This window comes from Amycolatopsis sp., assembly GCF_036008905.1.
GTDB lineage: Bacteria > Actinomycetota > Actinomycetes > Mycobacteriales > Pseudonocardiaceae > Amycolatopsis.
Genome location: NZ_DASYMU010000110.1, coordinates 1 through 55,148 on the forward strand (window position 1 = coordinate 1; position 55,148 = coordinate 55,148).

Here is a 55,148-nt window from a genome sequence, read left to right on the forward strand (position 1 = left end):
CGTGAGTGGCTACGAGTGTTCTAACACTCGTAGCCACTCACGACCTCTCCGGAAGGTTCCCCATGGATCACCACGTCTCCCCGGCTCTGGGGTCGCCCAGCTTCGACGCCGCGGCCCTCGCGCTCCGGCTCGGTTTACTGCTGGCGACGGCGTTTGTCGCGGGTGCGGGCTTGCTGCGACCGCTGGTCGGCGAGCTGCCGCGCAAGCGGGTCGTCACCATCGCCGCGCTCGGCGGGCTGTCGGCCGCGCTGGCGTTCGTCTCCGGTCTCACCGCCGAGGTGAACGTCGTCGCCGTGGTGGTCCACGTGCTGCTCGCGCTCGCCGTGCCCGCGCTGCTCACCCGCCCGTCGGCGGTGCGCTGGGTGTCGGTGGCCCTGATTGTCTTGGTGGTACTGGAAACCGCGCTCGGCCGCTCGGGCATCGACTTCGCCGTCGACACCGTGTACGTCGCCAGCGCGGCCATCTGGTTCGGCGTCACGCTGCTCTCCGAAGAACACTGGCGGACGACGAACTTCCGCCTTGGCCCGCTCTCGCTGACCCTCGCCTCGCTGATCGTGCTGGCCGGGGCCGTGCAGCTCGCGCTATCCGGCGTCGGTTTCGATCGACGTCTTTACGAGACCACGTTCGGCCTCGCGCTGCTGGTGATCATCGCGCTGCCGATCGCCGTGACCGTCCTTTCCGGATTCCTGTTGCGCGGCACCGAACCCGGCCGCGCCTACCGTCTCGGTTCGGCTGGTATCGCGCTCGGCTTCCTCGCGTGGAGCGCGCTGGCCGCCATTCCGCAGCCGGCACCGCTCCCGATTCCCGGCGTTCCCTTGCTGTCCCACGCTTTCGCCAGTCCGCTGTTGGTCAGCCCGCAACGGCCGGGCCGCAACCTGGTGCACTTCCCGGACAGCGCCGGGCCCGGCCTGTCGGTCGGTGTCGAAGGTGGACTCGTCACGCCCGCCACCGCCCGTCCCGGCGCGGAAGGTACCTGGGCGACCGTCGAGTTGCCGCCGGGCCGCAGCGACCTGGTCGTCCACAAGGACGGCGAGGAGGTGTCGATCGACGTCGACGCGGGCGACCGGCCCGGTCCAGCGATCACCGACGCCGACGCGCCCGAGTGCGCCGCGGCCGCGCTCGGCGGGCTCGTCAACGCCCGCCATGACGTGCTCACCGCCTGCCCATCCGATGCGCTGACCTCGGAGGACAGTGGCGCGCTCGTCAAGCTCGTCGAGTTCCTTGCCGCGCGCAAACCCAGTGCGATCACCCTCGTCCAGGACGACTCGCCCCGCAGCGTCGCCGCGGCCAAGCTCGTCCGCGACACCGCCGAGCGTGCGGGCGTGCGGGTCCAGGCCGAATCGGATCCGGACTCGGCACTCCTGGTGGTCTCCGGCTGGGCCGACGGCTACACCGCGACGACCCGCGCCGCCGAGGCCCAGCGCCTCTCGCCGACCTACCAGTACGGCCTCTACCTGGCGCCTTGGCTGCTCAACGGCCCGATCGTCAACTCGGTCGCGAGCTCGTCGCTGCCGCTGCGCTTCGACCCGCGCGAGCAACTCGCCGTCAGCTACTCGGTGGCCGTCGGCAACGAGTTCGGCGGGGAGAGCCCGACCATCGCCGGCTTCCGCAACTGGCTCGGCGAGCAGGCGAAAACCGTGCTCGGCGACGTCCAGATCTTCGCCTCGGCACAGGTGAACGCCATGCCGATGTATCCGAACGAACCGCATTCCGCGGGAATGGTGATGAACCGCGACTACGCCGGGCAATGGGTCCCCAACGGAACCATTGTTCCGGTGAGCACGGTTTTGCGCTGAGAATCCTTCTGCCCGTCACTGGGCAGGAAAAGTAACCCGAGAAACAGGAGATGATTAAATGAAGAAGATCGCTGCCCGAATCCTGATTCCGCTCGCCACCGCGTCGGTCCTGCTCGGACTGTCCGGCGGTGTCGCCGGCGCGGCCCCCGTCGCCCAGGACACGCCCATCTGGGCACTGCCCGGTCTCGACGTCGGCGGCCTGCTGGGCCCGCTCGTGCAGGCGCCGACCGAGCTGCTCGCGCCGATCTACGGCATCATCACGCTGATCTCGTAACCCTTGCAGGCAACCGAAAAAGCCGCTTCCCCGCCGTCGGCTCGGCGGGGAAGCGGCTTGTCGTGTGATCGGCTCAGAAGCTTGGCAGCAGCTTGCCGGGGACGCCGTTGACCGACTGGATCAGGCCGAGGACCGGGACGCCGAGCGGCGCGAACGTCCAGATGTTCTCGAGGTCGGTCGTGTCCGGCTCGTCGACCACGACCACGCCGTTGTTCTGGGGAGTTTCGGCGGCCAACGCGGGAGACGCGAAGCCGACAACAGCCAGTCCCGCGAGCACTACGGCGGCAAGGGTTTTCTTCATGGATGTGTCCTTCGAAAGGAGTGCTGGATCTGCCGGGCAAAGCATCCCACGATTTGGCAATACACGAATACCGCTTCCACTTCCTGAGAAAACGGCACACAATGGAAAACGAATTCACTCGAATCGGCGAGGCCTTCAGGAGTCTTCATGGCTGACCGGCAGTCGATAGCGCGGCTCGGTATCGCCGCGGTGGCGGTAAGCGCGCTGGCGGGCGGCTACCTGATCCTGACCATGACCGGCGAGACGCCGCCCGCCGCGGCACCCGTCGCGGTCGTGGGGGAGCCGTCGCCGCCTTCGGTAAGCACGCCGCCGCCGATCGAGTACCCACCCGAGCCCACGCCGGTACTCGCGCCCCAGCAGTCGACGCCCGGTCAATGGCAGATCCGCTACGAGCTGGCCGGGTCGGGCACCGCCACCGTGGTCTACGACGAGAACGGGCTCGGGCTGGTCCATCAGGAGCTCGCCGTGACCCTGCCCTGGCGCAAGGAGCTCGCGTGGCCCCCGTCAGGAGTCGCGCCGACGGTGAAGCTCCTCGGCCAGGGTGAAGGGCAGGTCGAATGCCGGGTTTCCGTCGGCGGCGTTCTGGCGGTCACGCAGCAGGCAGCGGCCGGCGAGGTGGCGAGTTGTGCCGGGAAGCTGGGTTAGCGCAGGGCGAAGCTCCGTTGAGGGTGGTGGTGGGCGACGGGAGGGCTAAAGGGCCTTCTCGAACCAGTGGTCGGCGTACTTCGCATCGGAGAACGGCGCGACCTCCTTGTATCCGAGTGACGCGTACAGCGCCCGCGCCTCGACGAGATCGGCCCGGACGTCCAGCCGCATGACGTCCAGCCCGATACCCCGGGCCGCGTCTTCGGCCGCGGAGATCAACTGGGAGGCGCCGCGCTCACGCCGCGCGTGGGGAAGGACGAACATCTTCGTCAGTCCGCCGATCCCAGGCTCGAGCACCCGCACGCCGACGCACCCGCTGACCACGCCGTCACGCCGGGCCAAGAGGAACAGCCCTGTCGGGGCCACGAGGTCGGTTCCGGGTTCGTCCGCCAGCGCCGCGTCGACCTCGTCCTCGGTGGCGTCACGGCCGAAGTAGCGGCCGACGATGTCGACGAAGTACGCACGGTGCACCGCGGCCGACTCGGGGTGGTCGAGGGCTGCCGGCGAGATGGTCCACGGGGTCATGTCTGTGATTGTCACGGCGGTGTCCACCGGATTTCGGCTCCGCTCTGTCACCCGTTCGTGCGCGCAGAGAGACTGGGTAGCGTCTTCGGGGCGAGCATTCGTGGAAACGAGGAGGGGCGAGTGGACGCCGAAGAGCATGACCCTGAGCACATTCCGGCCGAGAAGTCAGGTGGTGCGCACGCCGCACCCGAGGGTGCGGGAGTGCACCCCTTGATCGACTTGAAGCGGGATCCGAACTCCGGCAAGGCGGACCACGCCAAGCCGGATGAGGAGTAAACTCGAATACGCCCGGCCTGCATTACCAGGTGACCCGGGCTTTCTCTGGTATTGAGACCCCCCGATTAGGTTGCCGGTGAGGCACCCGGGTATCTTTGGAGACCGTGCCCGGCAGGCGTCGGGCCGCTCCGCGTGCCTTTCGGTATCGACGGGGTGCTCAGGCATCCGGTCGTCAGCCAGGGTATTGCGGGGTTCCACCGAAATCCCTACGGGAAGTTACCGGTCGAAAGACCGTGACGCGGGCCGACACGCCCGACCGCGGGGGCCGGGGAAGACACGAAAAAAAGCAAGACGCGACAGAAAGCTGGTCCATTGCCCACGATCCAGCAGCTGGTCCGGAAGGGCCGCCAGGACAAGGCTGCCAAGCAGAAGACCGCGGCCCTCAAGGGGAGCCCGCAGCGGCGTGGCGTGTGCACTCGCGTGTACACCACGACCCCGAAGAAGCCGAACTCGGCGCTGCGCAAGGTCGCGCGTGTGAAGCTGACCAGCGGAGTCGAAGTCACCGCCTACATTCCCGGTGAGGGTCACAACCTCCAGGAGCACTCGATGGTGCTCGTGCGTGGTGGCCGAGTGAAGGACCTGCCGGGTGTTCGTTACAAGATCATCCGCGGTTCTCTCGACACCCAGGGTGTGAAGAACCGTAAGCAGGCGCGCAGCAAGTACGGCGCGAAGAAGGAGAAGAGCTAATGCCCCGCAAGGGTCCGGCCCCGAAGCGGCCTTTGATCTCCGACCCCGTCTACGCCTCGCCGCTGGTCACCCAGTTGGTGAACAAGGTGCTCAAGGACGGCAAGCGGTCCCTGGCCGAGCGCATCGTCTACGGCGCACTCGAAGGCGCTCGCGAGAAGTCCGGTACCGACCCGGTCGTCACGCTGAAGCGCGCGCTCGACAACGTGAAGCCCTCCATCGAGGTGAAGAGCCGCCGTGTCGGTGGCGCCACCTACCAGGTGCCGATCGAGGTCAAGCCCGGTCGCTCGACCACCCTTGCACTGCGCTGGTTGGTGTCCTTCTCGCAGGCTCGCCGTGAGAAGACCATGATCGAGCGTTTGCAGAACGAGCTGCTCGATGCGAGCAACGGCCTCGGGGCCAGCGTCAAGCGCCGCGAGGACACGCACAAGATGGCGGAGTCGAACAAGGCGTTCGCGCACTACCGCTGGTGATATCCGCCCGGCAGCCGAGAAGAAGCCATGCCGGGCCCCAAGCTTGAGACAGGGGAACATTCTCGTGGCACGTGACGTGCTGACCGACCTGAACAAGGTCCGCAATATCGGCATCATGGCCCACATCGACGCCGGTAAGACCACCACGACTGAGCGGATCCTGTTCTACACCGGGGTCAACTACAAGATCGGCGAGGTCCACGACGGCGCCGCGACGATGGACTGGATGGAGGAGGAGCAGAAGCGGGGTATCACCATCACCTCGGCTGCCACCACCACCTTCTGGGCCGACCACCAGATCAACATCATCGACACCCCCGGCCACGTCGACTTCACCGTCGAGGTGGAGCGTTCGCTCCGGGTGCTCGACGGTGCGGTCGCGGTCTTCGACGGCAAGGAAGGTGTCGAGCCTCAGTCCGAGCAGGTCTGGCGCCAGGCCGACAAGTACGAAGTCCCCCGGATCTGTTTCGTCAACAAGATGGACAAGCTGGGCGCGGACTTCTACTACACCGTCAAGACCATCGAAGACCGCCTCGGTGCCCGGCCGCTGGTCATCCAGCTGCCGATCGGCGCCGAGAACGACTTCGAGGGTGTTGTCGACCTCGTCCAGATGAAGGCCCTCACCTGGCGCGGAGACGTGCAAAAGGGCGAGGACTACGCCATCGAGGACATCCCGGCCGAGCTCGCCGACAAGGCAGCGGAGTACCGGGAAAAGCTGATCGAGGCCGTGGCCGAGACGGACGACACCCTCATGGAGAAGTTCCTCGAGGGCGAAGAGTTGACGATGGCCGAGGTCAAGGCCGGTATCCGGAAGCTCACCATCGAGCAGACGGCGTACCCGGTCCTGACCGGTTCCGCGTTCAAGAACAAGGGCGTTCAGCCCATGCTCGACGCGGTCATCGACTACCTCCCGTCGCCGCTGGACGTTCCCGCGGTCGAGGGCGTGCTCCTCGACCACGAGACCAAGGAACTGCGTCGCCCGAACACCGAGGAGCCGTTCGCGGCCCTCGCGTTCAAGATCGCGGCGCACCCGTTCTTCGGCAAGCTGACCTACATCCGCGTCTACTCCGGTCAGGTCGCCGGCGGTACCCAGGTCGTCAACGCGACCAAGGACCGCAAGGAGCGCATCGGGAAGCTCTTCCAGATGCACTCCAACAAGGAGAACCCGATCGAGGTGGGCCAGGCCGGCCACATCTACGCGGTGCAGGGCCTCAAGGACACCACCACCGGTGACACCCTTGCGGACCCGCAGCACCCGATCATCCTCGAGTCGATGACCTTCCCTGAGCCCGTCATCTCGGTTGCCATCGAGCCGAAGACGAAGGCCGACCAGGAGAAGCTCGGCATCGCGATCCAGAAGCTGGCTGAGGAAGACCCGACGTTCCGAGTCCACCAGGACGACGACACGGGCCAGACCATCATCCAGGGGATGGGCGAGCTGCACCTCGAGGTGCTGGTCAACCGCATGAAGTCCGACTACAAGGTCGAGGCGAACATCGGTAAGCCGCAGGTCGCGTACCGCGAGACGGTCCGCAAGACCGTCGAGAAGCTCGATGTAGTGCACAAGAAGCAGACCGGTGGCTCTGGCCAGTTCGCCAAGGTGATCGTGAAGCTCGAGCCGCTCGAGACGACCGATGGCGCGCTGTACGAGTTCGTCAACAAGGTCAGTGGTGGCCGCGTGCCGCGGGAGTACATCCCGTCGGTCGACGCGGGCGCCCAGGACGCCATGCAGTACGGCGTACTCGCGGGCTACCCGCTGGTGGGGTTGAAGTTCACCCTGCTCGACGGTGCCTACCACGAGGTCGACTCTTCCGAAATGGCCTTCAAGATCGCCGGCTCCATGGCGATGAAGGAAGCCGCCAGGAAGGCCAGCCCGGTTCTTCTCGAGCCGATCATGGCCGTCGAGGTGACCACGCCAGAGGACTACATGGGCGATGTCATCGGTGACCTGAACTCCCGCCGTGGCCAGATCCAGGCCATGGAGGAGCGCGCCGGTACCCGAGTCGTCAAGGCGACGGTGCCGTTGTCGGAGATGTTCGGCTATGTAGGCGACCTGCGGTCCCGTACCCAGGGTCGTGCGAACTACTCCATGGTGTTCGACTCCTACGCCGAGGTTCCCGCGAACGTCGCGAAGGAAATCATCGCGAGGGTGACAGGGGAGTAGTTCCCTGTCACACGCGGGCACAAGGAACACTCCTGAACGTCCGCACCACCGAATAAGGCAAAATACCAGCGAGTCGCCGCCCGACAGCCACGTTGGCCGGCGAGCAAGTGAAACAGTCCAGGAGGACATTCCAGTGGCAAAGGCGAAGTTCGAGCGGAGCAAGCCGCACGTCAACATCGGAACCATCGGTCACGTCGACCACGGAAAGACCACTCTGACCGCGGCGATCACCAAGGTTCTGCACGACAAGTACCCCGAGCTGAACGCGGCCCGCGCGTTCGACCAGATCGACAACGCGCCCGAAGAGAAGGCGCGTGGTATCACGATCAACATCTCGCACGTCGAGTACCAGACCGAGAAGCGCCACTACGCCCACGTAGACGCCCCCGGTCACGCTGACTACATCAAGAACATGATCACCGGTGCGGCGCAGATGGACGGCGCCATCCTGGTGGTCGCGGCGACCGACGGCCCCATGCCCCAGACCCGCGAGCACGTTCTGCTCGCCCGTCAGGTCGGCGTGCCCTACATCGTCGTCGCGCTGAACAAGTCCGACATGGTCGATGACGACGAGATCCTGGAGCTCGTCGAGCTCGAGGTTCGCGAGCTGCTTTCGTCGCAGGAGTTCCCCGGCGACGACGCTCCGGTCATCCGCGTTTCGGGCCTCAAGGCGCTTGAAGGCGACGAGAAGTGGGCCGAGACCGTCATCGAGCTCATGGACGCCGTGGACGAGAACGTCCCGCAGCCGATCCGTGAGACCGAGAAGCCGTTCCTCATGCCCGTCGAGGACGTCTTCACGATCACCGGTCGCGGCACGGTCGTCACCGGCCGTATCGAGCGTGGCGAGGTCAAGCTCAACGAAGAAGTTGAGATCGTCGGTATCCGCGAGACCGCTCGCAAGACCACCGTCACCAGCATCGAGATGTTCAACAAGCTTCTCGACTCGGGCCAGGCCGGCGACAACGCCGCCCTGCTCCTGCGTGGCATCAAGCGTGAAGACGTCGAGCGTGGCCAGGTCATCGTGAAGCCGGGCACGACCACCCCGCACACCGAGTTCGACGCTTCGGTGTACATCCTTTCCAAGGATGAGGGTGGCCGTCACACGCCGTTCTTCAACAACTACCGGCCGCAGTTCTACTTCCGTACGACCGACGTCACCGGCGTCGTCACCCTCCCCGAGGGCACGGAAATGGTCATGCCGGGTGACAACACCGACATCTCGGTGACCCTCATCCAGCCGGTCGCCATGGACCTCAACCTGCGTTTCGCCATCCGTGAGGGTGGCCGGACCGTCGGTGCGGGACAGGTTACCAAGATCAACAAGTGATTTCCGCCTGAACGCGGGGCATATACACCCCGCGTTCAGGTCGCGAAAGCACGTATGCGACACTATTTAGGTTGCTCGTCGTGGGGCGGCCGGATATGCGAGTCGAGAGATTCGCACGGTTCGGCCGCCCCCCGCGCGAGCGGCCTTGGTCCGTTGAGCTTCACCTTCGGGTAGAGGCACACGGGCAAGGGAATGCCGGTGGCGTTGATCGCGAGCGGCAAACCCCCTCATGTTGAGGATTACCAGGCAAGACGAGGATCCTGCGGGATCGGTCTGTGCATCGGGCGCGACACGCCCGACCGCGTGGACCGGACACAGATCCTTGAACTGCGAAAACCGGGGCCAAACTGCCCTTTGTAAGGCTGTAAGGCTGCAAAGCTCCGGTAGTGAGATAGCGGCACGAGACGACAAGGAACGAGCAGCCACCATGGCGGGACAGAAGATCCGCATCCGGCTCAAGGCCTACGACCACGAGGCGATCGACTCCTCGGCGCGCAAGATCGTTGAGACGGTCACGCGCACCGGCGCCCGTGTTGTCGGGCCGGTGCCGCTGCCCACCGAGAAGAACGTTTACTGCGTCATCCGCTCGCCGCACAAGTACAAGGACTCGCGCGAGCACTTCGAGATGCGCACGCACAAGCGTCTGATCGACATCCTCGACCCGACGCCGAAGACGGTCGACGCGCTCATGCGCATCGACCTGCCGGCGAGCGTCGACGTCAACATCCAGTAGCGGCGGGCGAGCGGCGGAGATAAGAGACTCATGTCTGACAGGCAAGTGAAAGGCATCCTGGGCACCAAGCTCGGCATGACCCAGGTGTTCGACGAGAACAACCGGATGATTCCGGTGACCGTCGTGCAGGCGGGGCCGAACGTGGTCACCCAGGTTCGCACTCAGGAAATCGATGGCTATGTGGCCATCCAGCTGGCATTCGGTGCCATTGACCCGCGCAGGGTCAACAAGCCGAAGACCGGGCACTTCGACAAGGCCGGCGTGACGCCGCGGCGTTACCTCGCCGAGCTGCGTACCACCGATGCCGCGACCTACGAAATTGGCCAGGAGATCACCGCAGAGGTGTTCGCCGACGGCGCGGTCGTGGACATCACCGGTACCAGCAAGGGCAAGGGCTACGCCGGTGTCATGAAGCGTCACGGCTTCAAGGGACAGGGCGCGAGCCACGGTGCGCAGGCTGTGCACCGCCGGCCGGGTTCCATCGGTGGCTGTGCCACCCCGGGCCGCGTCTTCAAGGGCGTGCGCATGGCCGGCCGGATGGGTAACGACAAGGTCACCACGCAGGGCCTCACCGTGCACGCAGTGCGTGCCGACGACGGCCTGCTGCTGATCAAGGGTGCCGTACCGGGCCCCAAGGGCGGCGTCGTGTTCGTCCGTAACGCCGTGAAGGGTGGTGTAACCGAATGAGCACGGTCGAGTTGAAGACCCCCGCCGGCAAGGCCGACGGCACGGTCGAACTGCCCGCCGAGATCTTCGACGTGCAGGCGAACATCCCGCTGATGCACCAGGTCGTGGTGGCCCAGCTGGCCGCCGCACGCCAGGGCACGCACTCCACGAAGACTCGTGGGGAGGTGTCCGGTGGTGGCCGCAAGCCTTACCGCCAGAAGGGCACCGGCCGCGCCCGTCAGGGCTCGACCCGCGCGCCGCAGTACACCGGTGGTGGCGTTGTCCACGGCCCGCAGCCGCGCGACTACTCGCAGCGGACCCCCAAGAAGATGAAGGCCGCCGCCCTGCGTGGCGCCCTCTCCGACCGGGTGCGCGCCGGACAGCTTCACATCGTGACGGAACTGGTGTCCGGTGAAGCGCCGTCCACCAAGGCCGCCAAGACGGCGATCTCCGCGGTGACCCAGGCTCGGCGGATCCTCGTGGTGCTGCACCGCGACGACGTCCACACCTGGCGTTCCGCGCAGAACCTGAACGAGATCCACCTCATCACGCCGGACCAGCTCAACACGTACGACGTGCTGGTCAACGACGACGTGGTGTTCACGAAGGCCGCGTATGACGTCTTCGTCGCCGGTCCCGTCAGGGGCAAGGGCGCGAAGGCCAGCGCAAGGTCGAGCGAGGTTACGGAAGGGAGTGACGAGCAGTGAGTTCAGTCGCCATTCCAGACCACCGCGACATCTTGCTCGCACCGGTCATCTCCGAGAAGTCCTACGGGCTTCTCGAGGAGCACAAGTACACGTTCGTGGTTCGCCCGGATTCCAACAAGACCCAGATCAAGATCGCGGTCGAGCAGGTCTTCGGCGTCAAGGTGGTCAGTGTCAACACGCTTAACCGCCAGGGCAAGCGGAAGCGCACTCGTGCGGGCTTCGGCAAGCGCAAGAACACCAAGCGCGCCATCGTGACTCTTTCGGCTGAGAGCAAGCCGATTGAGATCTTCGGCGGACCAGCCGCGTAAAGGACTGAGCAGACATGGGCATCCGCAAGTACAAGCCGACAACGCCGGGCCGGCGTGGCTCGAGTGTTTCCGACTTCGCCGAGATCACTCGGTCGACGCCGGAGAAGTCGCTGCTGCGTCCGCTGCACGGCAAGGGCGGTCGTAACTCCTCCGGCAAGATCACGACCCGGCACAAGGGTGGCGGTCACAAGCGCGCCTACCGGGTCATCGACTTCCGCCGGAACGACAAGGACGGCGTGCCGGCCAAGGTCGCGCACATCGAGTACGACCCCAACCGTTCCGCGCGTATCGCGCTTCTGCACTACGCCGATGGCGAGAAGCGCTACATCATCGCGCCGGAGAAGCTGAAGCAGGGCGACCTGATTGAGAACGGCCCCCGGGCCGACATCAAGCCGGGCAACAACCTGCCGCTGCGCAACATCCCCGTCGGTACCGTGATCCACGCGATCGAGCTCCGCCCCGGTGGCGGCGCGAAGATGGCGCGGTCGGCCGGCGCGAAGGTGCAGCTGGTGGCCAAGGACGGGCCTTACGCCCAGCTCCGCCTGCCTTCCGGCGAAATCCGGAACGTGGACGTGCGCAACCGCGCCACCATCGGTGAGGTCGGTAACTCCGACCACTCCAACATCAACTGGGGCAAGGCCGGACGAAACCGCTGGCGGGGCAAGCGCCCCACCGTTCGTGGTGTCGTGATGAACCCGGTCGACCACCCGCATGGTGGTGGTGAGGGTAAGACCTCCGGTGGGCGTCACCCGGTGAACCCGAACGGTAAGCCCGAGGGTCGCACCCGTCGCCGCAAGGCCTCGGACCAAATGATCGTCCGCCGCCGGCGTACCGGCAAGAAGCGCTGAGCAGGGAGGTAGACAAATATGCCACGCAGCCTTAAAAAGGGCCCCTTCGTGGATGACCACCTGCTCAAGAAGGTGGACGTTCTCAACGAGGCCAACAAGAAGACGGTCATCAAGACCTGGTCCCGCCGCTCCACGATCATCCCGGATTTCCTGGGTCACACGATCGCGGTCCACGACGGACGCAAGCACGTTCCGGTCTTCGTGACCGAGGCGATGGTGGGTCACAAGTTGGGCGAATTCGCTCCGACTCGGACCTTCAAGGGCCACATCAAGGACGACCGCAAGTCGCGCCGCCGCTGAGCGGGCACGAGACAACGGAAGCAAGGGAACAGCGATGAACGCCCGTAACGACGCAACAGCGACGGCAGATGCTCTGCCCGTGGCTTTTGCTCGGGCTCGCTTCGTCCGGGACTCGCCCATGAAGGTGCGCCGGGTAATCGAGCTCATTAAGGGTCGTAGCGCCACTGACGCCTTGGCCGTGCTCCGGTTCGCGCCGCAGGCGGCTAGCGAGACTGTGGCGAAGGTGCTTGCCAGCGCCGTGGCCAATGCCGAGAACAACCTCGATCTGGACCCGGACACGCTCTGGGTCAAGAACGCTTACGCCGACGAGGGCCCGACCCTCAAGCGCATCAGGCCGCGTGCACAGGGTCGTGCGTACCGGATCCGTAAGCGGACCAGCCACGTGACCGTGGAGGTCGAGTCTCGGCCCAAGGCCGAGCCGAAGAAGGCCCAAGGCAAGAAGAAGGCAGGTGGCCGGTAGTGGGCCAGAAAATCAACCCGCACGGCTTCCGGCTGGGAATCACCACCGACTGGAAGTCCCGCTGGTACGCCGACAAGCAGTACGCGGAATACGTTGGCGAAGACGTCAAGATCCGCAAGCTGCTCTCCACGGGCATGGAACGCGCTGGCATCTCCAAGGTCGAGATCGAGCGCACCCGTGACCGCGTCCGCGTCGACATCCACACCGCCCGGCCGGGCATCGTCATCGGCCGCCGCGGCGCGGAGGCCGACCGGATCCGTGGCGCACTGGAGAAGCTGACCAAGAAGCAGGTCCAGCTGAACATCCTCGAGGTCAAGAACCCCGAGGCCGACGCCCAGCTCGTTGCACAGGGCGTCGCGGAGCAGCTGTCCAACCGCGTGGCGTTCCGCCGCGCGATGCGGAAGGCGCTTCAGACGTCCATGCGTTCGCCGCAGGTCAAGGGCATCCGCGTGCAGTGCGGCGGTCGTCTCGGCGGTGCCGAGATGTCCCGTTCCGAGCACTACCACGACGGCCGTGTCCCCCTGCACACGCTGCGCGCCGACATCGACTACGGCTTCTTTGAGGCCAAGACGACGTTCGGTCGCATCGGCGTGAAGGTGTGGATCTACAAGGGCGAGATCGTCGGTGGGCTCAAGGCCAAGGAGGCGCGTGACGCCGCCGCGGCCGCCGAGCGTGCACCGCGTCGCGACCGTGGAGACCGTCCCGCCCGCCCGCGCCGTTCCGGTGCGTCGGGCACCACCGCGACTTCGACCGAAGCCGGTCGGGCCGCCGCAGCAGCACAGGATGGTGCGCAGACCCCCGAGGTCGCCACCAACCCGACGCCTGACGCGTCGACGGGTGCGCCAGAGAAGACGGAGGGCTGACGTGCTCATCCCACGCAGGGTCAAGCACCGGAAGCAGCACTCTCCGAAGCGCGCCGGTGCCGCCAAGGGCGGTACCAAGGTGACGTTCGGTGAGTACGGCATCCAGGCACTTGAGCACAGCTACGTGACCAACAGGCAGATCGAGTCCGCTCGTATTGCCATGACGCGGCACATCAAGCGTGGCGGCAAGGTGTGGACGACGATCTTCCCGGATCGCCCCCTCACCAAGAAGCCCGCCGAAACCCGCATGGGTTCCGGTAAGGGTTCGCCCGAGTGGTGGGTCGCCAACGTCAAGCCCGGCCGGGTGATGTTCGAGATCAGTTACCCGAACGAGGAGACGGCTCGCGAGGCACTCCGCCGCGCGATCCACAAACTGCCGATGAAATGCCGAATCGTGACCCGTGAAGGTGGTGAGTTCTGATGGCGAGCAAAGCTGGAGCAGTTGACGCGTCAGAACTTCGTGAGCTCACAGCAGAAGAGCTCGTGTTGCGCTTGAAGGAATTCAAGGAGGAGCTGTTCAACCTCCGGTTCCAGATGGCCACCGGGCAGCTGGACAACAACCGCCGCCTGCGCACGGTTCGCACGGACATCGCGCGGATCTACACGGTTATGCGTGAGCGTGAACTCGGGTTGTCCGTTTCTCCCGAGGCCGAAAGTGAAGGTGCGGCATGAGCGAATCGCTCAACGAGGCGCAGGACGTCAAGTCCCGCAACGACCGTAAGACCCGCGAGGGCCTGGTCGTCTCGGACAAGATGAACAAGACGATCGTGGTCGAGCTCGAGGACCGCAAGAAGCACCACCGCTACGCCAAGGTTCTTCGCAGCACCAGCAAGGTCAAGGTGCACGACGAGAACAACGAGGCTGGCGTGGGCGACCGGGTCTCCCTGATGGAGACCCGTCCGCTGTCGGCCACCAAGCGCTGGCGTTTGGTCAAGATCGTGGAGAAGGCCAAGTAGTTCCGACCGGCCCCTCGGGGCCGTCGGGCGCTAGGCAGTAATTAGGGGTTTCGAGCCCCCTCAGTTCCGCAAGGCTCGGCTTGGTTGGGTTTCAACAGCCGAGAACCAGCGCGACATACAGGAGTTGACGTGATCCAGCAGGAGTCGCGGCTACGGGTTGCCGACAACACGGGCGCGAAGGAAATCCTTTGCATCCGCGTGCTCGGTGGCTCGGGGCGGCGCTACGCGGGTATCGGCGACATCATCGTCGCCACCGTGAAGGACGCCATCCCGGCTGCCGGGGTGAAGAAGGGCGACGTCGTCAAGGCTGTCATCGTCCGCACGGTCAAGGAGCGTCGTCGTCCGGACGGTTCGTACATCCGGTTCGACGAGAACGCCGCTGTGCTCATCAAGAACGACAATGAGCCCCGAGGCACCCGCATCTTCGGCCCGGTGGGCCGCGAGCTGCGCGACCGAAAGTTCATGAAGATCATTTCGCTCGCGCCGGAGGTGTTGTAGAGCATGAAGGTGAAGAAGGGCGACACGGTCGTCGTTATCGCCGGCAAGGACAAGGGCGCCAAGGGCAAGGTCATTGTGGCCTACCCCGAGCGCGAGCGCGTGCTGGTCGAAGGTGTGAACCGGATCAAGAAGCACACCGCGATCACCCAGACCCAGCGCGGCGCGCAGTCCGGTGGCATCGTCACGCAGGAGGCCCCGATCCACGTTTCCAACGTGCAGGTGGTCGACTCCGACGGCAAGCCGGCCCGCGTGGGCTACCGCATCGGCGAGGACGGCAAGAAGGTTCGCGTCTCGCGCAGGAACGGTAAGGACATCTGATGACCACCGCAGAGAAGATCATCCCGCGGTTGAAGGTTCGCTACCGCGACGAGATCAAGGGACAGCTCCAGGAGGAGTTCTCGTTCGAGAACGTCCACCAGATCCCGGGTGTCGTCAAGGTCGTCGTGAACATGGGTGTCGGTGACGCCGCTCGCGACAGCAAGCTGATCGAGGGTGCCGTTCGGGACCTGGCCGCGATCACCGGCCAGAAGCCCGAGGTCCGCAAGGCCCGCAAGTCCATCGCGCAGTTCAAGCTTCGCGAAGGCCAGCCGATCGGTGCGCGCGTCACGCTGCGCAACGACCGCATGTGGGAGTTCCTCGACCGGCTCGTGACCATCGCACTGCCGCGTATCCGCGACTTCCGCGGTCTTTCGCCCAAGCAGTTCGACGGCAACGGCAACTACACCTTCGGTCTCAACGAGCAGTCGATGTTCCACGAGATCGACCCGGACGCCATCGACCGCCCGCGCGGTATGGACGTCACTGTCGTCACCACCGCCACCACCGACGACGAGGGCCGCGCGCTGCTTCGCAAGCTCGGCTTCCCGTTCAAGGAGAACTAAGCCGATGGCCAAGAAAGCACTGGTCCACAAGGCCGCGAAGACGCCGAAGTTCAAGGTTCGCGGCTACACGCGCTGCCAGCGTTGCGGACGTCCGCACGCCGTCTTCCGCAAGTTCGGGCTTTGCCGGATCTGCCTTCGCGAGATGGCACATGCAGGCGAACTTCCCGGTGTGCGCAAGTCCAGCTGGTAAAGCTTCTTAACTCCCACTTCGCCACAGGCCCCGCCCGACTTTTAGCCGGCGGGGAACCAGGCGAGAAAGGTTGACAGGTCACCATGACGATGACCGACCCCATCGCAGACTTCTTGACTCGTCTGCGTAACGCGAACTCGGCGTACCACGACGAGGTCGTGCTTCCCCACTCCAAGATCAAGGCGAACATCGCCGAGATCTTGAAGCGCGAGGGCTACATCGCGGGTTACCGCGACGAGCCGGGCGAGAAGCACAAGAACCTCGTCGTTGAGCTGAAGTACGGCCCCAACCGTGAGCGGAGCATCGCCGGCCTCCGGCGTGTCTCCAAGCCGGGTCTGCGGGTCTACGCAAAATCGACCGAACTGCCGAACGTTCTCGGTGGCCTTGGCGTCGCGATCATTTCGACGTCCTCCGGCCTCCAGACCGATCGTCAGGCCAAGCGCAACAGCGTGGGCGGCGAAGTCCTCGCCTACGTCTGGTAAGGAAGGGGGCTTAGGCATGTCACGCATCGGAAAGCTGCCGGTCACCGTCCCTGCCGGGGTCGAGGTGACCATCAACGGTCAGCATATTCAGGTCAAGGGTCCCAAGGGCACCCTCGAGCACACCATCGCGGAGCCGATTTCGGTCGAGCGCGAAGAGGGCACGCTGCTCGTCAAGCGCCCCAACGAGGAGCGCACAAGCCGTGCACTCCACGGTCTGACCCGTACCCTCGTGGACAACCTCATCGTCGGGGTTACCCAGGGCTACGAGAAGAAGATGGAAATCCACGGCGTTGGTTACCGTGTCGCTGCGAAGGGTTCGGACCTCGAGTTCGCGCTCGGCTACAGCCACCCGGTCAAGATCGCCGCGCCGGAAGGCATCACCTTCAAGGTCGAGACGCCGACGCGCTTCTCGGTCTCCGGCATCGACAAGCAGAAGGTCGGCCAGATCGCTGCTGTCATTCGTAGGCTGCGGAAGCCCGACCCGTACAAGGGTAAGGGTCTGCGCTACGAGGGTGAGAAGATCCGCCGCAAGGTCGGAAAGACGGGTAAGTGATCATGAGCGACACGACTACTACGAAGCGCAAGACGGTCGGCCGGGACATCTCGACCCGCCGCCGCGTTGCCAAGGCTCGTCGCCACTTCCGCCTGCGCAAGAAGATCAGCGGCACCGACCAGCGTCCGCGCTTGGTCGTCAAGCGGTCCTCGCGGCACATCGCGGTTCAGCTCATCGACGACCTGGTCGGCCACACCCTGGCATCGGCTTCCACGCTGGAAGCCGATGTCCGTGCGATGGACGGCGACAAGAAGGCCAAGGCCGCGAAGGTCGGCGAGCTGCTCGCGGCTCGTGCGAAGGACGCCGGTATCACGGCCGTGGTGTTCGACCGTGGTGGCAACGCCTACCAGGGCCGGATCGCCGCTCTTGCCGACGCCGCCCGCGAAGCCGGGTTGGTGTTCTGACGATGCAGAAGCTTGTGAACGGAAGGAAAGCCTGATGCCGGGACGTACACGGCAATTCGGCGGCGGTCAGGGCGGCCCCCCGGGCCAGGGTGGTCAGGGCGGCAACGACCGCAATGACCGTCGTGGTGGCGGCCGCGATCGTCGCGACAGTGGCCGTGGAGCCGGCCAGGAGAAGACCCCGCACCTCGAGAAGGTCGTGGCGATCAACCGTGTCGCCAAGGTCGTCAAGGGTGGTCGTCGGTTCAGCTTCACCGCACTGGTGGTCGTCGGCGACGGCGACGGCCAGGTCGGTGTCGGCTACGGCAAGGCCAAAGAGGTCCCCGCGGCCATCGCCAAGGGCGTAGAGGAAGCGAAGAAGAACTTCTTCCGCGTCCCCCGCGTCGCCGGCACGATTCCCCACCCGATCCAGGGTGAGGCCTCGGCCGGAGTGGTGCTGCTTCGCCCGGCTTCCGCCGGTACCGGTGTTATCGCCGGTGGCCCGGTGCGTGCCGTGCTGGAGTGCGCGGGTGTCCACGACGTGCTGTCGAAGTCGCTGGGTAGCGACAACGCCATCAACATCGTGCACGCGACCGTCGCCGCGCTGAAGGGCCTGCAGCGTCCCGAGGAGGTCGCGGCCCGCCGCGGCCTGCCGCTCGAGGACGTCGCTCCCGCCCGGATGCTGCGTCAGCGCGCTGGTCAGGGGGTCTGACATGGCAAAGCTGAAGGTCACCCAGGTCAAGAGCAAGATCGGCGCCAAGCGTAACCACCGCGAATCGCTGCGCACCCTCGGGCTGCGCAAGATCCGGCAGTCGACAGTGCGTGAAGACACCCCCGAGGTCCGCGGCCTGATCAAGGCCGTCCGGCACCTCGTGGTTGTTGAGGAGGTCAAAGAATGACGGCCATCAAGATCCACCACCTTCGTCCCGCTCCTGGCGCCAAGCGCGACAAGATGCGAGTCGGCCGTGGTGAGGGCTCGAAGGGCAAGACCGCCGGTCGCGGTACCAAGGGCACCAAGGCCCGGAAGAACGTGCCCGCCGGTTTCGAGGGTGGGCAGATGCCCATCCACATGCGGCTGCCGAAGCTGCGTGGGTTCAAGAACCGTTTCCGTACCGAGTACCAGCCGGTGAACCTGGGCGACATCGCCCGCGTGTTCCCGGACGGTGGCAAGGTCGGCAACGAGGACCTCGTCGAGAAGGGCCTTGTCCGTAAGGGCCGGCTCGTCAAGGTCCTCGCGAACGGCGACCTGAACAACGTGAAGCTCGACATCACCGCCGACGGTTTCTCTGGCTCTGCCAAGGAGAAGCTCGAAGCAGCCGGTGGCTCCGCCACCATCAACTGACGCCTAACCGCCTCAGTACCGCTTCACCCCCCGAAAAGGCCCGCCCGGTCCCCAGGACCAGGCGGGCCTTTTCACGTCCCCACCCCCACCCCGCGACGTTTAGCCCGCGAAACGCGCTCGCCCCGACCTCCAAGCCCTCTCCCCACCAGCACGTCGACGTTTAGCCCGCGAAACGCAAACGCCCCAGCCCGCGGCCCCTCGTCCGCCCCTCTGAGCCTGGCGCCCCTCACGCACCCCTCTCACGCGCGTTTAGCGGGCTAAACGCGCTCGCGCCAGGTCCAAGGTCGCCCAGGGCGCAAATTTGCGTTTCGCGGGCTAAACGTCGCGCCGCAGGTCGGGGGAGGGGTGTGACGGAGAGCGCGGGGAGCGCACCCCTGAGGGGCGTTCGTGATCGCGCGACATCGACGCTCCGGAGTCACCGCACACCGCCGGAAAAAGCAAGATCCAATCCGCCGAAAGACCGGAAATACGCCGAGCGCGAAACCCCAACATGCTTCTGACATCAGGAAAAGCCCATATCATCGACACACTCGCAGGCCAACTGCGCGAGGTCCACAGAGCGTGGATTCCCGACCTAGGTCGGGAAAACGCACACACACTGCGGACACTCCCCGTGAAGCTGTTAGAGTCGGCGACACGCTTCGGGACGAGTCTGTCCTGAAGCGTTCCTGGCTTGCCTGCCAGTGAGTTGTGTTCCCGCCGGACTAGTGCCGGCTAAGCCGATCGCCGGTTCGATGACCGGCGACGCCGAGGAGGTCCCCCGCGTGCTCAGCGCCTTCCGCTCGGCTCTCGCGACGCCGGATCTACGTAAGAAGATCCTGTTCACGCTGGCCATCGTTGCCGTCTACCGAATCGGCGCGATCACCCCAGCGCCGGGGGTCTCCTATATCGCCGTGCAGGGCTGTCAAGCCCAGGTACAGGAGCAGGGGATCTACTCCCTGCTGAACCTGTTCAGTGGCGGCGCCCTTCTCCAGCTCTCGATTTTCTCGACCGGCATCATGCCCTACATCACGGCGAGCATCATTGTTCAGCTGCTGACCGTCGTGATCCCTCGGTTCGAGGAGCTCAAGAAGGAAGGCCAGTCTGGCCAGGGCAAGCTCACGCAGTACACGCGGTACCTGACGATCGCGCTCGCGATCCTGCAGGCGACCGGTGTCGTGGCGCTGGCCGACCGCAAGCAGCTCTTCCCCGACTGCGAGGTCATCCCCGACGGCAGCGTGTACTCGCTCGCGCTCATCGTCATCACGATGACCGCCGGTACCGCCGTCATGATGTGGCTCGGTGAGCTGATCACGGAACGCGGCATCGGTAATGGCATGTCCGTGCTGATCTTCCTGAACATCGCCGCCCGGATCCCGCACGAGGGCGCGAACATCTGGAGCAGCTCCGGCCCGCTCGTCTTCTTCCTGATCTGCCTGTTCGGCCTGGTCATCATCGCCAGCGTCATCTTCGTCGAGCAGGGGCAGCGCCGGATCCCGGTGCAGTACGCCAAGCGCATGATCGGCCGCCGGATGTACGGCGGCACGTCGACCTATCTGCCGATCAAGGTGAACCAAGCCGGTGTCATCCCGGTCATCTTCGCCTCGTCGCTGCTGTACCTGCCGGACCTGATCAGCCGTCTGGTCGGGAACCCGAACAGCAGCTCCGGCTGGCAGGTCTTCCTGGCCAACTACGTGGTCAACCAGTCCAGCTGGGTGCACGTCCTGCTGTACTTCGCGTTGATCATCTTCTTCACGTACTTCTACATCACGATCACGTTCAACGTGGACGAGCGTGCGGAAGAGATGAAGAAGTTCGGTGGCTTCATCCCCGGCATCAGGCCGGGACGCCCCACCGCGGAGTACCTCAGCTATGTCCTCGGCCGGATCACCCTGCCGGGCTCGATCTACCTGGGCATTATCGCGATTCTGCCGAACTTCTTCCTGTCCATCACCGGTGGGGGGAACAACCAGAACTTCCCGTTCGGTGGCACGGCTGTGCTGATCATGGTCGGTGTCGGTCTCGACACCGTGAAGCAGATCGAAAGCCAGCTGATGCAGCGCAACTACGAAGGGTTCTTGAAGTGACGCGCCTGGTTCTCGTCGGTCCTCCCGGCGCAGGCAAAGGGACGCAGGCCATCACGCTGTCCGAGCGTCTCGGCATTCCGCACATCTCGACGGGTGACCTGTTCCGGGCGCACGTCGGAGAGCAGACCCCGCTGGGTCAGGAAGCCAAGCGCTACATGGACTCCGGCGAACTTGTGCCGGATTCGGTGACGAACGAGATGGTCCGCGAGCGGCTCAGCGAGCCGGACGCCAAGTCCGGCTTCCTGCTCGACGGCTTTCCCCGCAACACGAAGCAGGCCGAGGTTCTCGGGCAGATCCTGGCCGAGAACGAACTCGGTCTCGACGCGGTGATCCAGCTGAAGGTGGCCGAGGACGTCGTCGTCAACCGCCTGCTCGCCCGGGGTCGCGCGGACGACAACGAAGAGGTCATCCGTCGCCGTCAGCAGATCTACATGTCGGAGACGGCCCCGCTGCTCGAGTACTACGCCGACATCTTGATCACTGTCGACGGAGTCGGTGAAGTTGACGAGGTAGCCGCGCGGGTGCTGGAAGCGCTGCGCGACCACTCGTGAATCTCGGAGGATTGCGTGTTCTGCAAGTGCTCCGTCGTGGGCGCATGATCGAAATCAAGACGCCCGGTGAGTTGCAGGCGATGCGTGCGGCCGGTTTGGTGGTCGCACGCACCCTCGCCGCTGTCGCCGAGGCGGCGAAGGCCGGTACGAGTACCGCCGAGCTTGACGAAATCGCCGAGCAGACGATCCGCGATGCCGGTGCCGTGCCGTCCTTCAAGGGCTATCACGGTTTCCCGGCGTCGATCTGTGCCTCGGTCAACGAGCAGATCGTGCACGGGATCCCGGCTCCGTCCCAGGTGCTCGCCGACGGCGACATCATCTCGGTCGACTGTGGCGCGATCCTCGACGGCTGGCACGGCGACTCCGCGGTGACGCTGGCGATCGGCACTGTTTCGGCCGCCGATCTCGCGTTGTCCGAGGCCACCAAGGCCGCGATGTGGGCCGGCGTCGAAGCGGTGAAAGCCGGCGGACGGCTTACGGATATTTCCCACGCGGTGCAGACGTCCGCGGAGGCCACGAGCCTCGCCGACGGCATCAAGTACGGGATGATCCTCGAGTACGGCGGCCACGGCATCGGCACGGAAATGCATATGGATCCGTTCCTGCCGAACGTCGGCAAGCCGGGCAAGGGCCCGCGGCTCAAGGTCGGGATGGCGTTGGCGATCGAGCCGATGCTGACCGGTGGCGGCGGCGAAACCCTCGAGCTCGACGACGGCTGGACAGTGGTCACCGCCGACGGCTCCCGTGCCGCGCACTGGGAGCACACCGTCGCGATCACCGAAGACGGCCCCTGGGTGCTCACCGCCCCCGAAGACGTCTGACCCCCCACCTCAAAAAACGCGTTTAGCCCGCTAAACGCAGGTCTGTGGCCTGCGCGCGTTCGCGATTAGCCCGCTAAACGCACTTTTTCAGTGGTCAGGGCGGCGGGGCGCGGTGGGCGGTTCACTAACACGGTTACCCCCGTTTGGGGACCTTGACACGGGTTGCGTACACTATCAAGTCGGCGTACTCATCACGCCGATTCCAGCGCGCTCGTGAAAGTTTGGCACATTGGAGTCGGGTGTGCCGTGCGCCAGCACCACCCAGCCAAGCACTCGCTCAAAACGATTACGCTGCGTAGCACGAGGAAATGCGGAGGACATGGGCAAGAAAGACGGGGCCATCGAGGTCGAAGGCCGCGTAGTCGAGCCACTCCCCAACGCGATGTTCCGTGTCGAGTTGGAGAATGGCCACAAGGTCCTTGCACACATCAGCGGCAAGATGCGGCAGCACTATATCCGCATCCTGCCGGAGGACAGGGTTGTCGTGGAGCTTTCGCCCTACGACCTGACTCGTGGTCGCATTGTCTACCGCTACAAGTGATCACGAAGAGTAGAGCACAAGCAGGAGAGCAGGAGACGTGAAGGTTCAGCCGAGCGTCAAGAAGATCTGCGACAAGTGCAAGGTGATCCGCCGTCACGGCCGGATCATGGTGATCTGCGAAAACCTGCGGCACAAGCAGCGGCAGGGCTGATCTCCCCGCACTCGTAACAGAGTGGATTGACAGCCATAAAGCCTCCCCGCACCTGCCGGGCCGTGTGATGCGGTCCGGTTCACCCCCGGACTTCAGGCCGGGGCCGGGACACCAACCACGCGAGTGGGTGGACGACAAGCGAGTCGGTCCCGGAATCGGACGGGGAGCAGACCTGAAGAAACGAACGACAAGGAGCACCAGCGCCAATGGCACGACTCGCTGGCGTAGACCTCCCCCGCGAAAAGCGGTTGGAGATCGCGCTGACTTACATCTACGGCATCGGCCGTACCCGCTCCAAGCAGCTCATCGCCGCTGCCGAGCTTAACGCGGACACCCGCGTTAAGGACATCGGTGACGATGACCTGAACAAGCTGCGGGTCCACATCGAAGAGAACTTCAAGGTCGAGGGTGACCTTCGCCGCGAGGTGAACGCCGACATCCGTCGGAAGATCGAGATCGGGTGCTACGAGGGTCTTCGTTGGCGCCGCGGACTTCCCGTCCGTGGGCAGCGCACCAAGACCAACGCTCGTACTCGTAAGGGTCCGAAGAAGACGGTCGCCGGCAAGAAGAAGGCTGGCAAGAAGTGAGTGTCGTCGTCGGCAAGAAGATCATGCACATGGGCGGCGCCCAGCGCCGCGGCACGGCTTCCTGCGTTTCGCCGAAGGCGCTCTATGCCCGCCCGATGGCACTGCGCCAGCTGTACACCGACGCCGGATCAGTCATCCGCAACGGACAGCGTGAAGCAGCAGCCGCTCACCAAGAGAACGCGCGCTAAGAGGAGAACCCGCAAGACATGCCACCGAAGTCTCGTACTGGCGCTGGGACCAAAAAGGTCCGGCGCAAGGAAAAGAAGAACATCGCGCACGGTCACGCGCACATCAAGAGCACCTTCAACAACACCATCGTTTCGATCACCGACCCCACGGGTGCGGTAATCGCGTGGGCGTCGAGTGGTCACGTGGGCTTCAAGGGCTCGCGTAAGTCGACTCCGTTCGCCGCGCAGATGGCAGCCGAGAGCGCGGCCCGCAAGGCCGCCGAGCACGGCATGAAGAAGGTCGACGTCTTCGTCAAGGGCCCCGGCTCCGGCCGTGAGACCGCGATCAGGTCGCTTCAGGCCGCCGGCCTCGAGGTCGGCACCATCCAGGACGTGACCCCGCAGCCACACAACGGTTGCCGCCCGCCCAAGCGGCGCCGGGTCTGAGGAACGGGGAGGAATAAGAAGAGATGGCACGTTACACAGGCCCCGCAACTCGTATTTCCCGTCGCCTCAAGGTTGACCTTGTTGGTGGCGACCAGGCGTTCGAGCGCCGTCCGTACCCGCCCGGCCAGCACGGCCGCGGTCGGATCAAGGAGAGCGAGTACCTGCTTCAGCTCCAGGAGAAGCAGAAGGCTCGTTACACCTATGGCGTTCTTGAGCGGCAGTTCGTCCGCTACTACAAGGAAGCCGTCCGCCGCTCCGGCAAGACCGGTGAGAACCTGCTCCAGATCCTGGAGTCGCGCCTCGACAACGTGGTTTACCGCGCCGGCCTCGCCCGGACGCGTCGTGCCGCTCGCCAGCTGGTGAGCCACGGCCACTTCATCGTCAACGGCAAGAAGGTCAACGTCCCGAGCTTCCAGGTGTCGAAGTTCGACATCATCGACGTGCGACCCAAGTCGTTCGCGATGCTGCCGTTCGTCATCGCCAAGGAGTCCTTCGGTGACCGGCCGATCCCGGCGTGGCTGCAGGTTGTCCCGTCGAACCTCCGTGTGCTGGTCCACCAGCTCCCGGAGCGCGCGCAGATCGACGTTCCGGTTCAGGAACAGCTGATCGTCGAGCTTTACTCGAAGTGATCCCGTCCGGGCTCCGGCCCGGTTCGTGATCGAGCGGCGGCGCGCAGGGTGCGCCGTTCGCCTTGCCTCGGCCGTCCGCGGTGGATCCTCACCGTGGGCGGCTAAGGTGCGCCATCCCCTTCGACGTCATATGGCGGTCGTCGAACGGAAAGGATAAGGAAAACATGCTGATTTCCCAGCGGCCGGCTCTCGGCGAAGAGACGGTCAACGAGACCCGTTCCCGGTTCACCATCGAACCACTGGAGCCCGGGTTCGGTTACACCCTCGGCAACTCGCTGCGGCGCACGCTGCTCTCGTCCATCCCGGGCGCGGCAGTCACGAGCATCCGCATCGACGGTGTCCTGCACGAGTTCACCACGGTTCCGGGCGTGAAGGAAGATGTCACCGACATCATCCTGAACCTCAAGGAACTCGTCGTCAGCTCCGAAGAGGACGAGCCGGTCACCATGTACCTGCGCAAGCAGGGCCCGGGTGAGGTCACCGCGGCCGACATCGTGCCGCCGGCCGGTGTCACCGTGCACAACCCCGACTTGCACATCGCCTCGCTCAACGGCAAGGGCAAGCTGGAGATCGAGCTGGTCGTCGAGCGCGGCCGCGGCTACGTGCCCGCCCTGCAGAACAAGCAGGCCGGCGCGGAGATCGGCCGGATCCCGGTCGACTCGATCTACTCGCCGGTCCTCAAGGTGACCTACAAGGTCGAGGCGACCCGTGTCGAGCAGCGCACCGACTTCGACAAGCTGATCCTGGACGTCGAGACCAAGCCGTCGATCACGCCGCGGGACGCTGTCGCGTCCGCCGGTAAGACGCTGGTCGAGCTGTTCGGACTGGCTCGCGAGCTCAACGTCGACGCCGAGGGCATCGAGATCGGCCCGTCGCCGCAGGAAGCGGACACCATCGCCGCCTACGCGATGCCGATCGAGGACCTGGACCTCACGGTCCGGTCGTACAACTGCCTCAAGCGCGAAGGCATCCACACCGTCGGCGAACTGGTCTCGCGCAGCGAGGCCGACCTGCTCGACATCCGCAACTTCGGTGCGAAGTCCATCGACGAGGTCAAGCTTAAGCTCGTCGGTCTGGGCCTCGCGCTCAAGGACAGCCCGCCCGGGTTCGACCCGACGGCGGCCGCGGCCAGCTATGACGGAGAAGGCTGGTCCGAGGGCGTCGAAGGCATCACGGACGGTATTTCGGACAGCAGCCACGATGATGGCCAAGACTACGCAGAGACGGAACAGCTGTAAGGCCTGCCCTGGTCCGTCCACTGTGGATGTCCTCAGTGGACGGACCTGGCCTCCAGCTGTACAGCTGAACTAGGAGAATCGATGCCCACGCCCACTAAAGGCGCCCGTCTCGGCGGGTCTGCCGCCCACCAGAAGCTGATCCTGGCCAACTTGGCCACCCAGCTGTTCGAGCACGGCAAGATCACGACCACCGAGGCGAAGGCCAAGCACCTTCGTCCGCTGGCCGAGAAGCTGATCACGAAGGCGAAGCGGGGCGACCTGCACAACCGCCGGATGATCCAGAAGGTCATCCGCGCGAAGCCCGTCGTGCACAAGCTGATCGCCGAGATCGGCCCGATGTTCGCCGAGCGTCCGGGTGGCTACACCCGGATCACCAAGACGATGCCCCGCAAGGGTGACAACGCGGCCATGGCCGTCATCGAACTGGTCACCGAGCCGACCGTGACGCGGGAAGCCGAGGCGGCTCGCAAGACGAAGTTCGCCAAGGACGCCCCGAAGGCGGCCGCTGCTGTCGAGACCACCGAGGTGGCCGAGGTCGAAGCGGCCGAGGTCCCCGAAGGCGGCCACGCTCCGCTCGAGGACGGCTCGCAGCCCGAAGGTTTCCCGATCAAGGGAAACGCGGACTCGAAGCTGTACCACACGCCGGAGAGCGCGTACTACGACCAGACGGTGCCCGAGGTCTGGTTCGCCAGCACCGAAGCCGCCGAGGCAGCGGGCTACAGCCTGCCGCCGTCGCAGGTTGAGGACGACGAGTCCTGACCGCTTTTACCGACCCGAACGAGCCCGCTGTCCCCATTGGGGAGGGCGGGTTTGTTCGTCTCCGCTTGGACGTCAGCTACGACGGCACCGACTTTTCGGGCTGGGCCGCGCAACCGGGCCTCAGGACCGTTCAGAGCCTCATCGAGGACGCGCTGGAGAAACAACCCCCCGGCGCGTCCGTGGCGGGCCCAGTCGTCGTCGCAGGCCGCACAGATGCCGGTGTGCACGCGTCCGGCCAAGTCATCCACGTCGACGTGGCGCCTTTAGCGGGCAAACCGTCGCACGGGCGCATCGCGGTGAACGAGCACGGCATCTTCGACCTGCAGCGCATGCAGTATCGCTGGAACAGCCTCCTTCCACGCGATGTGAGGGTGTTGGACGCGCGTATCGCCCCGGCGGGCTTCGACGCGCGCTTTTCGGCCGTGCGGCGGCATTATCGCTACCAGGTGTCGGACTCGTCGTGGGGCGTGGAGCCGTTGCGGCGTCACGACACCGTGGGCTGGGGGCGGGCGCTGTCGGTCGACAGAATGAACGAGGCGTCGCTGGGCCTGCTCGGGCTTCAGGACTTCGCCGCGTACTGCAAGCAGCGGGCCGGGGCGACCACCGTCCGCGAGCTGCAGCGGCTGACCTGGCATCGGACCGACCGCCACACCGTCGTCGCCGAGGTGTCGGCGGACGCCTTCTGTCATTCGATGGTGCGAAGTCTTGTGGGCGTCATACTGCTTGTCGGCGACGGTCGTCGCGGCATCAAATGGCCGGCGCAAGTTCTCGACAGCCGCGTCCGGGGCAGCGTCGTCGCTCCTGCTCGCGGCTTGACCCTGGTCGCCGTCGACTACCCGCCCGACTCCCAACTCGCCGCGCGCGCCAAAGAAACCCGCAACATCCGCACGCGAAACCCCTCCCCGTCCCCCGACGGGCGCGGTTAGCGGGCTAACTGCGCGCGCACGGCGTCACGGATGCGGTCGAGAATGCCGCCGTAGTCGGTCGCCAGTTGCTCGGCGGTGACGATGACGAAGCGCCAGCCTTCGGCCTCCATCCGCTGTCTTCGCTCACGGTCGAGGCGGCGTTGCTCGGGTGTGTCATGCCATCGGCCGTCGTATTCGACGGCTACCAGGCACGCCTGGATCGCGAGGTCGAGCCTGCCCAGGAACTTTCGTTTCTTGTAGACCTTGTGCTGCGGTTTCGGCCGGAACCCGGCCACCACCATGACGACTCGCAGCTCCGACTCGGGCAGTGATTCGGCGCGGTGGTCGGCAAGCTGCAAGGCATTGCGAGCGAGTCGGATTCCCCGGAGCCGCTTCTCCGCGAACAGTGCCCTCAACCGGAGTTCGCTGACGAGCCGAGCGCGCAGGAAGGCGTCGAGGTCTGGGACGCCGATGCGCAGCCGCCTGATCCACCCGCGGGTGCGCGGGGAAAGCCGCAGCAGGAGGTCGAGCGCGATCCGGTCCGGTGTCGCGATCCGCGCGCCTTCCCAGGGCTTGGATTCGGTCGCCAGGACTTCTGTTCTGCGGACCTTGATGCCGACGATGGGCCCGAACCGGAACTTCTCCGGAACGACGAATTCGACGGGATCGAGCGGCTGGGCGAGTTCGATGCCGAGGACAGTCGCCGCGGATCGGCCGGTCAAGACTGCCTCTTCGGGCACGATTAATGCGGCACCTCGGCACCGCAGCTCGTGCGTCACCTCGATGTCGGCCTTGGTGTAGACGTCCTGGAAGAGCCGTCGGACGGCGTGTCCGCGAAGTTGCCCGGGGGTTATGAGGCCCGCTTTGCGCGCTTCGGAGCCACGGAAGACGTCGGGAAGTTCGCTGAGATCAAGTGTCTTTGCCACTCCGACACCGTCGGCACGAGCACCGACGATTTCTGCCGATCAAGATCAACAACTGCCGAGTTGTCCACATCAACCCACGCCTGTGGATAACTTCCCGCCCCAGCTCACCGACCTCAGCGCGCGCGATTAGCCCGCTAAACGCGCGCGCCGCAGGTCAGTCGCCTCGGCGGACGGGGCCGAGCAGCTGCTGCTCCTTGGCCGTGGTGACCAGGCGGAGGGGACGCCACAGGTTGCGCCCGAGGGCGACGACCTGGTCGTCCTTCAACGTGGTCAGCTGCCGCATCATCTGGGGCGGCAGCCGCCAGATCCGCGCGGCGAGTTCGGCCTGCCCGATCGGCAGCCGCTGCATCAGCACGAGGTCGGCCGCGTTGGCCGTCGCGCCGGCCTGCGGGTGCAGGTACGGGAGCACGTAGATCGTCGTCTGCCAGGGCGAACGCGGCGGGAACAGGTCCTGCGGCGTCGGGCCGCCGTCGGTGACGACCAGCAGCGGCGCGTCCTCCGACGGGCGGGGCAGCTCGACCGGCGAGAGCCGCCGGATCTGCACCAGGGGAGACGGGCCGCCGTTGGGCTGCGTTCCGGCCGCCTTGGACAGCACCTGCCACGCCGCGGGCCGCCCGGTGGCCACAACCACCCAAGCGCCGACGGCCATCGCCCTCAGCGCCACCTGGCGGGCCAGATACAGCCCGCCGACGAGCACGATCCGGGTCGGTGTCGAGCGCAGCGCCGAAATCGTCAGCGGCTCACCCTTGAGACCGGAACCGAGGACGATGCCGCCGCGGTCGCCGGACGGGCTGATCGCGTCGAGCAGCGCCGGGTCGACGGTGAACTCAGGAGCGACACCGGCGCGCTGGCCCGCGTCGCGGACACGCGTACTCATGCCGTACCTCCGATGGGCAGCGTCGCGGCGAACGCGGCGATCTGCAGTCCGCGCAACGGGGTCAAGGTCACGCCCAGCCTTCCGGCGATGCTCTGCAGCCGCTGGTCGGCGGCCTCCAGCTCACGAGGGTTCCGTGCGCTCAGGCGGACGACTCCGCGCAGGCCGATCTGGCCGTCGTCCGAAGACGGCGAGATCGACATCGCGATCGTGGCCGACAGCGCGCGGACACTCGTCAAAGCGTTGAGGCTGCTGGTGATCTGGCCCTTCGGCCAGCTGGTGATCGCGTAGCTCGCGTGACCGATTCCGGCCGCCGTCACACCGGTCCAGCGTTCTTGCATGCTCACGCTGGTGGTGGAACCGGCGACCGCGGTGAGTTCGGCGGCCGAGATACCGGCCCGCAGCAGCTCGTCGGGATCGAGCGGCCGGGTCGGAACTCCCTGCGACTCCAAGGCATTCCGCACCCGCGACAGCGCGCCGATGAGGGCGCGGTGCGCGCCGACGACGCCGCCACCACGTTCCCGCACGGCGGCGGGACACCGGCGCGGGTCCAGCCGGATCGCGACCCAGGTGGTCCGGCGCGCCGCGGCGGGCAGCGGGCCGAGCACCTCCATGTACGAACTGAGCGCGGGTGAATCCGAAGGCAGCGCGGCACTTCCGGGGTAGGTGTGCCAGATGATCTGGATCGAGTCGAGCACTACGCCGCGGTCTTCCAGACAAGGCGCGAGCGCCGCCAACGGAAGACTGGGCGCGCCGTCCGCCTGCGTGATCAGCTCGGGAGCGGGCTCGACGAGCAGCACCGCCGTCCACGTGCCGTCGTTCCAGGCGATACCGACCTGCTGACGCTCGTGGTCGACGCCGTGCGCCACCACGAGGTCCGGAACGGCCAGCCGGAGGAGGTTGACGCGGGCGTCATCGGGCCCCGTCACCGCGTCCTCTTCGGCGGCGATCTCTTCCAAACTGGTGGGCGGCACCGGGTTCGCCACCCGATCGTGCGAACGGAAGGTGTAGCGCGTGGTAAGTCCAACCCATTGGGTGAACCAGCGGCCGCGCCAGCGGAGAAACGCGATCACCAAAGCGACCGCGAGCACACCGATGCCGACGTACTTCAGCGACAGGTTGATCGCGATCAGGACCAGCCCGATCGCCAGGCCGACCTCGAGCACGACGACGTTCGCCACCGGCAGGGCGCCCAGGCTGGAGCCTGTTTTGCGCCGTCTTGCCGGAGGTGCCGTCCGAGGCGCGGGAGCCGCGGCTCCCGGTTGCGGCGCGGGCGGAGGCCCACCGGGTGGCGGTCCACCGGGACCACCGGGACCACCAGGTCCACCTGGGCCGCCGGGACCTCCGGGTCCGCCAGGACCTCGCGGTCCAGCAGGCCCCGCCGGTCCGCCGGGCCCGCCGACGGGACCACCCGGTCCGCCGGGCCTGCCCGGCCGGGGTGGTGGCCCTGGTGGGCGGCCATGCGGTGGCTGAGATCCCGGTGGCGGCCCATTCGGGCGTGGAGGAGTTGTGACGGACATCCGCGCGTTCTCTTCCCCTCGTGCGTGCTGCATATCCAGAAAGCCGGTCCCGAGGTGTCCGACCCTAGTCGGAGTTGGTAGAAACCCCACACCAGACGGTCCCCGTACGGCTATCCTGCGGAACCGTACCGCGACTGGGAGAGCAGTAGGTCGAGAATGCCATCAACACCGACGACAAAGTCTCAAGTCCAAGCTCATCAGTTCGTACTGCGCCGTATGCAGTCCGCGCTGGTCCGCCGGGATGCCGTGATGCTGAACGACCCGATGCGGACGCATTCCCGTGCGACGATCGTGGGCTTCGTGATCAGCTTGCTGGCCATGGTCGGCTTCGTGGTCTTCGGCTTGATCAGCCCCAAGCCGACGGTCCCGGAAGCCGGGAACATCGTCATCGGTGAACAGTCCGGCACGGTGTACGTCGTCGCGGGAAACCCGAAGAAGCTGATACCCACGTTCAACATGGCGTCCGCGCGGTTGTTGCTCGCGTCGCAGAGCCAGACCGCGGCGGCGCCCGGTGCGGCTCCTGGAGCGGCGGCCTCCGGCGGTTCTTCCGGGCCTGCCAAGACAGCGACCGTTATTTCGGATGAACAACTCGCGAACATTCCCCGCGGCAAACTGACCGGAATTCCGGACGGCCCGCAGTTGCTCCCGAGCGACAAACAGCGGATTTCGACCAACTGGGCCGTTTGCGACCAGATCCTGCTGGACCAGAACCTGCCGGACCCGACCAGCATCAACAAGCGCGAGACGACGGCGCTGGCCGGCGTCGCGGATCTCGGGCGTGAGTTGGCACCGGGCGAAGCGATCTATGCCAGCAACGTCAACGGCAAGACGTACCTGATCTACCGCCTGACCAGCAGCCCGAACCAGTTGACCGCCAACGCCGTGCGCGCGGAGGTCGACCTGAGCAGCAACGCGGTCACCGCGGCGCTTCGGTTGACGGCCACGCCGCGGAAGATCTCCACCGAGCTGCTCAACGCGATCCCGGAGGTTCCGCGTCTCGCGCCGCCGAGGATCCCCGGTGAGAAGACCCAGCCGAGCTTCCCGATGGCCGGTCTGGCGGTGGGCAACGTGTTCTCCACGTCGCCGACAGGCGGACCCAAGACGTCGTGGGTGGTGCTGCAGAACGGCATCCAGAAGATCTCGTCGGCGGTCGCCGATATCATCCGGACCACGAGCAACGGCCGGGCGAACATCACCGAGCTGGGCTTGGACAAGATCCAGAACGTCAGGACGTTGCAGCCCGCCGACCCGGGATACCTCCAGGTCGACGACTACCCGCAGGAAGTGCCCGTCGTGCTCGACCCGGTCCGCTCACCGGTGTCCTGCCTCGGCTGGAACGTCACCGGCGCGGGCGACGCCAGGGAACCGCACACCGCGGTGTTCGTGGGGACCGTGGTGCCCACGCCGAAGGACCAGCAGTCCATCGCCGTCGGCACCCCGAGCCCGGACGGCTCGAAGATCGACAAGTTCTACATGCAGCCCGGGTTCGGGGCGGTGGTGCAGTCCGCCACCGTGAAGGAAACCTTTGGCAGGGGCAGCATCCAGCTGGTTTCCGACCGTGGGCTCCGCTACGGCGTCCCCGACACCAAGACCGCGGATACGCTGGGACTAGACAACCCGCAGCCGGCGCCGGACGCGATCCTCAGGCTGCTTCCGACCGGTGCTTCGCTCAACACCCAGGAAGTGCTGAAGACGTTCGACTCCGTGCCCATCGACCCGCGAGCGGGCTCGTTCCCGGCGTCGCAGGCGCAGGCCGCGCCACCGGGGTGACCCCGGCCGGAACCCCAGCCCACCGCTTGACGTCACAATGCCGGTGAACGACGTCGAAGCTGGAGGGTTTTCGTGGCGGGTTTCAAGGTCAGCGCGGATGTCATCGCGGACTATGCCAAGAGGGTCGACGCGACGGCCGATGAGCTGAACTCGGTCACCGATGCGGTGTCCGGGGACGGCCTCACCGTCGCGTCGTTCGGCGAACTCGGCGAGCAGGCCGGGCTCGGTGCGTCCTATGCCCACGCGTCGGAGGTGCTGCGGAGTCAACTGCTCGACGGCTCCGTGGCCCTGCGATCGGCGTCGGCCGCGTTGCACCAGGTCATGGGTCGCCACACCGAGGGCGACGCCGAGTCGGCCGCGCTGATCAAACGCGCCGGGGAGCTCTGATCACCATGTCGGCCTCGGACCGGGACAGCTACCCCACGGAGCCCCTCATGCACCCCGCCACCTCGGCGAGCGCGTTTAGCCCGCTAAACGCAAACGCGGGCGGGGGGCACCTGGAGTACCTCACGACGCTGGCGAACGACCTCGGCGTGACCGACGTGGTGGGGACTTACTTCGCACCGATCTCCGGGCGCTGGAGCGACTTGCGCACCGAGGCCGCAGCGTGGCGTGAGGCGGCGGAAACCGCGGGCCGGGTGTCCGGCGAGCTGGACGACCATCTCGGCCGTCTGGACGCCGCCTGGGAGGGCAAGGACGCCGACGCTTTCATCGCGTACATCGGCGAGATCGATGTCGCGGGCAAGGACGTCGAAGACGCCATGAACATCATGGCCGGAGCCTTGGAAGACGTCGCGGATGCCGTCGAGCGAATCACCGCCGAGATGGCGGAGTTGCTGACGGACACCGCCGAGCTGACCTCGCAGTCAGCCCTGCTGCCTGCCGGCGGCGAAATGCGCGCACGGAATCAACTGCTCGAGACGGAGCAATCCGCGAAGGCGCTCTACGAAACCGCGCGCGACGTGCTCGAGGCGTTCTCACGGTTCTGCGATGGCGTCGACGGCCCGGACGCCGCTTCGCGCAGTCTCGAAATCGCCCACCCGTACCCGCAGCACCCCTTCGCCGTACCGGACGACGGTGGCGGGGCTCAGGCTGCCGGTAACGATGACGATGGCGCGACGTCGCCGTCCTCCGCCAAGGGAACGTCCGAGGACGCCTCGAAAGGCGGGACTGGCGCGACGCCGTTGGAGGACGGGAAGGAGACCACGACTGCCCCGGATGTGAGCAACTTCACTGCGGGCGCCGTCACCGGCGCGGCCGCCACCGCCAGTGTCGCGGCCGGTCAGGGTTTCGCAGGTGCACCGATGATGCCGATGGGCATGGGCATGGGCGGCGGCATGGGTGGCGGCGGTGGGGCCAGTGACCACAAGGTCAAACCTCGCACCACCACGAAGCCCTCGGAACTCTTCGGCGAGGCGGGCCAAGTCGTCCCGCCCGTCATCGGCGAAGACACCGCACCCAAGGCGTCACTCCCCAAAGACGGCAAGTCTCCGCTGAAATGACCCCTGACCAGGGCGCGGACGTTTAGCCCGCGAAACGTCCGCGCCCTGGTCAGGAGGGGGTTCGGGGGGTGGGCGCGGGCCGGTTCCGTCGGACGGTGCGGACGACGAACATGGTGATCACCAGCGCGACGAGGCCGCCACCGGCGCCGGCGAGGGCGACGATCATCGGCGTCCAGTCCTTCGGGTTGAGCGGCGGTAGGTCCGAGGGCACCTGCACGGCCTTCGCCGGCGGGATGCCGTCCTCCGACGCCACACTCGCCGTCAACGCCGCCATCGGGTTGACCACACCGAACCCGACGAACGCGTCCCGCCCACCCGGCGCGCCGGGGTGCTGGGCGGTACTGGTGATCCGGTTCATCACCGCGCGTGCGCTGAGCGCCGGGAACTTCGCCCGCACCAGCGCGGCCACGCCGGCCACGTAAGGCGCGGCGAAGCTCGTGCCTTGGATCTCGCTCGGCTCGCCGCTGCCCTCGATGGTCAGGTTCGCCAGGCCGCTGGAACCCACCGCCGGGTCCAGCGAGGTGATCTTCGTCCCGGGCGCGGCCACGCTCACCCAAGGCCCGTTGACGCTGAACGACGCGACACCGCCGGACTCGTCGATCGCGGCGACCGACAGCACGTCCTTCGAGAACCACGGCGGGGTGACGATGTTCTTCGGCTTGTTCGGGTCGGGCTGGTCGTTCTGCGTGCACGACTGGGAGGTGTTCCCGGCCGCCGCGACGACCACGACGTCCCTCTTGTCGACGGCGAACCGGATCGCGGCCTGGAGCTGTGCTTCACCGTCGGTGATGAACCCGGTCGCCGGACGGCAGTTGTCGACCGACATGTTGATGACCTTCATGCCGGGGAAGTTCGCGGCATGGACGACGGCCTGAGCCAGGCTCTTCAGGTCACCGGCGGTCCCGGCCTGCTCCTGCTGACGGCCACCGCCTTGCTGTCCCGGCCGTGTGTTGTCCCCACCCGGCTGCCCGCCGCCGTTGTTGCCGGGGATCTCCGTGCCCGCCCCGCCGTTGGGCGTTCCGGACGTCGACGACGTGGCCGACGACTGGGTTTCTTCCTTGTAGTTCTGGCTGGACTGCCGGATCGACACGATGGTCGCGTCGGGCGCGACGCCGATGAAACCGATATCCGCATTCTTGGGCGGATTCGCCGCGATGATCCCGGCGACTTCGGTGCCGTGTCCGTCGCAGTCCTCAAGGCCTTCGCCGGCGGGGGTGCGCTTCACGTACTCGCCGCCCCCGACGAGCCGGTTCTGGAAATACGGATGCCTGGTGACCCCGGTGTCGATCACGCCGACCTTGATGCCGCCGCCGGCCGAACCGTCCGGACTGGAGGCCCGCACGATCTTCTGGATCGCCTCGATCTGCAGGTACTGCTGACCCCACGGCTTGCCCTTGGGATCGACGTTCGGCCCGAGGTTCCGCTGGACGCACTGGTTGCCTTGCACGTAGTTCTTCAGCGGCCCGTTCGTGTCGTTCGGCGGCCCGCCGACGACGTCGGGCGGGTTCGCGAAGAAACTGCCCGGGCCCGACGTCGGGGGCGTGGTCGTCTGCTGTGCCCAGGCGGGCACCGCGCCCGCCGTCGGCGACAGGACGCCGATACCGGCGGCGAGCAGCAGACTTGTCGCGCGCATCGGGAATTTGACCGAGCGGGTACGCGTCCCCCTGGACCGCCGCACAGATGCCGTCACCGTACTCATCCGATCCCCTGAGACAGATTTACTTGAAGTTGATGTGCCGCAGCGTCGAGTAGAGGTCCATCACGCCGAGCGCCAGCGGCAGGACGGTCGCGATGCAGATCGCTTCGATGATCTCAACGGTCCTGCGAAGCGGCGGTGAGAAACGCTGGCCAGGGAACACCACACCGGTGACGAGCGCGCCCGCCGCGATGAGCACGAGGATGCCGAACACCCACAGCACCCGGCCGAGCGGGCTCTGCGTGGTCATCCAGCCGAGCAGGATGCCGGTGCCGGACAGCATTCCCGTGGTCAGCAGCGCGACAGCCTGGCTGCCGTTGGCGTACGCGCGGGCACGCAGCAGGAGCACCAGCGTGGCCACGACACCCATGATGATGCCGAAGACGCTGGGCGAGCTCGCGGCGATGATCGCGGCGATCGCGGCCGCCGTGCCGCAGCCGATGAGCAGCCCGGTCATGTAGTTGTGGGCGACGCTGGTGCGCTGTTCGATCATCCGGTAGTCGGGGAACCCGGTGTCTTCCTTGAGTTCCTCGGCCGTTCCCGGCACGTGCGGCAGCGGCAGCTTCGCCAGCCAGATGGTCGCCCGCGGCAGGATCGAGATGCAGGCGAGCGCGAAGGCCGTGGTGCCCGCGGCGATACCGGCGGCGGGATGGTTGACCAGGGTGGCGAACAGGAACGCGAGGGCGCCGAAGGTCGCCGCGGTGGCCGCCGCGATGAACGTCGTGATCCCGGCGCCGATGATCATGATGCACACCGACGCGACGATGATCACGAGCACGCTGGCGAGCAGCAGGTTCGCCCGGACCGACAGCCCGGGCACGATGTAGAACCCGCTGACGAACGCCAAGGGCAGTCCACCGGCCGCGGCGATCAGGACTCCGGTCGCTTCGGCTTGGTACGCCTTCGCGAGCGTGGCGCCGACGGCGACACACGCGATCGCGCCGACACCCGCCGCGATCGCGGCGGCGAGCCCGTTGCCACCGGGGAACATCGATCCGCTGGTGAACAGTGCCACCGCGGCGAGGAAGAGCGCGAGCCCGCCGGCGACGTGCCCGAAGCGGTGCGCCGTCTCCTTCGTCCACGGCCGGAAGCTGTCCGGTGTGGACTCCGCGATCGCGTCGACGACGTCGTCGTACAGCGGCGGCGGCGGATTTTCGTTGCGGCGCCGCAACTGCAGCAGTTCGCCGTCGATGACGCCGAGAGACGCGAGAGTCCTGCTGGGATCAAGCGGAGCGTCGCCCAGCTTCGCCAGTGCCCACCCGCCGTGGCGCGCGCCACCGTCTGGCGAGACCTCGTTCGCCATGTCCAGCAGCATCGGCAGCAAATCGGCCACCGCGACGTCGGCCGGCAAAGCCACGTCGATCCGAGTGCGTGGTGCCACCACCGTCACCCTGCTGAATACCGTCGTGCCCGTTGCCACCTGCTAGCCCCCTGCCTGGAGAGAATGCTCCGGGTACTTATACCGAACTACCCGTGCACGCATCATTGCCGCCCAGAAACTACCGGTAAGGACCCACGTTTCGTGGGAAACCGGCGCAATGGGGGTCGAACTTGGCCGAAAGGCCCCGCCGATGTCGGTGCGCGGTCCTAGTATTAACGCACTGGACGCCGTCATGGGGTGCACCCGCCTGTTCGCTACCGTGTGAACCGGCCGCGCATCCGGCTGGTAGTCATCGCCGAGTTGAAGAGGGGTCTTTCGGTGAGCACGCTGCAATTCAAGCGGTCGCCGCGCCTTGCTGCGCCCCGCCCGCCGGGCGGCGAGGTCCACCTCGAGCCGCCGCCCGAGGTACCGCGGACCATTCCGGGCAACATCGTGATGAAGCTGATGCCGGTGGTCATGATCGTGGCCATGGTCGGCATGGTCGTGGTGATGTTCACCTCTGGTGGGGCGGCCGCGAGAAGCCCGACCACGCTGATGTTCCCGATGATGATGCTCATGGGCATGGGCGGCATGTTCGCCGGTGGCGGCAAGGGTGGTGGCGCCAAGAAGGCCGAGATGAACGAGGACCGCAAGGACTACCTGCGTTACCTCGGCCAGATGCGCGACCGGGCCCGTGAGGCCATGGTCGACCAGCGGGCGGCACTCGAATGGGTACACCCTGATCCGCAGACGCTGTGGTCGCTCGCCGCGAGCCGCCGGATGTGGGAACGCCGTCAGAACGACCAGGATTTTCTGCACCTTCGGGTAGGCCGTAGTTCCCATCGGCTCGCGACGCGGCTCGTTCCGCCGCAGACCGGCCCGGTCGACGAGCTCGAGCCGATCGCCACCCTCGCGCTGCGCCGGTTCGTCCGTGCTCACTCGATCGTGCCCGATCTGCCGACGCAGATCACGCTCCGCGGGTTCGCCGCGGTCAGCATGCAGGGCGAGCGTGAGCTCACCCGCGGCCTGACCCGCGCGATGCTCGCGCAGATGGTCGCCTTCCACAGCTCCGACGACGTGCTGGTGGCCATCGCCACGGCCGGTCGCGCCAAGGAGGAGTGGGAGTGGGCGAAGTGGCTGCCGCACACCCAGCACCCCACGATGTCCGACGGCATCGGCCAGCTGCGGATGATGGCCGGTTCGCTCGCCCAGATCGAGCTGTGGCTCGACGAGGAGCTGCGTGATCGCCAGCGCTTCTCCCGTAACGCCACCCCGGCGCCCGACCAGCCGCACGTCGTCATCATCATCGACGACGCCGAGGTCACCCGCGAAGAGCAGATAATCCTGGAAGAGGGCCTGGTCGGCGTCACGCTGGTCGACCTCTCCGACTCCACCGGCAACCTGTCGGCCCGCCGTGGTCTCCGCCTCGTGGTGGAGCCGGACCGCCTGGGTGCCCGCAGCGCCAGCGGTGTCGAGTGGTTCGGCCGCCCGGACACGCTCAGCGTGGTCGAGGTCGAAGCGCTCGCCCGCAAGCTTTCGCCGTACCGCGTCGGTTCCGCCGCGCAGGAGGCCAGCGAAGAAGAGCCGCTGCTGTCCAACCCGTCGCTGCTCGAGCTGCTCGGTATCCCGGGCGACCCGATGACCTTCGACGTGCAGCAGTCCTGGCGTCCCCGGCCGGTCCGGGACCGTTACCGCGTCCCGTTCGGGGTCGGCGAGTTCGGCCAGCCGGTCGAGCTGGACATCAAGGAAGCGGCGATGGAGGGCATGGGCCCCCACGGCTTGTGCATCGGCGCCACCGGTTCCGGTAAGTCCGAGTTCCTGCGGACCCTGGTTCTCGGCATGCTGGCCACGCATTCGTCGACAACGCTGAACTTCGTCCTTGTCGACTTCAAGGGTGGTGCGACCTTCCTCGGTCTCGACGTCGCCCCGCACGTCTCGGCGACCATCACCAACCTCGCCGACGAAGTCACGCTGGTCGACAGGATGAAGGACGCCCTCGCCGGTGAGATGAACCGACGGCAGGAGGCGTTGAAGAACGGCGGTAACTTCAAGAACGTCTGGGAGTACGAGAAGGCCCGTGAGAACGGCGCCGACCTCGACCCGCTGCCCGCGTTGTTCATCGTGGTCGACGAGTTCTCCGAGCTGCTGAGCGCGAAGCCCGACTTCATCGACCTGTTCGTCGCGATCGGCCGGCTGGGCCGGTCGCTGCAGATGCACATGCTGCTCGCGTCGCAGCGGCTCGAAGAGGGCAAGCTGCGTGGTCTCGACTCGCACCTGTCCTACCGGATCGGCCTGAAGACGTTCTCCGCGGCGGAATCCCGCGCGGCGATCGGGGTGCCGGACGCGTTCGAGCTGCCGTCGGTCCCCGGTGGCGGGTACCTCAAGTACGACACGTCCACGATGGTCCGGTTCAAGGCGTCGTACGTCTCGGGTCCGTACCGGCCCGCGGGGATCAAGGCCGTGGCGCCGGGTGCGGCTGTGGTCCGCGCTGACAAGCGGCCCCAGCTGTTCGTACCGGACTTCATCGAGCTGCCTCGTGAGCCGGAGCCGGTGATCGGCGAGATCGCCCCGGTCAAGGTGGAGCGCGAGTCCGAGGAAGCCGTCGAGCCGAGTGAGCTCGACGTCATCGTCACCAGGCTCATCGGCCAAGGCCCGCCCGCGCACGAGGTGTGGCTGCCGCCGCTGAAGGAACCGAACTCGCTCGACACGCTGCTGCCGAACCTCAACCCGACCGAAGACAGAGGTCTTTCGCCGGTCGGGTTCTTCGGCAACGGCCGGCTGCAGGTGCCGCTGGGCATCGTCGATCGGCCGTACGAGCAGCGCCGTGACCCGCTCTGGGCCGACTTCTCCGGTGCGACCGGGCACGGGGTGCTCGTCGGTGGTCCGCAGTCCGGCAAGTCGACCATGCTCCGGACGCTGATCATGTCCATGGCGCTGACGCACACCCCGGAGGAGGTGCAGTTCTACTGCATCGACCTCGGTGGTGGTTCGCTCACCGGTCTCGCCGACCTGCCGCACGTGGGTGGGGTCGCCGTCGCGCGGCGCGAGCCTGACAAGGCCCGCCGGATCGTCGCCGAGCTCACCACGCTGCTGACCGAACGCGAAGGCCGGTTCGGCGCGCTGGGCATCGACTCGATGGCCGAGTTCCGCAACCGCAAGCGGCGTGGTGAGATCAAGCCCGAGCAGGACGCGTTCGGTGACGCGTTCCTGGTGGTCGACGGCTGGAAGGCGCTGCGCGAGGACTTCGAGGAGCTCGAAGGCCAGATCACGAAGCTCGCCACGCAGGGTCTGTCCTACGGCGTGCACGTGTTCATCGCCGCCAACCGCTGGGCGGACATCCGCCCGGCGATCAAGGACATGATCGGTACCCGGTTCGAACTCCGCCTCGGTGACCCGAGCGAGTCCGACATCGACCGCCGCGTCGCGGTCAACGTGCCGGCCGGCCGGCCGGGTCGTGGCCTGACCCGGGACAAGCTGCACCTGCTGACCGGGCTCCCGCGGATCGACGGCTCCAGCGATTCCGAAAACGTCGCCGCCGGCGTCATCGACGCGGTCGCCAAGATCAAGGCCGCGTGGCGTGGCCCGGTCGCGCCGAAGGTGCGCCTGCTGCCCGAACTCATCAACTACGAAGATGTGCTCGCGCAGGATCCGCACCGCAACAGCAAGCTCGTCCCGATCGGTGTCAACGAGGACAGCCTGTCACCGGTGTACCTCGACTTCGACGCGGATCCGCACTTCTACGCGTTCGCGGACGGCGAGTCGGGCAAGACGAACCTGCTGCGCCAGATCACGCGAGGCATCGTCGAGCGGTACACCTACGAGGAAGCCGTCATCATCCTGGTGGACTACCGCCGCACGATGCTTGGCTTCATCGGCGGGGACCAGTTGCTCGGCTACGCGGTGTCGGCACAGCAGCTCGACAGCATGATCAAGGACGTCGCGGGCTCGATGTCCCGGCGGCTGCCGGGGCCGGACGTCACCCAGGAGCAGCTCAAGAACCGCAACTGGTGGACCGGTCCGGACCTGTTCGTCATCGTCGACGACTACGACCTCGTCGTCACGCAGTCGAACAACCCGCTCAAGCCGCTCGCGGACTACCTGGCCCAGGCCAAGGACGTCGGCCTGCACATCATCGCGGTCCGGCGTACCGGTGGTGCCAGCCGCGCGATGTTCGACCCAGTGCTCGGCAAGCTCAAGGAAATCGCCGCGCCCGGCCTGGTGATGAACGGCTCGCGCGACGAGGGCAACCTGATCGGTACGGTCAAGGCCAGCCAGATGCCGCCGGGCCGGGGCACCATGGTCAGCCGCAAGACCGGCAAGCAGCTCATGCAGGTTTCGTGGATTTCGCCTGACTGACTTCGCCCGGCGGGATGTAAGTGAAAGTAGAACGGCGAACACGGTGAAGAACAGCGGGAGTGGCTTGTGACGTTGCGGGTGGCGGTGGACTTCGGGACATCGAGCACCTGTGTCGTCGCTTCGGTCAACGGACGTGATCCGCAGGTGGTGGTGGTCGACGGGCAGCCGTTGATGTCCTCGGCCGTGTACGCGGCTGCGGACGGCACTCTGTTCGTCGGGCAGGAGGCCGAACGTCAGGCCGCCGTCGACCCGTCGCGTTACGAGCCGAACCCGAAGCGCCGGATCGACGAGGGCGAGCTGCTCCTTGGCGACAGCGTGCTGCGGGTGACCGACGTGATCCACGCCGTCCTGCGGCGTGCGGTGACCGAGGCCCGCGTGCTCGCGGGGGGCGCCGAAGTGGATCTGCTCGTCCTGACCCACCCCGCGGACTGGGGCGCGATCAGGACGAGGCTGCTGCGGCAGGCCGCCGGTCGGCTGGCGCAGGAGGTCGCGCTGGTCCCGGAGCCGGTCGCCGCGGCGATCTTCCACGCCGCCACCTTCGCGCCGTCCGATCTCAAGTCGGAGCGGACGGTCGAGTTCAGCGGCCGTCCCGGGGAAACGCTCGCCGTGCTCGACTTCGGTGGCGGGACGGTGGACGTCAGCGTGGTCCGGCGGGTCGCGAACAACGGTCCGAGGCGTGGTGGCTTCCAGGTGCTGGCCACCCGGGGTGATCCCAGTTTCGGCGGCGCCGACATCGATCAGGCGCTGCTGGAGCACGTCGGGTCGCTGGTCTCGTCGGTGGACCCGGCGGCTTGGACACAGCTCGTCGAAGGACGAGAGCTGTCCGAGCGGCGACGTCGGCGGGTGCTCCGCCAAGACGTCCGCGGGGCGAAGGAAACGCTGTCCCGCCACGCGTACACCGATGTCCCGATGCCGCCGCCGTTCGCCGACGCGCACGTCACGCGCGAGGACCTGGAGCGGCTCATCGCCGGTCCGCTGGGCCGTGCCGCCGAGCTCACCCGCGCGGCGATCGACGAGGCGAGCCTGCGGCCCAAGCAGCTGACCGCGATTTTCCTGGTCGGCGGCTCGAGCCGGATCCCGATGATCTCCCGGCTCGTCCACGAACGCATGGGCGTCGTCCCCACCACCCTCGATCAGCCGGAGACCGTCGTCGCCCGTGGCGCGCTGCGCGCCGTCCTCGTCGACCCGGACCGCACCGGCGCGCTCCCTGGCAGCTCCGCCGCCCGCCCCACCGGTGCCCCGTCTTCCGCCGAACAGCGCACCGAAGTCGTCCGCCCCTTCACCCCCTCCCGCCCACCCACACCCCCCTCCGGCGCGACGTTTAGCCCGCTAAACGCAAGTCAACGGGGTGGGGCGCAGGTGGCGCAGGCGGGCCACGGGAGGGGCCCCGGCCCCGGAACGGGCGGCGGGCCGCCGCCGTGGCAGCCGCAGGAAGCGGCCAAGACGGAGACGCCCAAGAACGAGGGACGACGGAAGCTGCCGTGGCTGATCGGCGGCGCCGTGGTCGTGGTCGCCGCCGTGGCCGCCGGATTGATCCTCACCCTGGGCGGAGGAGACGACCCCTCCCCGGGCCACAATTACGCGCAGTACGACTACAGCTTCTTCGCGCCCGACGACTGGGTCCAGACCGGCGACAACGTCGTCGGCCGCCAGGTGATCATCCGGCCCGACACCGCGCAGACGGGAAACGACCTGGTGGTGGTCCAGGAGTACGTGATGGACTACGACGCGACCGCGAACAGGCCGCGCATGGTCACCAGCCTCCAGAGCTTGGCGGCCAACAACCCGGCGTACACCGGATTCGATCCGAACAAGACGTACGCGGGTAAAAACGTCGTCTTCTACCACCAGCTCAAGGACGTGGCGAGCGTGGACTGGTACGTCGTGGCGCAGGGAAAGGTCCGCGTCCACATCGGCTGTCAGTTCGCCGAGAAGTCGCTCGAGACGCGGGTGCGCGCCGCGTGCGAGCAGGTCGTGAACACGGTCAAGATCGTCAACTGATGGCGGGCGACGAGCACGCGGGTGCCGAGCTGACCCGGACCACGCAACACGCGATCACCTACGCCAGCCGTGTCGCGAGCGCGGCCAAGGAGCGCAACGCGCGGCATCGGGCGGACAACGCCGAACTGATCAAACAGTTCGAGCAGAGAAGGCTCGCGGGTTCCGGCGCGCCGTCGACCGTTCGGGACGCCGCGAAAAGGTTCCGGTCGGCCGGCGGACTCGGGAATTCGCGATTGCCCGTTAGGGCTGAATCCGTTGCACCCAGTCGGCCGAAAGCGGCTGAACCGCCCCGATCGGGTGACGACGACGAAGACTTTTCGCAAGAGCGAATCATGCTTCGCTGGGACTGACCGCTGTGCACTGTGGAGTTTCCGTGATCGCGAAAACCCTGGTGGGCGGCATTTTTCGCAAGGTGTTCGGCGTCTTCGCGGCGATAGGTGAACAGCAGATGGCGTTCGGTTCCCGGTTCGACCGTTCACGCTAGCAACTACTTGCGAGCAAAGGACGACAACGTGGAACCAACCATGGCAGGGTCTTCGTCATAGGGTCCGTACAAACAAAACCGAGCGTGTACGGATACACCACAAACGAAGGGGGTTGGTCCCATGTCGGGATTTACCGGGACAGTTGAGCAGTTCACCGAAGCAGAGAAGCGCGTCAGCGACGTCAAGGTCCAGATGGACTCGAACCTCTCGCAGCTGCGTGACCGCATCGAGGCCACGAAGGCCGGCTGGAGTGGTGAGGCAGCCAAGGCGTTCGACGCCGTCATGATCCGCTTCGACGAGGACGGCCGCGGCCTGAACACCGCGCTGCAGAACATCGCGGACCTTCTGGAGCAGGCCGGCTCCAAGTACAGCGCGGCGGAAGCCCAGCAGCGCGAGGCCATGAACTCCATGCAGGGCAAGTTCGGCGTCCTCGGCTGATCTAGCGGTACCCGCTCCACAAACTTTCGCTAACCACTTCTACAAACTTCGGAGGATGTAATGCCATCAGGCGAAATCAAGGTCAATTACGCGACGATCCAGACCGCGGCCGACGACTGCAAGAGCACCACCACGGAGCTCGAAAGGCTCTTCGGTGACCTGAAGAACGACCTCAACCCGCTGATCAACACCTGGGACGGTAACGCCAAAGAGTCCTACCTGAACGCCCAGAAGCAGTGGGACGCCAAGTTCGACGACCTCAAGCAGGTCCTCGCGCAGATCGCGATCGTTCTTCCGCAGATCGCCGATGGCTACCAGGGCACGGAGTCGGGCGTCGAGCAGCTTTTCTGAGCCGTTCGCACGAACCACGGTGGGCCTGGCGCGAGAGCGCAGGCCCACCGTTTTCGTTGTATCACAAGAAAATCTCAGTGCGGGGCGCCGACCTCGTATTCGGGAGTGTCGTTGAGTACCCGCACGGTGATCGTCTTCGGCGTCCCCGCCACCTTCGCGGTGCAGTCGAAGGTCGTGCCGGTTTTGATCTCCTGACCCGCCGGGCAGGACACGTCCCGCACGTCGTGTTCACCGTAGTTTTCCTTCAATACCTTGGAAACGCCGTCCTGCAGGGACCCCTGTTCGAGGGTGTCCCCGGAAAACGCGCCGAGGAGCCACGCGGCGGCACCGGCACCGGCCAGCACGACGACCCCGATCGCGCCGAAGATCAGCGGCTTCTTCGAACGTTCCGGCTGCTTCCTGATGTCTTCGGGAAACGCTCCCAGTCCGCCGTACTGGGACGGCTGGAATCCGCCGCCGAACTGGCCCTGCGGGGGAGTCCCCGGCTGGGGCGCGGGCTGCCAAGGCGCCTGTTGCGGCGCGACGGGCTGCTGAGGCTGCTGCTGCCACTGGCCGGGATAAGCGCCGGAATTCGGCTGCTGCGGGTTCTGCGGCCATTGTCCCGGCGGGGGAGTTCCCGGCGCCGCGGGCGGCTGCCACCACTGTGGTTGCTGATTGGGCGGCTGGGTCATCGACGGTCTCCTCGCGTGCGGCTGAGCGTCGGCGCGTTTCGGTCTGCCACGGTTCAGCTTCCTTGCAGTTCGCCGAGACGGCGGTAGAAGTCGTCCACCGCGGGCTGGTCCGGCAGGACGGTCACGTCGGCGGGATCCGGCAGCTTCGGGAAGTCCTGCGGGGTCGCCTTCCCGGTGAAGTGGAAGTCCTCGCGCAGTTCGATCCGGTGGTTTTCCTTGGTCAGCGTCGCTTCCATGACGATCTGGCTGAGCACGCCGTCTGGGCCGATGGTGATCTTCGTGGGCACGATCTCCTTGCGCATCTCGGTCCCGATCTGGTCCAGAGCCGACTGCGGAAGAACCTCCACCCTCGCATCGAGGAACGCGCCGAGCGGAACGGCCGCGGTGACCTCCGTCTTGCCGTCCGGCAGGGTGCGGGCGCCGGTGACGGCCTTTTTGTTGGAACTGAAGGCACGCTGGACCGCGGAGACCATTTTGCACGCCGGGGCGATACCGGCCCAGGCGCAGACCAGACTGTTGCCGCTTTCGGGTTTCGGCATCGAAACCCAGGCCGTGGGAGCCAGGCTCTTGTAGACCGGCCCGAGGTACATGTAGCTCACCGTGCCCTCGGCCGGGATGAAGTTGTCGAGCGACTCGTCCGGGTTCTTCTGTGAGTGGTTGCGGGAGACCCGGGTTTCCGGTGATCCCAGCCGCGCGGAAGTGATGGTCGCCCGGAGCCATTTCTCGTCGAGCCGGAAGTACGTCTCGAAGGCGGCCGTGGTGTCCCGCTGCATGCCGAGGGTGTCGGACAGCTTGTCCATCGCGCCCTCGAACTTCGCGCTGACGTACGCGGCCGCTTCGTCCCCCTTGGGGAGAGCGGTGCCCGCACGCGCCTGGCCGCAGGCCGTCGCCAGCAGGAGGACCGCGCCCACTGCGGCCATCGTGGTCGTTGCCCGTTGTTTCATACCCTGCCCCTGCTCGAGTCCCCGCGCGTGAATCGTCTCATTCTCTCCCCTTTGGCCTCGCCGCGTACGCGAGTTGGGCGGATTCGACGGCCGGTCGCGAGCCCGTGAACTCGGCTTTCGGCCAGCCTGTGCGGAGCGGCCAGGTGCCGGTCGGTATCATTGCCCACTGCGGTGCCTTCGAAGGCTTCGCCGGCATGTTCGGCTTCACGCCTCCGGGTACGACGACAGAGCGAGCTGGTGCGGCCCGAGTTCGGGATCGTTGGAGTACCCCGCTTCGCCCTCGGATCGGACGGGCGGGTATCTTCATATGTCGTTGTGCGCCGCGGCGTGAAAGCGTTAGGCCCGCACAGAACCCACACGCAATGTTGACGACGAGGTAGACCCTTGCCCACGTACAGCCCCAAGCCCGGCGACGTCACTCGTGCCTGGCACGTGATCGACGCCGAGGATGTCGTGCTCGGCCGGCTCGCGACTGAGGTCGCCACGCTGCTGCGCGGCAAGCACAAGCCGACCTTTGCTCCCCACGTGGACACCGGTGACTTCGTCATCATCGTCAACGCCGAGAAGGTCGCGCTCACCGGTAACAAGCGCGAGCAGAAGTTCGCGTACCGGCACAGTGGCTACCCCGGTGGCCTCCGCAAGCGCTCCTTCGGCGAGATGCTCGACACCAAGCCCGAGCGCCTGCTCGAGAAGGTCGTCAAGGGCATGCTCCCGAAGAACAAGCTCGGTCGCGCGCAGGGTAAGAAGCTGAAGGTCTACGCCGGCCCCCAGCACCCGCACGTTGCGCAGCAGCCGCAGGCCTTCGAGATCACCAAGATCGCGCAGGTCGTCCAGTGAGTGAGGAAGAGTCTGTGACCAGCACCGAAACCGAGGCCGTGACGGAGGCCGTCGAGGTTTCCGAGACGCCCGCCGCGGTCGTGACCAGCGAGACGCCGGCGGCTCCCAAGCCGTCGCGCGCCGCCGGTGGCACCGCGCAGACCGTCGGCCGTCGTAAAGAGGCCGTCGTTCGCGTCCGTGTCGTCCCGGGCACCGGTGAGTTCAAGCTCAACGGCCGCAAGCTCGAGGAGTACTTCCCGAACAAGGTGCACCAGCAGCTCATCCGTGAGCCGCTCGTCACCGTCGAGAAGCCGGACTCGTTCGACATCTTCGCCCGCCTGCACGGCGGCGGCATCTCCGGCCAGGCCGGTGCGCTGCGTCTCGCGATCGCCCGTGCGCTCGTCGAGGTCGACGCCGATGACCGTCCGGTGCTGAAGAAGGCCGGATTCCTCAAGCGCGATGCTCGCGCCGTCGAGCGTAAGAAGTACGGCCTGAAGAAGGCCCGTAAGGCTCCGCAGTACAGCAAGCGCTGATCTGCGCCCAGGAGCAACCCTCGGAAGCGCTCATCCGTCTGTCGGGTGGGCGCTTCCGTGTTTTCGCAGACCCCCGCTCCCGGGGTGCACTCTGCCACCACCCACCCTCCCGCCCCCGTTTGCGTTTCGCGGGCTAAACGCGAGCGCGCTGGTCGGGCGGGGGTCGGGGCGGCGTTGGTGGGCGGTCGCTAGGTTGTCGTGGTTGGTCGTACAAGGAGGTTCGGCAGATGGCTCGCCTGTTCGGTACCGATGGAGTACGTGGCCTTGCCAACGGCGCACTGAAGCCGGAGCTGGCACTGGCGTTGTCGGCGAGCGCCGCCAGGGTCCTCGCCGCACATGACCGCACGCACCGGCCGATCGCCGTCGTCGGCCGCGACCCGCGACTCAGCGGCGAGATGCTCGAAGGCGCCGTCGTCGCCGGTCTCGCTTCCGCCGGAGCTGACGTGCTGCGAGTGGGTGTCCTGCCCACTCCCGCTGTCGCCTACCTGGTCGGCATCCTCAACGCCGACCTCGGCGTGATGATCTCCGCCTCGCACAACCCCATGCCGGACAACGGCATCAAGTTCTTCGCCGCGGGCGGGCACAAGCTCCCCGACGGCATCGAGGACGAGATCGAAGCCGGTCTCGAAGCCGACGTCAACCGCCCGACCGGTTCCGGCATCGGCCGGGTCACCGACGTCGCGGACGCCGTCGACCGGTATCTCGACCATCTTCTTTCCGCGACTCCGCACCCGCTGGCCGGCATCCGCGTTGTCGTCGACTGCGCGAACGGCGCGTCGGCTTCCGCGGCTCCCGAGGTGTACCGCCGGGCCGGTGCCGAGGTCATCGCGATCCACGCCGATCCCGACGGCGTCAACATCAACGACGACTGTGGGTCCAATCACCCCGATCAGTTGCGTGCCGCTGTCCTGGAACACAAGGCCGACCTCGGCATCGCCCACGACGGTGACGCCGACAGGTGCGTCGCGGTCGACGCCGACGGCGAACTGGTCGACGGCGACCAGATCATGGCCGTTCTCGCGCTGGCCATGGCCGAAGCCGGTGAGCTCAAGGACGACACCCTCGTCGCCACCGTGATGAGCAACCTGGGGCTCCACCTCGCGATGCGCGCCCACGGTGTGAACGTGCTCACCACCGCCGTGGGTGACAGGTACGTGCTCGAAGAACTGCGGACAGGCGGCTACGCCCTGGGCGGCGAACAGTCCGGCCACGTTGTGCTGCCCGCCTACGCCACCACCGGTGACGGCCTGCTGACCGCGCTGCGCCTGATGTCCCGGATGGCGTCCACCGGCAAGTCCATCGCCGAGCTCGCCGGCGTGATGCAGCGCCTGCCGCAGGTGCTCGTGAACGTCCGCGTCGCCGACAAAGCCGCGGTCGCCATCTCCTCCGCCGTGCGCGACGCCGTCGACGCCGTCGAGGCCGAACTCGGCGAAGAGGGCCGAGTCCTGCTGCGTCCTTCAGGGACCGAGCAGCTCGTCCGCGTGATGGTCGAGGCCCCCGCGCAAGACACCGCACAGGCCGCCGCCGACAGGCTGGCCGGAGTCGTCTCCGCCGTTTCCTGAAGCAGTCCTTCACCCACGCGTGCTTGATCCGGTCAAACCCCTGCGTCCGGGTTACCGGCCCGGTACATTTCGTTGCGTATGCGGTGGCGGGACACCCGGATACGTCGTGGTCACGGCGGACGTTCCGGGTGCTCGGGTGGAGGGGGAGTTATGGCAGGCGGGCACGCTGTCGATGCGGATCAGCTGCAGCAGGCCGCGAGGGTGCTCAACGAGGTGCCCAAGCAGGCACTTGAGCAACCGTTGCAAGCGGTCGGACAAAGTCAGATCGTCGCGGCGGATTTCGGTGTACAGCACGGAGATCACGCGGATGCTTTCTCGGCGGGTGTCCGCAAGCTCGCTGTTTGTGCGCGGAGTTACTTGACGGCGTCGGCGGACTTCGCGTCGAGGCTCGATGACGCGGCCAAGAAGTACGGTGGGAACGAAAAGCGCGCAACCGACGAGATGAGGCGTCACTGATGCCTCTCGCTTCGGTGGGTAACAGCGGCGAAGACATTCCCAGCCGCCAAGAAGTCGACCAGATCCTCAACGACCCGAACGTCGGTATGGACGTCAAGCGTCAACTGGCGCTCGAGTACATCGACTACGTCGAGGACGTCGATAACCCGAGTGACGCCGGATTCGCGGACGAGGCCGACCGCAATGGTTACCGTGACTATCTGAAGTCTCTCCATGGCGACTGGATCGACGAAGGGGACATCAACGGTAACAACGGTGGTCTCGACGACGTCAAGGCGGCTTATACAGAGGCCAAGACGGAATTCGACAAAGGGCAGGAAAAAGGCCGTCAAGGTGATCGTGCCGCGGTGAACGCGGGCGCCGAGGCGCTGCAGAAGATCGCCGGGCAAGCCTCTGCGACGAATCCCGGGGCCGCCACCTCGGACGAGATCTTGAACTCCGGCGCGGCTTCCTTGCGAGTGTTCGAAGTATTTCTGCCGTTGGTGGCCAGAGGGTTGGCTGTCAGTGGCGGAGGTGTCGCCATACAGTTCGCCGAGATCAAGCGGTTGTATTTCGAGCAGTCCGGTATTCCGTTCACGAAATTCAAGGCGCAGGCCGACGAGTTCACCGCCGTGAACGGTGCTATCGTCAATTCGGCCAACGATGTATCGGGAAAACTGCGTGGTTCGCTGGACGGCTGGGAAGGCGCCGCCGCCGATCGGGCTCACCAGTTCCAGCAAGGCTATGTCGAGAAGACGGCCGCGGTGGCCGAGGTATTCCACGGTGCCGCGGATGGTTTGCTGCACACGATCGGCACGATCGGTGCCACCCTTCGGGAAAAGGTCGGCTGGGTTCAGAAGTACTACTTCGACCAATGGGGTGACGTCACAGCGCAAGACGTCGAACGGCTTTTGCGCGTGGCCGAACTCGGCAGTGGTGCGAGCCAAAACGATTTCATCCATTGCATCCGGTTCATGGATATCGAGTCGAAGGACGCCTACAACGACGATGCGGGAAGTCTTGATGAAGACACCATCACCTTCCTCGTCGGTCAGGCGAAGAAATGGTTGAAGGGTGTGTTCTGCGCGTGGTTCGAGGAGCACATCAAGAACTTCCAATTGATGTGCGCCAACACCAGGACAGCCGTCGACACGGCCTGGAAACTCTATTCCGATCTGCTGGGCAAGGTGTCGGAGAATCCTTACGTTGATGTCGGCAAGGCGCCGGCGGGAGATCCGAGGGACCAGGGCGGTGGTGATCAAGGCGCCGGCAAGAGCGGGAGCGGTTCCGGTGGTTCGGGGCCGGGTTCCGGAGGAAGCGGCCCGGGAACTCCGGCGATGCCCAAACCGCCCGAGATGCCCAAACCTGAGATGCCGAAGCCGGAGACGCCAGAGCCGAATATCAATCCGGTGACGCACTCTCCGCTGGAAACCGATCCGAGTACCGGGCAGCCCTACCCGATCGACCCTTTGACCGGCGCGCCGGTCAAGGACGTCGCTCCCGATCGCGACTCTATGACGGTTCAGCAGGGCGCGAACAAGATTTCGCTGGAAGAGCCGGGTCCGGACGGCAAGATGGGGATCTCCGTCGACAACGGAACCGGCTCGCCGCGGGACTACACGCTTGATTTCGGCGAGAACGGCGACAAGGCGCTGCCGTTGGCGGACGCGGCAACGGCCTACCGGCCGGGGCCCGACGGCCAGATTCAGATCGAAGACGGCAACGTCAAGATCACTGCCGAGCGTCCGAACGGTCCCGATGGACAGACAGTGGTAACCGTCGACGACGGCAGCGGCGAGCCGACGAAGTACACCCTCGGCGCGAACGACACCGAGCTCGCACGTCAGGTCGACGTCGGCAGGCACGCGGCTGCGGACGCCCCCATGACCGGCTCCGGCCAGCAGGATCCCGCTCTCCGGCCGCACGAACAAGTGGTCGGAGACGCGGGGGCCGGCCGCTCCGCGGCGATGCCGGACGGTGCCGTGCAGGCAGGTTCGCCCTACGCGGAGCCGACGGTGGCGAGCGCCGATTCGAGTGAGTCCACCTCTGCTCAGTCGGTCACCGGTTCCATGAGCGGATCCGACCTGTTCGACGGCGGTCAGGACATCCCCGATTTCGTGGATGGCGGCCTAGGGGACACGCCGTCTTCGGATACCGAAGCGACGAGCGGATCATCGTCCTCCCAGTCCTCAACGGGTCTCGGCGATGCTCCCGGCGGCGTCGCGGCCACGTCCACGTCCGGAGGAATGGGAATGATGGGCGGCATGATGGGGGCCGGCGGTGGTGGCGGTGGTGGCGAAGACCAGGAACGAGCTGCCAGTGCTTACCGGGTGGACGGTGGGCTTTTCGACACGGCGTCCGCCGGTGGCCGGATCAGTGGATCCTTGGACGACGACAGTGCGATCGGTTCCCGCTGACGGATTTGTCCAGCTGGGTTGAGGGGAGGGCAGTTGAGCTCTGAAGACGATTTGGCCCGCCTGAAAAGCGGACTGGCCGACGTCGAGCGTGAGAACGCCGATCGGATGTCGCTCATCGACAGGCGTGTCGCGAGATCGATGGAAGAAAGCAAAGAGAACGGGGACAAACTCCGCAAGGAGACCAGCCTTGTCGTCGCCAGTCTCGCCGAGCGGAACCAGCGCGCCAGGGCCGCGGGCGGCTGGGCCACCGAATCCTCGCTCGCGGACAAGGTCGAAGACGACGGCGACTTCGGGTTCGAAGAAGACGAAGAAGAGAACCAGCGTCGCGCCGGATACAAGACCGCTGATCCGCTCGACGTGCCGCTCCCGGTGGCTCAGCGCCAGGTTCCCCCGCCGCCTCCGGTCGTGCCGCCGGAGCCCGCGCGGTCGCCGGGGCGGCATCGGCCTCGTGGGCAGCAGGACGAGGAAGACGACTACGCCAACACTGACTGGCTTGAGGCCTGAGAATCACCGTCGCGGGTGGGCACCGGATAGCGTCCGCCCGCGTCTACTGTCGTTGTGATGCCTGAGTTGGAGAGCCCGGGGGACGAGCAGCGGTCGTTGCTCGACTACCTGGCCTTACGCGCCGAGTCCGATCGGCCCGCGTTCACTTATCTCGACTGTTCCTCCGGGCGTGACGCCGTGCCGCACACGCTGAGCGGTCGCGAGCTGTTCGCCCGCGTCTGTGCGGTTTCGGCGCGTCTGCGGCTGTTGGCCGGGCCGGGCGATCGGGTGGCCGTGCTCGCCGAGCAGAACCTCGACTACGTCGTCGGCTTCCTCGGCGCGCTGCATGCCGGGGCCGTCGCCGTCCCGCTCTTCGCGCCCTCGCCCGGCACACACCAGACCCGCCTGGTCGGCGCGCTCACCGACTGCGACGCCCGCGTCTGGCTCACCTCCGAGCGGCTCGTCGAGAAGGTCCGCGCCTTCGTGGCCGACACCGACGTCCCGTCCCCCGCCGAGCTCATCGCCGTCGATAACCTGCCCCTGACCTGCGCGAGCGCATTTAGCCCGCTAAACGCGCTCGACGGGGTCGCGTACCTGCAGTACACCTCGGGGTCCACCCGCGACCCGGCTGGAGCGGTGATCACGCATCGGGCGTTGACGGCGAGTTGCTGGCAGGTCGCGACGGCGTACCGGGTCGACGAGACGGTGACCTGCGCCGGGTGGATCCCGTTCTTCCACGACATGGGGCTCATCCAGCTGCTGGCTGTCCCGGTCTACACGGGCGCGCGGTCGGTGTTCCTGCCGCCGCTGGAGTTCATCCGCCGGCCGATCCGCTGGCTGGAGCAGCTTTCCGACTATCCCAACGTCTTCACCGCCGCCCCCAACTTCGCCTTCGACCTCGCCGCGCAGCTTCCCGAGGCCGCGCGCGCGAAGCTGGATCTGTCGGGGGTGCGGGTCGCGCTCAACGGCAGCGAGCCGGTGCGCCCGGCCACGATCGCGGCCTTCAACGCGGCTTTCGGCCCCTACGGATTCCCCGCCTCGGCCCACGACCCGTCGTACGGCTTGGCCGAGGCCACTGTTTACGTGTCGAGTTCCGGCGCAAAGGGCCCGACGATCACCGCGTTCGACCGTGACGAGCTCGCGCTCGGGCACGCCGTCGAGGTCGCCGAGGGCCGTGAGCTCGTGTCGATCGGGCAGCCGTTCGGACAGCTGGTCCGAATCGTCGACCGGCCGTCCTCGACGGTGCTGCCGGACGGTGAAGTCGGCGAACTCTGGGTGCACGGGCCGCATCTCGCCGCGGGTTACTGGCGACAGCCGGAGCGCACCGCGGAGACGTTCGACGCGCAACTCGTCGACGCCCCCGGCGACATTCCCACCGGCGGCTGGCTCCGCACCGGCGACCTCGGTGTCGTCCACGAAGGCCTGCTCTACCTGACCGGGCGGATCAAGGACCTCATCATCATCGACGGCAAGAACCACTATCCCCAGGACATCGAGGCGACGGTGGCCGCGGCGCATCCCGTGATCCGGCAGGGCCGGGTGGCCGCGTTCGAGGTCGGCGGCGAGGACGGCGAGGTGGGCGTGGTCGTGGTCGCCGAACGGGTGAAGTACGCCGGCAGCTCCGAAGAAATAGCGCAGGTCGTCCGCCGCGCCGTCGCGGCCGAGCACGACGTCGCGCTGAGCGGCTTCCGCTTGGTCGAGCCGGGTACGGTGCCGCGGACGTCCAGTGGCAAGGTCGCCAGGAGCGCAGCCAGGACGGCGTTCCTGGCCGGAGAGGACGCGGGGTCGAAATGGACGAGGTGACCGGGGCGTCGAAGTACGTCGACGACGTCAAGCAGCTCGTGAGCGAGTCGTTCCTCATCGACGCGGGGACCTTCGACGAGTCGACGCCGCTGGAGGATCTCGGCATCGACTCCAGGAAACGGGTCCAGCTGCTGGCGACGCTCGAGATCCACTTCGACATCGTGATCGACCTGGAGGAGAGGCATCGGCTCACCGATGTGCTGGGCGCGGCGGCTGTCGTCGCCGACACGTTCGCCGGCCGCTCGGGTTCTTGAGACTTCTTAAGGCCCGGAACTGGCGAATTGCGTGCGGCGGCCATCCCGGGTGGGTACATTTTGTGTGCATATGCGACGGCACCGGACGCCATCCGGGTGCGTCGTAGGTAGGACAGGAACGACCGGACAGGGGGACTCCAACGGTGGGCAACGGGCAGAAGGCCGACACGGAAGCCATGGCGACCGCGTCGAAGAACATCACCCAGCTTGCGGAAGATCTGACCGACGAGACCGAGAAAACCGGTAAGACGGAGATCACGCCCAAGGAGTTCGGCACCATCCACGGTCCGCATGCGACGGACTATAAGGCGGGTGTCGACATGCTGGCCGCGTCGGTGAAGGGCTACGGGGTGGCGCTGACCGGCTTCGCGACCAACATCCAGACCGGTGGCCAGGCCTACTCGGCCAACGAAGGTGCCCAGTCCGACGCCGTGACGAACGCGGGGAGGTAGCCGTC

The 55,148-nt window shown here is 66.5% G+C and carries 67 protein-coding genes and 1 pseudogene; 59 read left to right on the top strand and 9 right to left on the bottom strand.

Going from position 1 to position 55,148, the window contains the following annotated elements; genetic code table 11:
• Positions 1 to 62 precede the first annotated feature (62 nt).
• Entirely contained in the window at positions 63 to 1,796 is a 1,734-nt protein-coding gene (locus VGP60_RS20205; protein WP_327549603.1) for a hypothetical protein, read from the top strand.
• Between the two features lie 58 nt (positions 1,797 to 1,854).
• The gene (locus tag VGP60_RS20210) at positions 1,855 to 2,070 is read left to right on the top strand and encodes a hypothetical protein (protein WP_327549604.1); all 216 of its coding nucleotides are present in this window, start codon (positions 1,855 to 1,857) and stop codon (positions 2,068 to 2,070) included.
• 73 nt (positions 2,071 to 2,143) lie between these two features.
• On the opposite strand, the gene VGP60_RS20215 is transcribed toward VGP60_RS20210, so the two are convergent.
• On the bottom strand, positions 2,144 to 2,371 hold the full coding sequence (locus tag VGP60_RS20215) for a hypothetical protein (RefSeq protein WP_327549605.1): 228 nt from the start codon (positions 2,369 to 2,371) through the stop codon (positions 2,144 to 2,146).
• 147 nt (positions 2,372 to 2,518) lie between these two features.
• On the opposite strand from VGP60_RS20215, the gene VGP60_RS20220 reads away from it, so the two are divergent.
• Positions 2,519 to 3,016: a hypothetical protein gene (locus VGP60_RS20220; RefSeq protein WP_327549606.1), complete on the top strand. Its 498-nt coding sequence runs from the start codon at positions 2,519 to 2,521 to the stop codon at positions 3,014 to 3,016.
• Between the two features lie 45 nt (positions 3,017 to 3,061).
• Here the strand turns inward: VGP60_RS20220 and VGP60_RS20225 are convergent, their stop codons facing one another.
• Entirely contained in the window at positions 3,062 to 3,541 is a 480-nt protein-coding gene (locus VGP60_RS20225; protein ID WP_327549607.1) for a GNAT family N-acetyltransferase, read from the bottom strand.
• A 120-nt stretch (positions 3,542 to 3,661) separates the two neighbouring features.
• On the opposite strand from VGP60_RS20225, the gene VGP60_RS20230 reads away from it, so the two are divergent.
• The 38 genes and pseudogenes from VGP60_RS20230 (at position 3,662) to truA (ending at position 27,515) form a co-directional block, all read left to right on the top strand.
• Positions 3,662 to 3,817, top strand: coding sequence for a hypothetical protein (locus VGP60_RS20230; protein ID WP_327549671.1), 156 nt, complete (start codon positions 3,662 to 3,664; stop codon positions 3,815 to 3,817).
• 312 nt (positions 3,818 to 4,129) lie between these two features.
• Complete coding sequence (gene rpsL, locus VGP60_RS20235; RefSeq protein ID WP_327549608.1) at positions 4,130 to 4,504, top strand: 30S ribosomal protein S12; 375 nt, start codon at positions 4,130 to 4,132, stop codon at positions 4,502 to 4,504.
• On the top strand, positions 4,504 to 4,974 hold the full coding sequence (rpsG, locus tag VGP60_RS20240; RefSeq protein ID WP_327549609.1) for a 30S ribosomal protein S7: 471 nt from the start codon (positions 4,504 to 4,506) through the stop codon (positions 4,972 to 4,974). The genes rpsL and rpsG overlap by 1 nt, the downstream gene beginning before the upstream one ends.
• 64 nt (positions 4,975 to 5,038) lie before the next feature.
• Positions 5,039 to 7,138 carry an elongation factor G gene (fusA, locus tag VGP60_RS20245; protein WP_327549610.1) on the top strand — a complete coding sequence of 700 codons (2,100 nt, stop codon included), beginning with the start codon at positions 5,039 to 5,041 and terminating at the stop codon, positions 7,136 to 7,138.
• Between the two features lie 133 nt (positions 7,139 to 7,271).
• Positions 7,272 to 8,465: an elongation factor Tu gene (tuf, locus tag VGP60_RS20250; RefSeq protein WP_327549611.1), complete on the top strand. Its 1,194-nt coding sequence runs from the start codon at positions 7,272 to 7,274 to the stop codon at positions 8,463 to 8,465.
• Positions 8,466 to 8,892: 427 nt separating this feature from the next.
• Positions 8,893 to 9,198: a 30S ribosomal protein S10 gene (rpsJ, locus tag VGP60_RS20255; protein ID WP_020668427.1), complete on the top strand. Its 306-nt coding sequence runs from the start codon at positions 8,893 to 8,895 to the stop codon at positions 9,196 to 9,198.
• Between the two features lie 30 nt (positions 9,199 to 9,228).
• Entirely contained in the window at positions 9,229 to 9,885 is a 657-nt protein-coding gene (gene rplC, locus VGP60_RS20260) for a 50S ribosomal protein L3 (protein WP_327549612.1), read from the top strand.
• Positions 9,882 to 10,571 carry a 50S ribosomal protein L4 gene (gene rplD / locus VGP60_RS20265; RefSeq protein ID WP_327549613.1) on the top strand — a complete coding sequence of 230 codons (690 nt, stop codon included), beginning with the start codon at positions 9,882 to 9,884 and terminating at the stop codon, positions 10,569 to 10,571. Before rplC ends, rplD begins: the two co-directional genes overlap by 4 nt.
• Positions 10,568 to 10,879, top strand: coding sequence for a 50S ribosomal protein L23 (gene rplW / locus VGP60_RS20270; protein WP_327549614.1), 312 nt, complete (start codon positions 10,568 to 10,570; stop codon positions 10,877 to 10,879). The genes rplD and rplW overlap by 4 nt, the downstream gene beginning before the upstream one ends.
• 14 nt (positions 10,880 to 10,893) lie before the next feature.
• A complete protein-coding gene (gene rplB / locus VGP60_RS20275; protein ID WP_327549615.1) occupies positions 10,894 to 11,727 on the top strand; it encodes a 50S ribosomal protein L2 in 834 nt (277 codons plus the stop codon).
• A gap of 18 nt (positions 11,728 to 11,745) precedes the next feature.
• Positions 11,746 to 12,027, top strand: a complete 282-nt coding sequence (rpsS, locus tag VGP60_RS20280) for a 30S ribosomal protein S19 (protein WP_091618498.1) — start codon at positions 11,746 to 11,748, stop codon at positions 12,025 to 12,027.
• Between the two features lie 34 nt (positions 12,028 to 12,061).
• Positions 12,062 to 12,487, top strand: coding sequence for a 50S ribosomal protein L22 (gene rplV / locus VGP60_RS20285; RefSeq protein WP_327549616.1), 426 nt, complete (start codon positions 12,062 to 12,064; stop codon positions 12,485 to 12,487).
• On the top strand, positions 12,487 to 13,350 hold the full coding sequence (rpsC, locus tag VGP60_RS20290) for a 30S ribosomal protein S3 (RefSeq protein ID WP_327549617.1): 864 nt from the start codon (positions 12,487 to 12,489) through the stop codon (positions 13,348 to 13,350). The genes rplV and rpsC overlap by 1 nt, the downstream gene beginning before the upstream one ends.
• A 1-nt stretch (position 13,351) precedes the next feature.
• The gene (gene rplP / locus VGP60_RS20295) at positions 13,352 to 13,771 is read left to right on the top strand and encodes a 50S ribosomal protein L16 (RefSeq protein WP_327549618.1); all 420 of its coding nucleotides are present in this window, start codon (positions 13,352 to 13,354) and stop codon (positions 13,769 to 13,771) included.
• Positions 13,771 to 14,022, top strand: a complete 252-nt coding sequence (rpmC, locus tag VGP60_RS20300; protein ID WP_327549619.1) for a 50S ribosomal protein L29 — start codon at positions 13,771 to 13,773, stop codon at positions 14,020 to 14,022. The genes rplP and rpmC overlap by 1 nt, the downstream gene beginning before the upstream one ends.
• Positions 14,019 to 14,306: a 30S ribosomal protein S17 gene (rpsQ, locus tag VGP60_RS20305; protein ID WP_327549620.1), complete on the top strand. Its 288-nt coding sequence runs from the start codon at positions 14,019 to 14,021 to the stop codon at positions 14,304 to 14,306. Before rpmC ends, rpsQ begins: the two co-directional genes overlap by 4 nt.
• Before the next feature lie 129 nt (positions 14,307 to 14,435).
• Positions 14,436 to 14,804, top strand: coding sequence for a 50S ribosomal protein L14 (gene rplN, locus VGP60_RS20310; protein ID WP_004558867.1), 369 nt, complete (start codon positions 14,436 to 14,438; stop codon positions 14,802 to 14,804).
• Positions 14,805 to 14,807: 3 nt separating this feature from the next.
• Positions 14,808 to 15,122 carry a 50S ribosomal protein L24 gene (rplX, locus tag VGP60_RS20315; protein WP_327549621.1) on the top strand — a complete coding sequence of 105 codons (315 nt, stop codon included), beginning with the start codon at positions 14,808 to 14,810 and terminating at the stop codon, positions 15,120 to 15,122.
• Positions 15,122 to 15,685: a 50S ribosomal protein L5 gene (gene rplE / locus VGP60_RS20320; protein ID WP_327549622.1), complete on the top strand. Its 564-nt coding sequence runs from the start codon at positions 15,122 to 15,124 to the stop codon at positions 15,683 to 15,685. The genes rplX and rplE overlap by 1 nt, the downstream gene beginning before the upstream one ends.
• Positions 15,686 to 15,689: 4 nt before the next feature.
• Positions 15,690 to 15,875 (top strand): type Z 30S ribosomal protein S14, encoded by a 186-nt coding sequence (locus VGP60_RS20325; protein ID WP_125788823.1) that lies wholly within the window; start codon positions 15,690 to 15,692, stop codon positions 15,873 to 15,875.
• 83 nt (positions 15,876 to 15,958) lie between these two features.
• Positions 15,959 to 16,357 (top strand): 30S ribosomal protein S8, encoded by a 399-nt coding sequence (gene rpsH / locus VGP60_RS20330; RefSeq protein ID WP_020668413.1) that lies wholly within the window; start codon positions 15,959 to 15,961, stop codon positions 16,355 to 16,357.
• Positions 16,358 to 16,373: 16 nt separating this feature from the next.
• Complete coding sequence (gene rplF / locus VGP60_RS20335; RefSeq protein WP_327549623.1) at positions 16,374 to 16,910, top strand: 50S ribosomal protein L6; 537 nt, start codon at positions 16,374 to 16,376, stop codon at positions 16,908 to 16,910.
• Positions 16,907 to 17,314 (top strand): 50S ribosomal protein L18, encoded by a 408-nt coding sequence (gene rplR / locus VGP60_RS20340; RefSeq protein WP_327549624.1) that lies wholly within the window; start codon positions 16,907 to 16,909, stop codon positions 17,312 to 17,314. Before rplF ends, rplR begins: the two co-directional genes overlap by 4 nt.
• A gap of 34 nt (positions 17,315 to 17,348) precedes the next feature.
• Positions 17,349 to 18,002, top strand: coding sequence for a 30S ribosomal protein S5 (rpsE, locus tag VGP60_RS20345; RefSeq protein ID WP_327549625.1), 654 nt, complete (start codon positions 17,349 to 17,351; stop codon positions 18,000 to 18,002).
• Between the two features lies 1 nt (position 18,003).
• Positions 18,004 to 18,189, top strand: coding sequence for a 50S ribosomal protein L30 (gene rpmD, locus VGP60_RS20350; RefSeq protein ID WP_327549626.1), 186 nt, complete (start codon positions 18,004 to 18,006; stop codon positions 18,187 to 18,189).
• A complete protein-coding gene (gene rplO, locus VGP60_RS20355; protein ID WP_327549627.1) occupies positions 18,186 to 18,632 on the top strand; it encodes a 50S ribosomal protein L15 in 447 nt (148 codons plus the stop codon). The genes rpmD and rplO overlap by 4 nt, the downstream gene beginning before the upstream one ends.
• A gap of 764 nt (positions 18,633 to 19,396) precedes the next feature.
• Positions 19,397 to 20,698, top strand: a complete 1,302-nt coding sequence (gene secY / locus VGP60_RS20360; RefSeq protein ID WP_327549669.1) for a preprotein translocase subunit SecY — start codon at positions 19,397 to 19,399, stop codon at positions 20,696 to 20,698.
• Entirely contained in the window at positions 20,695 to 21,249 is a 555-nt protein-coding gene (locus VGP60_RS20365; RefSeq protein WP_327549628.1) for an adenylate kinase, read from the top strand. The genes secY and VGP60_RS20365 overlap by 4 nt, the downstream gene beginning before the upstream one ends.
• 44 nt (positions 21,250 to 21,293) lie before the next feature.
• A complete protein-coding gene (gene map, locus VGP60_RS20370) occupies positions 21,294 to 22,070 on the top strand; it encodes a type I methionyl aminopeptidase (RefSeq protein WP_327549629.1) in 777 nt (258 codons plus the stop codon).
• A 319-nt stretch (positions 22,071 to 22,389) separates the two neighbouring features.
• On the top strand, positions 22,390 to 22,611 hold the full coding sequence (infA, locus tag VGP60_RS20375; protein ID WP_033384191.1) for a translation initiation factor IF-1: 222 nt from the start codon (positions 22,390 to 22,392) through the stop codon (positions 22,609 to 22,611).
• Positions 22,612 to 22,648: 37 nt separating this feature from the next.
• Positions 22,649 to 22,762 carry a 50S ribosomal protein L36 gene (rpmJ, locus tag VGP60_RS20380; RefSeq protein ID WP_004558882.1) on the top strand — a complete coding sequence of 38 codons (114 nt, stop codon included), beginning with the start codon at positions 22,649 to 22,651 and terminating at the stop codon, positions 22,760 to 22,762.
• A gap of 206 nt (positions 22,763 to 22,968) precedes the next feature.
• Positions 22,969 to 23,349 carry a 30S ribosomal protein S13 gene (rpsM, locus tag VGP60_RS20385; RefSeq protein WP_327549630.1) on the top strand — a complete coding sequence of 127 codons (381 nt, stop codon included), beginning with the start codon at positions 22,969 to 22,971 and terminating at the stop codon, positions 23,347 to 23,349.
• On the top strand, positions 23,346 to 23,537 hold the full coding sequence (locus VGP60_RS20390; protein ID WP_327549672.1) for a hypothetical protein: 192 nt from the start codon (positions 23,346 to 23,348) through the stop codon (positions 23,535 to 23,537). Before rpsM ends, VGP60_RS20390 begins: the two co-directional genes overlap by 4 nt.
• 18 nt (positions 23,538 to 23,555) lie before the next feature.
• Positions 23,556 to 23,963 (top strand): 30S ribosomal protein S11, encoded by a 408-nt coding sequence (rpsK, locus tag VGP60_RS20395; RefSeq protein ID WP_297544165.1) that lies wholly within the window; start codon positions 23,556 to 23,558, stop codon positions 23,961 to 23,963.
• Between the two features lie 23 nt (positions 23,964 to 23,986).
• Positions 23,987 to 24,592, top strand: a complete 606-nt coding sequence (gene rpsD / locus VGP60_RS20400) for a 30S ribosomal protein S4 (RefSeq protein ID WP_327549631.1) — start codon at positions 23,987 to 23,989, stop codon at positions 24,590 to 24,592.
• A 164-nt stretch (positions 24,593 to 24,756) separates the two neighbouring features.
• Positions 24,757 to 25,830 (top strand): DNA-directed RNA polymerase subunit alpha, encoded by a 1,074-nt coding sequence (locus VGP60_RS20405; RefSeq protein ID WP_327549632.1) that lies wholly within the window; start codon positions 24,757 to 24,759, stop codon positions 25,828 to 25,830.
• 81 nt (positions 25,831 to 25,911) lie between these two features.
• Positions 25,912 to 26,412: pseudogene (rplQ, locus tag VGP60_RS20410) on the top strand (50S ribosomal protein L17); the annotation flags it as partial.
• Between the two features lie 242 nt (positions 26,413 to 26,654).
• A complete protein-coding gene (gene truA, locus VGP60_RS20415) occupies positions 26,655 to 27,515 on the top strand; it encodes a tRNA pseudouridine(38-40) synthase TruA (protein ID WP_327549633.1) in 861 nt (286 codons plus the stop codon).
• On the opposite strand, the gene VGP60_RS20420 is transcribed toward truA, so the two are convergent.
• From VGP60_RS20420 to eccE, 3 genes are all read right to left on the bottom strand, one after another.
• Positions 27,512 to 28,420 carry a hypothetical protein gene (locus VGP60_RS20420; protein WP_327549634.1) on the bottom strand — a complete coding sequence of 303 codons (909 nt, stop codon included), beginning with the start codon at positions 28,418 to 28,420 and terminating at the stop codon, positions 27,512 to 27,514. The genes truA and VGP60_RS20420 overlap by 4 nt on opposite strands.
• 154 nt (positions 28,421 to 28,574) lie before the next feature.
• Positions 28,575 to 29,297, bottom strand: coding sequence for a hypothetical protein (locus VGP60_RS20425; RefSeq protein ID WP_327549635.1), 723 nt, complete (start codon positions 29,295 to 29,297; stop codon positions 28,575 to 28,577).
• On the bottom strand, positions 29,294 to 30,475 hold the full coding sequence (eccE, locus tag VGP60_RS20430; protein WP_327549636.1) for a type VII secretion protein EccE: 1,182 nt from the start codon (positions 30,473 to 30,475) through the stop codon (positions 29,294 to 29,296). The genes VGP60_RS20425 and eccE overlap by 4 nt, the downstream gene beginning before the upstream one ends.
• Before the next feature lie 107 nt (positions 30,476 to 30,582).
• Here eccE and VGP60_RS20435 point away from each other — a divergent pair, with 107 nt between their 5' ends.
• From VGP60_RS20435 to VGP60_RS20450, 4 genes are all read left to right on the top strand, one after another.
• Complete coding sequence (locus VGP60_RS20435; RefSeq protein WP_327549637.1) at positions 30,583 to 30,807, top strand: hypothetical protein; 225 nt, start codon at positions 30,583 to 30,585, stop codon at positions 30,805 to 30,807.
• A 163-nt stretch (positions 30,808 to 30,970) separates the two neighbouring features.
• Complete coding sequence (gene eccB, locus VGP60_RS20440) at positions 30,971 to 32,584, top strand: type VII secretion protein EccB (protein ID WP_327549638.1); 1,614 nt, start codon at positions 30,971 to 30,973, stop codon at positions 32,582 to 32,584.
• Between the two features lie 72 nt (positions 32,585 to 32,656).
• Complete coding sequence (locus VGP60_RS20445; protein WP_327549639.1) at positions 32,657 to 32,971, top strand: hypothetical protein; 315 nt, start codon at positions 32,657 to 32,659, stop codon at positions 32,969 to 32,971.
• A 47-nt stretch (positions 32,972 to 33,018) separates the two neighbouring features.
• Positions 33,019 to 34,086, top strand: coding sequence for a WXG100 family type VII secretion target (locus VGP60_RS20450; protein WP_327549640.1), 1,068 nt, complete (start codon positions 33,019 to 33,021; stop codon positions 34,084 to 34,086).
• A gap of 49 nt (positions 34,087 to 34,135) precedes the next feature.
• Here the strand turns inward: VGP60_RS20450 and mycP are convergent, their stop codons facing one another.
• Positions 34,136 to 35,719, bottom strand: coding sequence for a type VII secretion-associated serine protease mycosin (gene mycP, locus VGP60_RS20455; RefSeq protein WP_327549641.1), 1,584 nt, complete (start codon positions 35,717 to 35,719; stop codon positions 34,136 to 34,138).
• 85 nt (positions 35,720 to 35,804) lie between these two features.
• Positions 35,805 to 37,172: a type VII secretion integral membrane protein EccD gene (gene eccD / locus VGP60_RS20460; RefSeq protein WP_327549670.1), complete on the bottom strand. Its 1,368-nt coding sequence runs from the start codon at positions 37,170 to 37,172 to the stop codon at positions 35,805 to 35,807.
• 309 nt (positions 37,173 to 37,481) lie between these two features.
• Between eccD and eccCa the strand changes: the two genes are divergently transcribed.
• The 5 genes from eccCa to VGP60_RS20485 all read left to right on the top strand — a co-directional run bounded on the left by eccCa (position 37,482) and on the right by VGP60_RS20485 (position 44,773).
• A complete protein-coding gene (gene eccCa, locus VGP60_RS20465) occupies positions 37,482 to 41,498 on the top strand; it encodes a type VII secretion protein EccCa (RefSeq protein WP_327549642.1) in 4,017 nt (1,338 codons plus the stop codon).
• A 66-nt stretch (positions 41,499 to 41,564) separates the two neighbouring features.
• Complete coding sequence (locus tag VGP60_RS20470; protein ID WP_327549643.1) at positions 41,565 to 43,499, top strand: type VII secretion-associated protein; 1,935 nt, start codon at positions 41,565 to 41,567, stop codon at positions 43,497 to 43,499.
• On the top strand, positions 43,499 to 43,849 hold the full coding sequence (locus VGP60_RS20475; protein WP_327549644.1) for a hypothetical protein: 351 nt from the start codon (positions 43,499 to 43,501) through the stop codon (positions 43,847 to 43,849). Before VGP60_RS20470 ends, VGP60_RS20475 begins: the two co-directional genes overlap by 1 nt.
• 255 nt (positions 43,850 to 44,104) lie before the next feature.
• Positions 44,105 to 44,422 (top strand): WXG100 family type VII secretion target, encoded by a 318-nt coding sequence (locus VGP60_RS20480; RefSeq protein WP_327549645.1) that lies wholly within the window; start codon positions 44,105 to 44,107, stop codon positions 44,420 to 44,422.
• 60 nt (positions 44,423 to 44,482) lie between these two features.
• On the top strand, positions 44,483 to 44,773 hold the full coding sequence (locus VGP60_RS20485) for a WXG100 family type VII secretion target (protein ID WP_327549646.1): 291 nt from the start codon (positions 44,483 to 44,485) through the stop codon (positions 44,771 to 44,773).
• Positions 44,774 to 44,847: 74 nt separating this feature from the next.
• On the opposite strand, the gene VGP60_RS20490 is transcribed toward VGP60_RS20485, so the two are convergent.
• A complete protein-coding gene (locus VGP60_RS20490; RefSeq protein ID WP_327549647.1) occupies positions 44,848 to 45,444 on the bottom strand; it encodes a DUF4333 domain-containing protein in 597 nt (198 codons plus the stop codon).
• A 53-nt stretch (positions 45,445 to 45,497) separates the two neighbouring features.
• The gene (locus VGP60_RS20495; protein ID WP_327549648.1) at positions 45,498 to 46,388 is read right to left on the bottom strand and encodes a hypothetical protein; all 891 of its coding nucleotides are present in this window, start codon (positions 46,386 to 46,388) and stop codon (positions 45,498 to 45,500) included.
• Between the two features lie 384 nt (positions 46,389 to 46,772).
• On the opposite strand from VGP60_RS20495, the gene rplM reads away from it, so the two are divergent.
• From rplM to VGP60_RS20540, 9 genes are all read left to right on the top strand, one after another.
• Positions 46,773 to 47,225 (top strand): 50S ribosomal protein L13, encoded by a 453-nt coding sequence (rplM, locus tag VGP60_RS20500; protein WP_327549649.1) that lies wholly within the window; start codon positions 46,773 to 46,775, stop codon positions 47,223 to 47,225.
• A gap of 14 nt (positions 47,226 to 47,239) precedes the next feature.
• Positions 47,240 to 47,737: a 30S ribosomal protein S9 gene (gene rpsI, locus VGP60_RS20505; protein WP_327549650.1), complete on the top strand. Its 498-nt coding sequence runs from the start codon at positions 47,240 to 47,242 to the stop codon at positions 47,735 to 47,737.
• Positions 47,738 to 47,964: 227 nt separating this feature from the next.
• Positions 47,965 to 49,299, top strand: coding sequence for a phosphoglucosamine mutase (glmM, locus tag VGP60_RS20510; protein WP_327549651.1), 1,335 nt, complete (start codon positions 47,965 to 47,967; stop codon positions 49,297 to 49,299).
• A 150-nt stretch (positions 49,300 to 49,449) separates the two neighbouring features.
• Positions 49,450 to 49,755, top strand: coding sequence for a type VII secretion target (locus tag VGP60_RS20515; protein WP_327549652.1), 306 nt, complete (start codon positions 49,450 to 49,452; stop codon positions 49,753 to 49,755).
• On the top strand, positions 49,755 to 52,151 hold the full coding sequence (locus VGP60_RS20520; protein ID WP_327549653.1) for a hypothetical protein: 2,397 nt from the start codon (positions 49,755 to 49,757) through the stop codon (positions 52,149 to 52,151). Before VGP60_RS20515 ends, VGP60_RS20520 begins: the two co-directional genes overlap by 1 nt.
• Positions 52,152 to 52,184: 33 nt before the next feature.
• Entirely contained in the window at positions 52,185 to 52,655 is a 471-nt protein-coding gene (locus tag VGP60_RS20525; protein ID WP_327549654.1) for a hypothetical protein, read from the top strand.
• A gap of 57 nt (positions 52,656 to 52,712) precedes the next feature.
• Positions 52,713 to 54,437: a fatty acyl-AMP ligase gene (locus VGP60_RS20530; protein ID WP_327549655.1), complete on the top strand. Its 1,725-nt coding sequence runs from the start codon at positions 52,713 to 52,715 to the stop codon at positions 54,435 to 54,437.
• A complete protein-coding gene (locus tag VGP60_RS20535) occupies positions 54,425 to 54,691 on the top strand; it encodes an acyl carrier protein (RefSeq protein WP_327549656.1) in 267 nt (88 codons plus the stop codon). The genes VGP60_RS20530 and VGP60_RS20535 overlap by 13 nt, the downstream gene beginning before the upstream one ends.
• A 143-nt stretch (positions 54,692 to 54,834) precedes the next feature.
• The gene (locus tag VGP60_RS20540; RefSeq protein ID WP_327549657.1) at positions 54,835 to 55,143 is read left to right on the top strand and encodes a hypothetical protein; all 309 of its coding nucleotides are present in this window, start codon (positions 54,835 to 54,837) and stop codon (positions 55,141 to 55,143) included.
• Positions 55,144 to 55,148 lie beyond the last annotated feature (5 nt).

Coding starts and splice junctions, on each gene's coding strand:
- VGP60_RS20205 (WP_327549603.1), top strand. CDS start 63: ATGGATCACCACGTCTCCCCGGCTCTGGGGTCGCCCAGCTTCGACGCC.
- VGP60_RS20210 (WP_327549604.1), top strand. CDS start 1,855: ATGAAGAAGATCGCTGCCCGAATCCTGATTCCGCTCGCCACCGCGTCG.
- VGP60_RS20215 (WP_327549605.1), bottom strand. CDS start 2,371: ATGAAGAAAACCCTTGCCGCCGTAGTGCTCGCGGGACTGGCTGTTGTC.
- VGP60_RS20220 (WP_327549606.1), top strand. CDS start 2,519: ATGGCTGACCGGCAGTCGATAGCGCGGCTCGGTATCGCCGCGGTGGCG.
- VGP60_RS20225 (WP_327549607.1), bottom strand. CDS start 3,541: ATGACCCCGTGGACCATCTCGCCGGCAGCCCTCGACCACCCCGAGTCG.
- rpsG (WP_327549609.1), top strand. CDS start 4,504: ATGCCCCGCAAGGGTCCGGCCCCGAAGCGGCCTTTGATCTCCGACCCC.
- rpsJ (WP_020668427.1), top strand. CDS start 8,893: ATGGCGGGACAGAAGATCCGCATCCGGCTCAAGGCCTACGACCACGAG.
- rplC (WP_327549612.1), top strand. CDS start 9,229: ATGTCTGACAGGCAAGTGAAAGGCATCCTGGGCACCAAGCTCGGCATG.
- rplD (WP_327549613.1), top strand. CDS start 9,882: ATGAGCACGGTCGAGTTGAAGACCCCCGCCGGCAAGGCCGACGGCACG.
- rplB (WP_327549615.1), top strand. CDS start 10,894: ATGGGCATCCGCAAGTACAAGCCGACAACGCCGGGCCGGCGTGGCTCG.
- rpsS (WP_091618498.1), top strand. CDS start 11,746: ATGCCACGCAGCCTTAAAAAGGGCCCCTTCGTGGATGACCACCTGCTC.
- rplV (WP_327549616.1), top strand. CDS start 12,062: ATGAACGCCCGTAACGACGCAACAGCGACGGCAGATGCTCTGCCCGTG.
- rpmC (WP_327549619.1), top strand. CDS start 13,771: ATGGCGAGCAAAGCTGGAGCAGTTGACGCGTCAGAACTTCGTGAGCTC.
- rpsQ (WP_327549620.1), top strand. CDS start 14,019: ATGAGCGAATCGCTCAACGAGGCGCAGGACGTCAAGTCCCGCAACGAC.
- rplX (WP_327549621.1), top strand. CDS start 14,808: ATGAAGGTGAAGAAGGGCGACACGGTCGTCGTTATCGCCGGCAAGGAC.
- rplE (WP_327549622.1), top strand. CDS start 15,122: ATGACCACCGCAGAGAAGATCATCCCGCGGTTGAAGGTTCGCTACCGC.
- VGP60_RS20325 (WP_125788823.1), top strand. CDS start 15,690: ATGGCCAAGAAAGCACTGGTCCACAAGGCCGCGAAGACGCCGAAGTTC.
- rpsH (WP_020668413.1), top strand. CDS start 15,959: ATGACGATGACCGACCCCATCGCAGACTTCTTGACTCGTCTGCGTAAC.
- rplF (WP_327549623.1), top strand. CDS start 16,374: ATGTCACGCATCGGAAAGCTGCCGGTCACCGTCCCTGCCGGGGTCGAG.
- rpsE (WP_327549625.1), top strand. CDS start 17,349: ATGCCGGGACGTACACGGCAATTCGGCGGCGGTCAGGGCGGCCCCCCG.
- rpmD (WP_327549626.1), top strand. CDS start 18,004: ATGGCAAAGCTGAAGGTCACCCAGGTCAAGAGCAAGATCGGCGCCAAG.
- rplO (WP_327549627.1), top strand. CDS start 18,186: ATGACGGCCATCAAGATCCACCACCTTCGTCCCGCTCCTGGCGCCAAG.
- map (WP_327549629.1), top strand. CDS start 21,294: ATGATCGAAATCAAGACGCCCGGTGAGTTGCAGGCGATGCGTGCGGCC.
- infA (WP_033384191.1), top strand. CDS start 22,390: ATGGGCAAGAAAGACGGGGCCATCGAGGTCGAAGGCCGCGTAGTCGAG.
- rpsM (WP_327549630.1), top strand. CDS start 22,969: ATGGCACGACTCGCTGGCGTAGACCTCCCCCGCGAAAAGCGGTTGGAG.
- rpsK (WP_297544165.1), top strand. CDS start 23,556: ATGCCACCGAAGTCTCGTACTGGCGCTGGGACCAAAAAGGTCCGGCGC.
- rpsD (WP_327549631.1), top strand. CDS start 23,987: ATGGCACGTTACACAGGCCCCGCAACTCGTATTTCCCGTCGCCTCAAG.
- VGP60_RS20405 (WP_327549632.1), top strand. CDS start 24,757: ATGCTGATTTCCCAGCGGCCGGCTCTCGGCGAAGAGACGGTCAACGAG.
- VGP60_RS20425 (WP_327549635.1), bottom strand. CDS start 29,297: ATGAGTACGCGTGTCCGCGACGCGGGCCAGCGCGCCGGTGTCGCTCCT.
- eccB (WP_327549638.1), top strand. CDS start 30,971: ATGCCATCAACACCGACGACAAAGTCTCAAGTCCAAGCTCATCAGTTC.
- VGP60_RS20450 (WP_327549640.1), top strand. CDS start 33,019: ATGCACCCCGCCACCTCGGCGAGCGCGTTTAGCCCGCTAAACGCAAAC.
- mycP (WP_327549641.1), bottom strand. CDS start 35,719: ATGCGCGCGACAAGTCTGCTGCTCGCCGCCGGTATCGGCGTCCTGTCG.
- VGP60_RS20475 (WP_327549644.1), top strand. CDS start 43,499: ATGGCGGGCGACGAGCACGCGGGTGCCGAGCTGACCCGGACCACGCAA.
- VGP60_RS20480 (WP_327549645.1), top strand. CDS start 44,105: ATGTCGGGATTTACCGGGACAGTTGAGCAGTTCACCGAAGCAGAGAAG.
- VGP60_RS20485 (WP_327549646.1), top strand. CDS start 44,483: ATGCCATCAGGCGAAATCAAGGTCAATTACGCGACGATCCAGACCGCG.
- VGP60_RS20490 (WP_327549647.1), bottom strand. CDS start 45,444: ATGACCCAGCCGCCCAATCAGCAACCACAGTGGTGGCAGCCGCCCGCG.
- VGP60_RS20495 (WP_327549648.1), bottom strand. CDS start 46,388: ATGAAACAACGGGCAACGACCACGATGGCCGCAGTGGGCGCGGTCCTC.
- glmM (WP_327549651.1), top strand. CDS start 47,965: ATGGCTCGCCTGTTCGGTACCGATGGAGTACGTGGCCTTGCCAACGGC.
- VGP60_RS20515 (WP_327549652.1), top strand. CDS start 49,450: ATGGCAGGCGGGCACGCTGTCGATGCGGATCAGCTGCAGCAGGCCGCG.
- VGP60_RS20520 (WP_327549653.1), top strand. CDS start 49,755: ATGCCTCTCGCTTCGGTGGGTAACAGCGGCGAAGACATTCCCAGCCGC.
- VGP60_RS20530 (WP_327549655.1), top strand. CDS start 52,713: ATGCCTGAGTTGGAGAGCCCGGGGGACGAGCAGCGGTCGTTGCTCGAC.
- VGP60_RS20535 (WP_327549656.1), top strand. CDS start 54,425: ATGGACGAGGTGACCGGGGCGTCGAAGTACGTCGACGACGTCAAGCAG.